This window comes from Dehalococcoides sp. THU4, assembly GCF_043231265.1.
Classification (GTDB): domain Bacteria; phylum Chloroflexota; class Dehalococcoidia; order Dehalococcoidales; family Dehalococcoidaceae; genus Dehalococcoides; species Dehalococcoides mccartyi.
In genome coordinates, this window is record NZ_CP171266.1 from 1 (window position 1) to 56,993 (window position 56,993).

Here is a 56,993-nt window from a genome sequence, read left to right on the forward strand (position 1 = left end):
TGTTCCAACCGCTGTATCTTTTTATAAGGCTCCAATCTATATTACAGGTTGGATCCTCATGATCACGCGTGGTAACCCACCATGGCTCATTGTTTACTTTATTAGCGTGGTCACCCTCTAAAGCTTTACCTGCTGACAGCAGGTCATCAACATCTTTAAACTCATGCGGCAGGTTATTCTCTGCAAGTACTGCGGCACCCAGTGCCCCCGCACCGGCTCCTGCCAAACCTAATCTCTTCATGAAATCACGCCTTGTGACTGTAGAATGATATTTTTCACTCATACTTTTAAAATACCTCATTTAAAAAAAGCTTTTCGCACTTTGGCGTCTGTCATGCGGTAGTCCGCAAGCCAATACGCATAATCTGCCTCCTTGATGCTATCTTAAGGGAAGGGTTGTTAAGTAGAAGATAGCACCTTGGAAAGCGCACGTGCCACGAAAGAATGAAAAAAAAATATTAAAAGTTTACTAAAACTTTTATTGAAAATTTATTAAATTAGAATATAATAGTCACAAAGCGAGTTAGTTGGAGAATTAGATTGGGAGGGACGTGAGTAAAAAATGGGAAACGAGCGTGATATGGATTTAAATAACATTAAGCAGCAGGAAGATAGAATTAATACCTACGGGGAAGAGTATGTAAATCTCTCATTAATGAGTATAATAACACTTATTGGAACCATAGCAATGCGGAATTTCAAACTTACTATGGGTGAGTATAGTGAAAACCTAACACCGAATGAGAGCAATTTACTTATGGAAGTATATTTTAGAGAAGAAATCGGAATCATTGACGCATGCAGGGCAACTGGTTTAAGCACTGAGAATGTCTTGCATTTATTCTCTAATATATATAACAAAGGCTACCTAAAGAAAGTAAAAAAGGGTAAGAAAACTTATTATAGTATCGCAGATAACCCACCGGGGGATTGGCAGGATGTTTTAGAAGGTTATCAAAAAGCAACAGATGCTTGTAACTATTTTTGTAAAGACTTAAGTGATGAAAAGAAGCAAGAAATTTGGGATATGCTTTTGGATATAAGGCATAATGTGAATGATTACCATGTTCGCATGTCAGGCATTAGCTTTCTCTAAACTGCAGCAAACCCCATCACCATTGCTTAAGGGAGAGACCAACTCTCCCCCGTCTCCCCATTAATAGCCAGAAATTACCTTCACAAACCCTACCCTCAAAATCAAGCAATATTTACGAATAAACACCAGGCAAAAAAGAGGGGCTCACAAACCAATTGGTTTGTGAAGGAGAATCTGCCTGTACCAAGCAGTATATTATATTACTTCTTCATCGGTTGCCTTTTTAATACAATACATGCTTTTAAAATATTTTGAAGCCGCAATTAGTAGAATGGCTACTTTTTCATATGTGTTTGGTAGTGTTGGTTTAACCGAGAAGTGAATCGCATTTCTAGAGTCACGCAGAATATCGGACCAAACCATAATACTATTTAACGCACCGTTTGAAATTCCAGTTTTGTCTCTCACAGTTTTTAATTCTTTTCTATTGTACATTTCAACTATCTTGCTGATTTTACTCATAATTGTAATTGGCTTATCACTTGCTTTAAAACGTGCAACGTCTTCTTCACTCTTGGATCCGAGCTTAACCATGTATTGCATGATGGAAACCCCAAGTTCTAACCATGCGCCTTCCATGGCTTTTCCAAGCATTACAACTGCGGGTCTGTATAAATTTCCTTTAAAGCAAGCGATAGAATCTTTGATAGCCTCAATAATTTCTTCGTCAGCCCCGGCAACTCCCGCTTCTAACAGATAAAGATCTGCATCCATTAGGGCAAAGTCATCATTAGTTCTGCTGGAGACCGAGAAGATAAAACGGTTTGGAAATGTATATCGGTACTCATCGAAACTCCATCCCCCAGAATGCCCCCCGCCCCTTTGGTACACAGTAGTCCACGCCTGATGGAAACCTTCAGTGCGATAGGAACTAGTAGGCATAACTATTCCAGAATAAATTAACGCGTTTAACGCTTCGTGAAAAGCAAGGGTAAAACTTAAACTTTCTGCCACTTCCTTAACTAAAACATCAGTTTCAGTGAACGAAGGATGTATTATTACTTCTCCGGGTTGTTCGGCATGTTGCTGCTGTAAAAATTGTTTACAGATGTCTTCTGGATTATACTCGTTATTTCTGGGTATACCTAAAATAAATGCTTTTGCGATGGCTATCTTATGATGATCTACTTTAACCTGTTCTAAGATCTTCCCTTCATTTTTATCTCTCGGCATCTGATCTACTCCTTATTAAGCGATAAGGTATTATAATGCCTATTTTGACCTTACCCCGGAATTAGCGCACCCTGCATTAGAGCCTTCGCAGTTATATTAGCATACTCCTTTGGCGTAGTTCCGTTCAATGCGCTGTGCGGTCTGACTTCGTTGTAGTCTCTCCGCCACTCTTCGATAACACTACGGGCATGGTCCAAGCTGAGAAACCAGTTCGTATTCAAGCACTCATCCCGTAATCTCCCATTGAAACTCTCGATATACGCGTTTTCAATAGGTTTCCGGGTCTTATGAAGTTCAGCCTTACTCCTTTGCGATATGCCCATTCATCCAAGGCACGTCCGGCAAATTCCGGACCATTGTCAACCGTGATGCTTTCAGGCAGTCCCCTCGTTTCTGATAGCCGGTCAAGTACTCCCGCTACTCTGCGGCCTCCCAGTGACGTATCCACCTCTATCGCCGGACATTCCCGCGTGTAGTTATCAACGATGGTAAGCGCCCGGAAACGTCTGCCGGTAACAATACTGTCTGTTACAAAATCCATCGACCATCTCTCGTTCGTCCGACGCGGTGAAGGTAATACAATACGTAATCCGGCGGATCCTTTCCTTTTCCGTTTCTTTCTTAATGCCAACCCTTCCTCACGGTATAACCGTTCTGTACGCTTATGATTTACAACTAATCTTTCCCGTTTCAACAATATGTGCAGTCGAGGGCTGCCAAACCTCTTTCGTTGCTCCGCCAGTTCACGCAGCCGCTTACGCACCATAGCGTCATTATCCGGTTTCGGTCGGTATTGATAGACCGACGTTGATATATTAACCAACAGGCAAGCTCTTCTGATACTTAGCCCAAGGTTCTCCCTGACATGAGAGACCGCTTGCCGCTTAACCTCGGGCGTCAGAAGTTTTTTGAGAGCAGTTCCTTCAGCGCCAGATTATCCAGCGCCTGGTCGGCTACAAGCTGCTTAAGACGACGGTTTTCGGCTTCCAACGATTTCAACCGTTTCAGATCGCTGACGGTCATCCCGGCGTACTTCGCCTTCCAATTGTAGTAAGTAGCCTCGCTCATACCATGTTTGCGACAGAGATCGGCTACCTTAGCGCCGGCTTCGCCTTCCTTCATTACGGCGATGATCTGTTCTTCAGTGTATTTTCTGGCTTTCATGAGTCCTCCTGGTGTTTTTATTTTACCAGAAGACTCTAAGTCATCGTGTAGCTGTTTTCGGGGGTAAGGTCAATTTCCATACAAGTATATAAAAGGTATTTATATTTACTTAGAATATCTTCATAACAGAACCCACAATGTTACTAACCACACCGATAAAGAGCATGGCCAGTCCTATAACCACGCCACCACTCACCACAAACATTAGTGCAAAGCGGAAGATGGACCAGCTCCCCTCAAAGAATGAATAATCCCACATCAGCATTTTAGGCAGCCCGTGCAAAAAGAACCCACCGGCAATCTTCGGAATATCCAAACCACCTCCCCCGGATACTTCCATAATAGAATAACCGGTAAGGCTGTTAAGTAAATCAACCTCAGCGGTGCCTATGTAGGTGCCTTCCACAATAAGGGATATCGCTTGCCCGATAAAGAAGAAGGCAAATATACTCATCCATAGTTTTGTACTCATAATAACTCCTTAATAGCTGGCGGTCCCCTGCTTAATAAGTATCGCAATGGCAATAATGGCAAATATCCCCACCACCCAGAACGGAATGGGCCCGGCCAGTGAGTAAAACGTAAGCCCCATGCCGGTTGTAGCACTCAAAGCAAATAAACTCCTGGTAAAAGCATAAATCAGCATGCCTAAGAGCGCGCTGGATATAAAACACCAGGGAAACCAGAACAGACTCAAAGGGATATCAGCTTCAGTAAGCATTTCATTTATGAGGTCTGCCCCGGGCAGGTGCTCTGTTTCCATCTCCCGATACATCTCTGTAGGCATTGTAGGGGCTGTATCTATAACGGTGACTGTATCATCATCGGAGCTGCCCGAAAACTCGGCCATACTGAACGGTTCATAATCGTTAAGTGTTGCGGATACGTCTGCGTCAGTCGTTGTCGTTCTAAAGCTTGGAGTGCAATCATTGCCGTAAGCCGTAGAGTCCTCAAATGTAGAGCTGTTCTGCCATTCTATGTATTGCTTGAGAATACCGCCTATAGTGATGTCATGAGACCTTAGGTAAAGCACAGAACCGCCGGAGGCAAAAGTCCAGCTGTTAGAGTTATTTGGTACGGAAGCGCCACCCAGTGAATCTGTATCTTTTAGCACGTCATCAACATAGATTTTAAGATCTGTGCCGTCTGCTGTTGTTTTGACTGTGTGTTCACCGCTATCTATTCCGGTTGCCGTAACATTAACTAACTCTCCCATGCTTTGGCCAGTTAGTTTAAAAGCTAATTGCCCATCCGGTATGTGGGAATAGTTAGACCATGTAGAGCCACTATCGCTGCTAACAGAATAATCTACATCGGCGTTACCGTCTGCCCAACCTAAATAATAAGTTCCTGAGGCTAAAGATAGAACAAAGCAATATTCTGTTTCTGTATCTATATCTACAGGCGAACTCAAGTCAAAAGTTTCCCAATCATAAGTTGAACCAATGTCTGCACTCCCTAATGATGCGGAAGCCAAGCTAGCTCCGGTAGGTTCATGGCTTGCATCAGCCTCATACAGATTAAGGGTTATTGTGCCTGCACTGCCTACCTCTTTCATGTAGAGGTCTATCTCAGTCAAACTTGTATTAACGTCAGGTGTAAAAGGTTGAAGCCCCCAATATGAACTTGATACGGGCGTACAAAGATAGCCAATAACCTGAAAACCGTAATCCTTGCTACTTAAAGACCAATTACTGCCGCTATTTGTACTAATAACACCCTCACCGCCGGAATAACCGCTGGAGCTGTAGCACCACTCCAATTCGTTTGCTGTATCTCCGTCAGTATTTTCTAGAATAATTGCGTAAGTTCCGGCTTCAAGACACCAACCATACGCTAAGCCTAAGTCAAAAGTTACCCAAGTTTGGCTGGTGCTTACTTCTGAGGTGTCTAATGCTCCTGTAAAAGTACCGATTCCAGTCATAGAAATATTGCCATAGTTGTTATAATACTTTCCTATCTTGATATCGGCATCCGGAGGAGCACCGTTTTTCTCTATGTATAATGCTACGTCGGTAATTATTGCAGGAGAAGAAAGCGTAAAGGATTGAGCAAGCCACGTGGTACCTGAAAAATCCTCGTCTGTAGTGCTACTGGAGAAAGAGGTAAATACTGTATCAGCCGCTACATCTGCCTCTATGTCCGTGTGGCTCTCTGTCTCCGCTTCTGCGCCTAAGCCGTAAATACTGCTTGTTATCTCGTTATCTCCGCTTACGTATGACCTAAAAGCTCCTTCTTTATAAACAAGGTTCTTATCGCTGCTGGCATCGGTATTGATGTACCCCTCCTGCTCGATAATAAAGTTATTACCTAGCTCTAGGCTTGCATCATCATCTGCGGTCATGCCGGTATCACCGGGGAAATAAACGATATCCCCTGCCATGTCTGTACTGCCCCCGGTGTAAAGGGAGTAGTTTTTACTTGAGTTCTGGCTCACCTGCCCGGCATAAAGCATCCAATCAGTAGAGCCGCTTACTGCCGGCATATAGGGCACATCCACACCGCCTGAATCCCTTATTGCAGTATTGGTAAGGTCAGAATTCACGTAGTAGCCGCTGATGAGCGAGCCGGTGCCTAGGGCAAAAGGCACGGCGACCTCTGTAGCGGTGTAACTGGAATTGGTAACGCTTATGCTGCCGCGGTAAATCGCCCCGCTGATATCAGAAGCCAGTACAGGGCTTGCCAGAATCATTAAAGAAAGGGTTATAGCGGTTATTATATAGGTAAGCTTATGTTTCATCTTAACTCCTTATCCATGCCTGAAGAAAAATATATATACCAGAAAGCCCCCGGCAGTGAGCCCTGCAAGCGCCATTATTGCCGGGGCTATAAAACCCATCACCGCACCCATCAAAAACACCGCGGCCCCGCTGATCAGCGCGGGTGTAGTGGTGGAGAACTTGGCATAGCTTAATACAAACAGTCCTAAAATGATGGCCAGTATTCCGATGCCTGTAAGGACATTCCAGGGGACATGGAGCCCGTCTTCCATCTTCTGAAGTGAGTTGCCTATCCAAGTGCCGTCATAACGTGTCTTATAACTTTCCCCTTGAGCCCTGGTCCATGCAGTCTCCTCAAAATCAGGGGTGGAAGTCTGTATAGCGAAGATCTGGGGGCACATTGTTTGAATGCCCGAGACAGTTCCCCTTAAATATGTTTCCCCGGTTGAAGAAAGGATAGTGCCAAGATCTGATTCAGCTACCATCTTGGTGTCCCAGTTGATTTCTAGGTCCCTTAGGACATCTACAAGGTAATTACCGAGCAGTGTTCTATTTTCATCCTCATCATCAAGCTGGGAGTAGTCGGAGGTTACTAATGTGTAGCTTACTGCAGGGGACGTACTCCAGTATTTGGGATTACCTTCTATTCTGAGTTTATATGCACCTTCCCAAGTGGGAGCTCCCGCGGCCGTAAAGTAAAAAGCGGAAACACCCATATCATACCCTGAATTGTAATAGGGATAAGGAGCCACCGCTCCAAGTTGTGTTGTGCCATCTGTATCCATTAAACGGAAGTGGAACAGATCTGATGCCGGGGCGGATGGCTGGCCTGCATCATATTGAATGTTATAAGTAAAGGCAAGAAGAAAATCATCTTCTTCAATGAGATTGTGCATTGCCTCAACTGATATTATCTGGAAGGTATCCGGGGCTACCGGATCGGCAGCACTAACCACGTTTAAAGGAAACAGAATAGGCAGTATTGCTACTGCGATTATGATGCGGATATATCTTTTTGCTGCCTCAAACGCTCGGCCCATGACGTAAGCACCTCGTAAATGATAGGCAATGATAAGGTGCTTTTGCCGTATTCCCAATTGATAAGGGCATTCCTATGCACTCCAAGAGAAGAGGCTAATCGTGTCCGGCTTATACCCTCTTCTCTCATAATGGTGCGGATAGCATCGGGGACTGAATGAACCCTTACGGCTGATTCGCTAAGGTTAGGTATTACAACGCGTTTGCTTCTTCTCATAATACGATTATACCACCTCAAAATTTACCTTCATCTCTATTTATATAACCTATGTCTTAAAAAACTGCACAAAACCTTGTGCAGTATTCCCAAAACGGCATGGTAAAACGGAAATAGGTTCTAAATTTAAGGGAAAGGAGGTGGATGGGTAGTGAATCGAATTATGGGAATCGTAATGGGCATTATAGGCATTGTGATTGTCTTTATCATGTTCCCCCTTATTATGGACTCCTCGCATGACATCCAGACCGATGACTACACGCACGTTGAAACGCTGGCTTTACTAAAATGCAGGTCATAGTGCTTGGCCGGAAATAAATCCCAAATAGGTTTTGATGATAAGACGCACTGCCTGATTGCAGATAAAAAATATCCGGTACGGGAGCAAACAAAATCATGCCTGACTGCCAAAATACCAATCTGCCTGAAATAATACTGGCCTCAGCCTCACCCCGCCGGCAACAGATACTAAGGGAAATGGGCTTCACGTTTTCGGTTTGCCCTTCTCAGGCAGAGTTACACCCTGACGGTTCGGTTGCACCCGCCAAATTTGCCGCTTTAAATGCCGAAACCAAAGCCAGAGACATTGCCCGGAATACCAGACAGGGGCTTATCATAGCTGCAGATACAGTAGTGGTGGATACACTAGGCATACTGGGCAAGCCTGCTTCCCCGGAAGAAGCCCTTAACTACCTGCTCAGGCTGGGCGGTAAAAGCCATACGGTAATAAGCGGCATTTGCTTAATAAATACCCAAAACAGCCAGGTACGCTCCGGCACCTGTCAGAGCAGCCTCCATATGCGCCCTTTTACTCCGGCGGAAGCCCAAAGATATGTGGAAAGCGGCCTGCCCATGGACAAAGCCGGTGCCTACGGCATACAGGACAGGGAATTTGAACCGGTGGAAAAGATAGAAGGCTGCTATCTGAATGTAGTCGGCCTGCCGGCCTGTACTTTAGTGCGGCTGATAAAAGAAATGGGTTTTTGCCCGGAACTGCATGACAACTGGCAGCCCGAAGGAGATTGCACCCTTTGCCGTATTTACCGCACCGGTATAAACCAGACCTGTTAAAGGGATAAATCTACAGCCAGTTCAGCTAAGTGCGCTACCGGTAGAGTAAAATTCAGCCGCTGCCGGCTGTTTCATATTTTTTAAGGCAGCTGCTGCAGATATGATTATGCAGGCAGATTACCCCGCCGCATTCCGGGCAAGTCCAGCGTTCTTTTTCCCTGTCCAAAAATGCTTCCATCCCGTTTTGTTTCAGGAAGAGCCCATTTTCAACCAGGCTGAGGCTGTAACGCAGGCGATACCTTTTATCAATATGGGTAATCAGGCGGCAGGGGAAGGTCTGGCATTCGCCGCAACTCTTCAGCCCGTGTTCTGCGGCACATGTTTTGATAAGGCAGTTACGGCAACTGGCGGCCTTAGTCGGGCTGTCGCTTAAACACCCCGGGCAGGTTTTCTTTTGCATAATATGAGCCTTGCACCCGAGGCAGTTTATACCGCAGGGGGCAATCATTTCGGGGTCTAAATTTTCAGGCATTTTCATATAAACCACCCCGCAAAATAATCCGGCAAAAACGCCGACAAAATTTATCTTGCCAGCCCGGCAGGTATTCAGCCAACATGATTATAACGGTTGGTAATAGGCAAACGGCGGTCACGCCCGAAGGCTTTGGGAGTGATTTTTATACCCGGAGGAGCCTGACGGCGTTTATATTCACTCCGGTCTACCATTTTGACCACCCGCTTAACAATGCTTTCCTCAAACCCCAAAGCCACAATCTGGTCTATGCTTTTATCCTGCTCCACATAAGCCTCCAGAATAGGGTCAAGCAATTCATAAGGGGGCAAAGAATCGGTATCAAGCTGGTTGGGTTTAAGTTCGGCAGACGGCGGTTTGGTGAGCACATTATGGGGTATCAGCTCAAAGCCGGCTGATTTATTACGGTTGTGAGCCAGGCGGTAAACCAGCACCTTGGGAACATCCTTGATAATGGCAAAACCGCCGGCCATATCACCATACAGGGTACTGTAGCCGATAGCAGTTTCGCTTTTATTGCTGGTATTAAGCACGAGCCAGTGAAATTTATTGGAAAGGGCCATAAGCAGATTGCCCCGGATACGCGCCTGAATATTTTCTTCGGTAGTGTCAGTTTCAGTTCCGGCAAATACCTCTGAAAGGGTACTCAGAAATGATTTGAAAATGGGGTCTATGGGGATTTGCAGGGTTTTTATACCCAGGTTTTCCGCCAGACGCAAACTGTCTGAAATACTGCCGGCGGAAGAATAACGGGAGGGCATAATAACCCCCACTACATTATCCGCACCTAGGGCATCTGTGGCTATAGCAGCTACCAGACTGGAATCTATCCCCCCGGAAAGACCGATAACCACCTTCTTAAAGCCGTTTTTATTTATGTAATCTTTAGTACCCAGTAAAAGCGCCTGATAAACCTCTGCATCAGCATCCAGAGGAACACTGTCACTATTTTCAAACGGCAATTTTGGTTCACTAAGACCTGATGCTGAAACAAAGATAGAGTCCGGGATTTCCGTGCTCATATCCCCTTGCCGGGTTAAAGCCGGTATATCCAGGTCCAGCACCAGCAAATCTTCCTGAAACTGTTTTCCCCTTAAGACCAGATTGCCATTATAGTCAAAAACATTGCTGGCACCGTCAAATACCAGCTCATCCTGACCGCCCACCATATTGGTATAAGCAATATAGACCCGGTTTTCCCGGGCGCGGTCTGAGAGCATCTTTTCACGCTGGTTTCTTTTGCCAAAATGATAGGGCGAAGCACTGATATTGATAATCAGCTCCGCCCCTTTGTTGGACTGAGCGGTAGACGGGCCTGAGGCAAACCAGATATCTTCACAGATATTCACCCCCACCCGAAGCCCGCAGATTGTATACACAGGGCAGCGGTTACCCGGCAGAAAATAACGGTTCTCATCAAACACGCCGTAATTAGGCAGGAATATTTTATGATAACTGTCAATCAGGCTGGCATTATGAATAATGGCGGCAGAGTTATGCAGACCGTTATGGGAATCCACATACCCCACAATAACCGTGATACCCTCTGAGGCTTTGATAACAGAGTCAAGCGAGTGAAGATTACCTTCAACAAAACGGGGTTTATGGAGTAAATCTTCGGGCGGATAGCCGCAGATAGCCAGTTCGGGAAAAACTATTACGTCTGCGCCAAGTGAACGAGCCTCTTGAATATGGCGGATAATACAGGCCGTATTCCCGGCCAAATCACCCACCACGCTATCAATTTGTGCCATTGCTAAACGCAATTTCCCCATACTTCCCTCATATATAAAAAACAGGGTCTGGTATAGGCTATTGTAACCCATTTACCAGACCCTGCGCCAATTTATTCAGTAAAGACTAGAGGAGGGGCAAATATCTCTTGAGTTCCCAGTCAGTAACAGCTACGCTGTACTCAGTCCACTCTATTTTCTTGTTAGCGATAAATGCCTTATGAACATGGTCACCCAGAGCTTCACGCATCAGATCACTGCCCTCGGTCAGCTTCAGGGCTTCCAGCAAGCTGCCGGGCAAAGTCCCGATGCCGCGTTTGGCACGCTCAGCTTCGTTCATCTCATAAACATTTTCTTCTATGGGAGCGGGAGGAGTCAGTTTTTCCTCAATACCCTTAAGACCGGAGGCCAGCATAACGCTGAAAGCCAGATAAGGGTTACAGCCCGGATCAGCCGAGCGGAGCTCTATGCGGGTGGATTTCTCATGTCCCGGCTTGTACTCAGGTACCCGTACCAGGTCAGCCCGGTTGCGCCGTGCCCAGGAAAGGTATACCGGAGCTTCAAAACCGGGTACCAGACGCTTGTAGGAGTTTATCCACTGGTTAGTAACTGCGGTAAATTCGGGAGCATATTTAAGGATACCGGCAATATACTGCTTGGCCATAGTAGACAGGTAATAGGAATCTTTGGCATCAAAGAAGGCATTTTTGTCACCCTTGAAAAGACTCTGGTGGGTATGCATACCGGAGCCGTTTACCGAACCAACAGGCTTAGGCATAAAGCTGGCATGTAAACCATGACGCAGAGCCACTTCTTTAACCAGCAATCTATAAGTCATAACATTGTCCGCCATGGTTAAAGCATCAGTATAGCGGATATCAATTTCATGCTGGCTGGGGGCAACTTCATGGTGAGCATATTCAACTATGATACCCATGTCCTGCAAAGCCACTATAGTTTCGCGGCGAAGGTCGGTGGCCAAATCACGGGGAGTCAGGTCAAAATAGCCGCCTTCATCTAAAAACTCGGTTGAGCGGTCATTCTTGAAGTAAAAATACTCCAGTTCAGGTCCGACATAGAATGTAAAGCCCATATCAGCCGCTTTTTTCAAGTTCCTCTTCAGGACATAGCGGGGATCACCCTCAAACTGCTCGCCGGACGGGTGTTTGATATCGCAAAACATACGTCCAACCTGATATTCACCATTTGACCAGGGCATAATCCGGAAAGTATCCGGGTCAGGCAAGGCCAACATGTCAGATTCATCTATGCGGGCATAACCTTCAATAGAAGAACCGTCCAAACCCATGCCGTCTTCCAAAGCCCTTTCAAGCTCGTTATAGGCAATGGAATAACTTTTCAGGGTGCCCAAAATATCAGTAAACCACAGGCGAATAAACCGTACATTATGATCCTTAGCCGTTTTAAGAACGTACTCTACAGATTCTGCCCTCGTCATTTCTAACGTATCTCCTTTTATTGCCGGGGAAATATTTTCCCCAAATCAGTTGTTTAGTCTACCAGTTATATATTTCAGCATTATTTCGTAATTGTTTCAGTGATGTTACGTCACGTATGGCTTAGACAGCCTCGCTGCCTGTTTCACCTGTACGAATCCGCACCACCTGCTCAACTGGCATTATGAATATTTTACCATCTCCGATACGTCCTGTCCGGGCAGCCTTGACGATGGCATCAACTGCAACCTGGCAATCATCATCGTGGCAAATCATCTCCAGTTTCAGCTTCGGCAGAAACTCTACCCGGTATTCACCTACTCTCCACTGCAACGGAACGCCCTTTTGTTTTCCGCGTCCGCTGACTTCGGTGACAGTCAACCCGGCAAAACCTGCCAGTTCCAATGCTTTTCTAACCGGTTCCAATCTTTCTTCGCGGATAATGGCTTCTATCTTTTTCATCTTAAACTCCCACCATAAGCCCGTTCAGAGTGCTGGGCAATATCAAGCCCTATCATTTCTTCGGGTTCTTTGACCCGCAGGCCTACCAGCTTATCTACCACCTTGGCAATTATGAAGCTGCCCACGAAGGCAAAGCCGCCTGTAACAGCCACACCCAAAGCTTGTTTAAGGAACAGTTCCACGTTACCGGACAACAGACCGTCAGCACCGGCAGAGTTTACCGCCACGCTGGCAAAGATACCTGTTGCCAAAGCACCCCAGATACCGCCTACACCGTGTACTGCCATAACATCCAGTGAATCATCAAAGCCGCGTTTCATCTTGAATATCATAGCACCGTAGCAAACCAGAGCTGCCACCGCACCGATAGCGATAGCCGCCAAGGGTGTTACAAAACCAGCCGCCGGAGTAATGGCTACCAAACCGGCAACTGCACCGGTAACTGCACCCAGAAGCGACGGCCGGCGATGACGCCAACTAAGGAATATCCAGCACAGAGCTGCACTGGCAGCCGCAGTGTTAGTAGTAACAAAAGCATTTGAAGCCAGACCACCGGCAGTTAAAGCGCTGCCGCCGTTGAAACCGAACCAACCAAACCAGAGCAGAGCCGCACCCAGCATAACCATGGGCAGGTTATTGGGTTCCATCTGTTCTTTAAGGAAACCGCGGCGGGCACCCAGTGCCAATACCAAAGCCATTGCAGAAACACCAGCGTTGATGTGGACAACAGTACCGCCGGCAAAGTCCAAAACACCCAGATTGAATAACCAACCACCATCACCCCAGACCCAGTGGGCAATGGGCGAATAGATAAGACAAAGCCAGAGTGCTCCGAACAGGAGCAAAGCACTAAAGCGGATTCTCTCTACTACCGCACCGGTAATAAGGGCCAGAGAGATAATGGCAAACATACCCTGGAACATCATGAAGGCCAGATGAGGTACTGTGGTAGCATAAGTGTCAGATGGATCTTGCCCCACACCATTTAAACCCAGGAAGTTCAGACCGCCTACCAGACCGTTGATATCGTTACCGAAACCAAGACTGTAGCCGATCAAAACCCAGAGCACTCCACCCAGAGCCATAGCCCCAAAGCTCATCATAAGGGTGGAAACCAGATTTTTGCGCCGGACCATGCCTCCGTAAAACAGAGCCACGCCCGGAGTCATCAGCATGACCAGAGCGGTAGAGACAAGTAACCAAGTCGTATCGCCGCTGTCCATAACTAAACCCTCCTTCTGTATTTTTATTACATACAGTTTACCGATGGAAGGTTAACAACAGATTAAGTTTATATTGCAATTAAATTAATTTTATATTTCGGGAATATTACGAAATCCAGCGATAAGGGAGACTACAGGGTTAAAAACGGCGTTTAAAGCGGTAGCCTATGTTACGCACAGTCTCAACAAAGGTATGGGTCTGGTCTTCTATTTTACCGCGCAGGCGGGTTATGTGGACATCAACCGTGCGGTCTCCGCCGTAATAGTCATAACCCCACACTTTGTTAAGCAAAGCCTCACGCGAAAAAACCCGCCCCCGGTTTTGGGCTAAAAATTTTAAAAGCTCAAACTCACGGAAGGTCAGGTCAAGCAGCCGCCCTGACAGAGTGACTTCACAGCCAAGGGTATCTATTATGAGGTCACCGGCCCGGATAATACCCGGCTCACTCATGCCCCATTTTTCAGCCAGCCGCACCAGCCGCACTTTAAGCTCATTTACCGAACCCGGCCAGCGGATAAAGTCATCCAGCCCCGGTTTGAGGGCTATTTCCTCGTAATCATCTGCCGGCAGTAGGCCCATAATAAGGGGGTTTTTGGCTAAGGAAACATTTTCCGGGATTTCCCATTCGGATTCCTCAGTTTTCAGGCTAAGAAAATCCAGCAGGACAATATCAGGTACAAATTCGGCAAGCAGAGGATAAGCCAAAACAAAAGAGGCCGCCTGTTTTATTTCAAACCGGTCAGCCTCCAGTTCCCTAAGCAAACTGCCCATTTTTTTAGTATCTGCAGTCACAATAAACAGTTTTAACAACTGGCCCGCCTTAAGTGTTTCTTAATAAGCGTACATTCTGCCATAAGGCCTGAGATACTTCGGATAAAGCTTGTAGAAAGGCCTGGCAGCTATCTCCTCTGCATTATAACCAAAGTGGAGAGCAAATTCATCAATTAAAGGGCGTAAAGTTTTCCAATCGGTCTCATCCAGCTCGGCTATAGCCACTTCTTTGCCAAGCTGGTGTTCTTCAACCTTGCCGCTCATATATATTACGCCGCCGTGCATGCCTGTACCGATAAAGTTGGCCTTGTGGGTTTCATTTTCCCCAAGCCCCAAACCCAGCACTACCAGCACGCCTCCGGCCATGTACTCACCCAAAAAGTCCTGGGCGGTATTCCCGATAACCAAAGACGGTTTTTTATCCTGATAGGCTTTCATATGAATACCGGCACGGTAACCCACATAATCACGCACGAAAAGCTTGCCGCCGCGGGCAGACATACCGAATATATCCCCGCCATGCCCGTGAACGACAATACAGCCATCATTTAGAGTATTGCCGCAGCAATCCTGCACATTGCCGTTTACTGTTATGCTGGGGCCATCCATAAAAGCCCCCAGGTCGTTGCCGGGTGTGCCGTTTATGGTTATTTTCAAGTCACCTTTAAGGCTGGTACCGATATAACGCTGGCCGCAGGTATTGTTAAGTTCCAAAGAGCGGACACCCTGATTTACCAGCTCTGCCAAACGGGTATTAAGCTCACGGTAATAAACACCGTGCAAATTTACACAGGCAGTATCCTGGTTTTGTTTCACTTCGATACTAGTCATTTATTCACCTGCCGCCCTTACTCCAAGTATTTTCAGCTCTTCAGCGGATAGACCTACACCCCGCAGATGGAGGCGGTTGCCTCTGAGGCTTTCAATAGCGTTTACGCCCAAGCCGCCCAGCATGTCTTTAATCTCAAGACTCCAACCGCGCAGCAGATTGGTCAGGCGTTTGGCACCTATCTCAGGGTTAATCCGCTTGGTCAAAGCCAAATCCGAGGTACAAATACCCCAGGCACATTTGCCGGTATGGCATTGCTGGCAGAGATGGCAGCCTAAAGCCACCAAAGCCGCCGTACCGATATTTACAGCGTCAGCACCCAAGGCAATAGCCTTGAAAACATCACCGCTGTTGCGGATACCGCCTGAAATCACCAGCGAAGCCTGATTACGGATACCCTCTTCACGCAAGCGTGAATCAACCGCTGCCAGAGCCAGCTCAATAGGTATACCCACATTATCACGGATAACCTTAGGTGCAGCCCCGGTAGCACCCCGCATACCGTCAATGGTCACTATATCCGCACCCGCCCGAACTATACCGCTGGCAATAGCCGAAACGTTATGTACCGCCGCAATCTTTACCGAAATGGGTACGCGGTAACGGGTGGCCTCTTTAAGAGCATATATAAGCTGGGATAAGTCTTCTATAGAGTAAATATCATGCTGGGGGGCAGGGGAAATAGCATCTGTCCCCATGGGTATCATCCGGGTAAGCGAAACATCAGCACTTACCTTTTCACCGGGCAAATGGCCGCCTATGCCGGGTTTGGCACCCTGGCCTATTTTTATTTCCACAATACGCCCGGAATTAAGGTAATCATTTTGAACGCCGTAACGTCCTGATGCCACCTGAACAATGGTGTTATCTTTAAATTCCATCAGGCTGGAGTGGAGGCCGCCTTCACCGGTATTCCACATAGTGCCCATATTTTTAGCTGCCTGAGCCAGGGAACGGTGGACATTCAGGCTGATAGCACCGTAAGACATGGCGGAGAACATAACCGGCACATCTATTTTTACCAGAGGGGTAATGTTTTCTTCCACATTACCGCAATTATCAAAAGCGGCTTTATCAGGCCTGCGTCCCAGATAGGTGGTAAGTTCCATAGGCTCACGCAGAGGGTCTATGGAAGGGTTGGTTACCTGTGAAGCGTTTATAAGCAGTTTATCCCAGTAAATGGGTTTAGCCTTATCCATGCCCATACCGGTAAGGAGAACGCCGCCTGTTTCTGCCTGCTTGAAAATATCCTCTATCATTTCGGGCGTCCAGTTGGCATTCTGGCGGTATTCCAAAGGATTATTGCGCACTACCAGAGCATTGGTGGGGCAGAAAGTCACACAGCGGTGACAACCCACACAGTTCTGGTTGCGGACCTTTATCTGGTCATCATCTTCGTCATAATAATGGGTATCAAAGCTGCACTGGGTTATGCAGACTTTGCATTTAATACAACGGTCTTCAATCCTGTCTACTATAAACTTAGAAGGTAAAAATGTCTTCATCTTAGTTCTCCAGCCTTACCGGCAAACCCTTGCTCTTAAGATATTGTTTTACTTCGGCTATAGTGTAACGCCCGTAATGGAAAATGCTGGCCGCCAGCACCGCATCCGCCTGCCCTTTATCCAGGGCATTATACAAGTCTTCCGGACCACCCGCCCCGCCAGAGGCGATAACGGGTATATTCAAGCGGGAACTGATTTCCCGGTTAAGCTCATTGTCATATCCGGTATTTTTACCGTCAGCATCAATACTGGTCAGGAGTATTTCCCCGGCACCCAGTGCTTCGGCCTTAATAGCCCATTCCACCGCATCCAGCCCGGCGGGTTTCTTTCCGCTATGGGTATAAACCTGCCAGCCGCTGCCTTCACGTTTGGCATCAATAGCCACCACAATACACTGTCGGCCGAATTTTTCAGCCCCCCGGCTTATCAAATCCGGGTCAGATACGGCTGCCGAGTTTATAGAGACCTTATCAGCACCGGCCCGAAGCAGAGTATTCATATCCGCAATGCTCCGCAGCCCGCCGCCCACACACAGAGGTATAAAAACCTCCTTGGATACCTGCTCTACCACCTCGGCCATAGTCTTGCGTTCTTCGGTAGTGGCTGAAATATCTAAAAACACCAGCTCATCAGCGCCTTCGCGGTAATAACGCGCCGCCAGTTCCACCGGGTTTCCGGCATCACGCAGATTAACAAAGCTGGTGCCTTTTACTACCCGCCCGTTATTCACATCTAAACATGGAATAACCCGTTTATTCAGCATGCAGTAGCTTCCTTCTGCACCTTAATGGGGTTTTGCAAACTGCCCACCACCGGTTCGCCGCCGACAGGCAGCCAGACCTTATCAAGTTCAGGCTGTATCAGCCTGATGGCAGACTCCTCAGAAGAAATAAACAGCTTGGAACGGTATTCACCGACTACCATGGGACGCAAACGGATGCGGTCAGTCATACCTATCATTTCGCCGGTATGAGCCACAATAATTGTAAACGGGCCGTTAAGCAGCAAACCGCCGTAAATCTGGCGAAGAGTAGTCATAATCTTGCGTTCGTGTTCCGGCAACCGGGCTATCTGATTCCAAAGAGGGGCAGCCAGCACTTTGGCAGCCATCTCAACAGACAGGCCATGCTTACGCATCAGCAAATCTACTGCATAAGCAACCACTTCGGTATCGGTTTCCATAGTGCATTTGTATCCGTACTGCTCCAGAAAACGCTTGTTTATGCCATAGGAAGAAATCTCCCCGTTATGCACCACTGTCCAGTCCAGCAGGCAGAAGGGGTGAGCACCGCCCCACCAGCCTTTGGTATTGGTAGGAAAGCGGCCGTGGGTAGTCCACAAATATCCTTCGTATTCTTCCAGCCGGAAGAACCGCCCGATATCCTCGGGATAACCCACCCCCTTAAAGACACCCATGTTTTTGCCGCTTGAGAAAACAAAGGCATCATTTATGCAGGTGTTTATATACATTACCCGGTCTACCACGTAATCTTCTTCAATAAACTTACCGCATTTTTCAGGGCTGACCGAAGCAAAATACCGCCAGACAATGGGCGGGTTAGTTATCCCCTGCTGGTCACGGGTAGGAACTTCTTCTTTGTGTTTAAGATTGAAAAAGCTTTCCAGAAAACACTCTGTTTCCGCCTTAGCCTGCTGGCTGAGGAACATGATATGGAAAGCATAATCATCTGCAAAATCAGGGTAGATTCCATAAGCGGAAAAACCGCCGCCCAGACCGTTTCCGCGGTCATGCATACTGCCAATGGCCGTAATTAAATCTGCCCCGGAGAAACGTCCTCCGGAGGTATCCATCATACCGAAAAGCGAACAGGCATCTATAACCTTGCTGTCCGAATGGCTATTGCTTACTCTAGTTAAGTCTCTCATGGAAATCTCCTGCTAATGCTTGAAATCTGCCGGGGCTACCCTGCCCGAAGTATTGCCATGAAGGTGCTCTTCGCGGCTGTCAGCCGGCAGATAGGCCAGACCAAAATTTTCATTAAGTATATTGTCTTTGATGGGGCGCACATCACTCTGGTCACGCATAAGGCCGAATATAATACCGGCAGTATCCGTTTCACCCAGAGTTAACATGCCCACAATCTTGCCTTGTTCATTTAAGACCAGTTTCTTATAGCCGTTGGCAGTCAGAGTGGAAATAACCTCAAGACCGCCAGCATCCGGAGGCAAAACCGACATGCCGGCAGTGGCAATATCCATACCAAAATAGTTAAGCGAGTTCATCACCGTACCGCCATGATAGGTGGTCTCCAAACCGGCCATATTGTAACCGGCTATCCGCCCGCCTATATAGGCATTCGGCCAGATAGGGGTAACCCGGCGGCTGTTATAAATAAAGTCAAAAGACTCACAGGCATCACCGCAGGCATATATGTCCGGGCTGCTGGTACGCATATTGTCATTTACCACCACCCCGCGGTTTACTTCCAGACCGGCAGCTTTACAAAGCTCAGTCCGGGGAATAACGCCGATAGCTATTACCAGCATCTGGCTTTCTATCTGGTGACCGTTATCCAGCTCTACGCCTGAAACTTTATGTAAACCTAATACCTTGCTGACAGTCCGTCCGGTATTCAGTTTCACCCCATAAGAGGTGACAGTCTGGGCGGCTATCTTGCCGGCCGCTTCATCCAGAATAGTATTCAGGATATGGCCTTTAAGCTCTATAATATCTACTTCAATACCCAGCTTGGTCAGGGCATCCGCGGCGCTCATGCCGATAAGTCCGCCCCCTATGATAACTGCCTTCTTTACATTTTCAGCCTTTACATAGCTGTCTATCAAAGAGGCATCTTTCATATTTATAAAGTTGAAAACACCCGCTTTGTTTGCCCCGTCAATAGGCGGAACAATGGGTTTGCCGCCAGGGGCAAGCAGGAGTTTGCCGTAACCAATCTTTTCACCGTTTGACAGGCTGACTTCATGGGCAGTTGTATCCACTGCTTCCGCTTTGACGCCGGTCAGGCAGGTGATGTTGTTGTTGGTATAAAATTCCGGGCGGCGGAAAAGTATTTTTTCCACAGTCTTCTGTCCGGAAAGATATTTGGCTATCATGGGACGGGAATATGCCAGATAAGGCTCTTCCCCCACTATAACAATAGAACCGTCACGGTCTACTTCCCGAATAGCCTCCGCCGCGCCTATACCGCCGGCAGAACATCCTACAATCAAATAATCGGCTTTCATTTTTTATCTCCCAGAGCCATCTTAAAAAAGTTTTGATATAACTTTAAGCCATAGCTACCGCTCTTTTCAGGGTGGAACTGGGTAGCGATAAGGCGTTTACTGATAACCAGACTGCAAAAATCCACCCCGTAGTCTGTGGTACCCCCGATAATGCCGGGGTCAGCAGGGCTGGCATAATAACTATGAACAAAATAAAAATCTGTTCCGTCAGGTATACCCTCAAATATGGGGTGCGAAACCCTCTGTTTAAGCTGATTCCAGCCCATCTGGGGTATTTTTAACCCTTCGGGCAGGCGTTTCACATCACCCTGTAAAATGCCAAGGCACTTGGTATTATCACCCTCGGCAGTATAATCAAAAAGCACCTGCATACCCACGCAGATAGCCAGCAGGGGAATATCCCGCTCAACCAGCTCTTTTATAGCTTTATCCAGCCCTTTGGACTGCAAACCGGCCATGGTATCGGCGGCTGCACCTACTCCGGGCAGAATAGCTGCTTCGGCTGCAAGAATCTCTTCAGGGGAGGAAGTCAGCTTAAACTCATAACCCAAAGCATGTATGGCATTGGCCACACTCTTCAGGTTACCCCCACCGTAATCTACAAGCGCAATCATCTTTTTGCCAGCCTTTTAGCCGTCAACCAGCCCCAGAGCTTCATTCGGGCAGTTGGCTACGCAAGCGGGTATTTCTTTGCCCCCGCACAAATCACACTTGAGAATTACATGGTTAGCCTTGTCTTTTATAAGAGCGCTGTTCGGGCAGGCCACAATGCATGTCCAACAGCCGATACATCTTTCAGGGTCACTGGAAACAATGCCGGTTATGGGGTCACGGGTCATAGCACCGCTGATACAGGAATAAGCACACCATGGCTCATCACAGTGGCGGCAGGGTACCGAGAAACTTATCTCACCCTTGCGTTCCACCCGTATTCTGGGCTTCTGATTTTCCTTTTTGACGGCCTTGATAACGTCATGGGAGACCGAGTGTTCGGTCTGGCAGGCTACACGGCACAGGCCGCAGCCCATACAAAGTTCTTCTTTAATCTGTACCCTTTTCATACTTACCCCTATATACGGTATATAACTTCCGTATTTATATAAATTAGCATGTAAATAACCGCTTGTCAAATACAGCCAAAGCTAAATCCACATTATTATTTCGCAATCATTTCGCCGGTATTACAGTAATATGTCCCAGCCCAGCGTATGTTCCGCCAGTATTTTCAGCCCGATAAGACACAGTATTAGCCCGCCTGCTATACCTACCCAGCGGCTGGCCAAATGGCTGATACGGTTACCCAGTTTGAAACCCAGATAACTTACCGCCAAAGAAACCGCACCTACCAGCAAAGCCGCAAGCCCGATATTAGTTTCTGACAGCGAAAAGGTCAGGCCGACAGCCAGCGCATCTATAGAAGTGGCAATAGCCACACCCAGCAGTCCAAGCCCGCGGGTCAGGTCAAGTCTGACCAGTTTCTGGTCATCTTCCCCCTGGACAGACTCATATACCATACGCCCGCCGATTACTGCCAGCAGGCCAAAAGCAACCCAGTGGTCAAAAGAGGAAATAACATCTGCAATACTTAGACCGGCGTAATAACCTATAACCGCCATACCGGCCTGAAACAAACCGAACGTGCCAGCCACCCGCCACATAATACGGGGTTTAACATCTGTATGGGTGCAAGCTATGCCGATTGATACGGCAAAACAGTCAGCAGAAAGCGCCAAAGCAACAAATACTACAGACAATAAGCTCATAATGAAATATCAGTATAACACGAATAAGGCTATTTTTAAAACATTCTTGACAAACTTGCGGCCATGCCCGACAATCCTATTTATACCGAGTTTTAAGTAGTTATTCTGAAAGGGTCAGGGCATGGATAATATAACGCCTGAGCATAATAAACATACCAACCAAAATATCGCTCCGGATATTACTAAACTTATAGGCAATACCCCGCTGGTGCGTCTGAACAGGATAGGCAGCGGGCTGAAAGCCGAAATTGTGCTGAAACTGGAATCATTTAATCCCACCCACAGTGCCAAAGACCGCCCCGCCCTGCACATGATAGAAAAGGCCGAACAGGAAGGTAAGCTTCGCCCCGGAAGCATCATAATAGAATCCACCAGCGGCAATACCGGAATAGCCCTTGCCGCGGTTTGTGCCGCCAGAGGCTACCGCCTGATGCTGACCATGCCTGAAAGCTTTTCACTGGAAAGAAGGCGTTTGCTCCGTCTGCTGGGAGCGGAACTGGTGCTTACCCCGAAAGAACTTGGTATGCAGGGGGCTCTGGAAAAAGCAGCCGAACTCAAAAACAAACTCCCAGAGGCTTTTATACCCAGCCAGTTTGTAAATCCGGCTAACCCGGAAAGCCACTGCCAGACCACTGCCGCAGAAATCTGGCGGGATACAAACGGCAAAGTAGATATACTGATAGCGGGCGTAGGCACAGGCGGCACTCTAAGCGGCACAGCTAAAGGCTTAAAAGCAGTCAAACCTTCGGTACAGATAATAGCGGTAGAACCGGCCGAATCACCGGTACTTTCAGGCGGAGAACCCCACCCCCATCTTATTCAGGGCATAGGGGCAGGCTTTATACCCCGCATACTTTCCGTGGAACTGATAGACAAAGTCATACAGGTACCCGGAGAAGAAGCGGTGAAAATGGCACTCCGCCTGGCGCGTGAAGAGGGTATTATGGCGGGTATTTCATCAGGGGCGGCACTCTGGGCAGCGCTGGAAACAGCTAAACAGGGCGAAAACTCCGGCAAGCTTATTGTAGCCATTATGCCTGACAGCGGCGAACGCTATTTATCCAGCCTGCCGCTGGGTGACTGAAATCACTGCCCGGACAAGGCCTATAATCCAGCAGGCCAAAAAGAGTTTAGTCCGCTAAAAGGGGCGTACCGGACAGGGGATTTTCAGCCTATCCCAGAATCCCCTTTTTCATATCCAGTTTGTCTCCCAGCACAGCTTCAAACAGGCCTGTCATTTCTTTGCTGCTGCCGTCAATAAAGTATTCTTCTTTACCGCCTGCGGTCTCAATTTTTATTTCGGTAATGTCCGCCTGGTCTTCACCACCGGTCTTTTTACTGACAGTTACCTTTGAAATATCCGAAAGCCATATCTGAAAATTACCTTTACTCTCATCCAGTATAGATTCGGCGGGCATATTGTAATACTTTTTATAAAGGGTAAAACCGCTTCGTATCTGGTCACCCCAGCGGGCAAAAAACCCTTTGCCGGATTCCTTCCCCTTCTTTTGGGCTTCGGCTGCCGCATCTTTTAGCATCTGGCTGGTCATCAAAGCAAATATAAAGCTCTGGTCGGTAACCACCAGAGAATAAGTATCCCGCTTACCTAAGGGCTTTGACTTTTTAAAATCAGGCACTACGCCAAGTATTTTTTCTTCCACCGGACACCTCATAAATAAGTCTTACCCGTTCATAATAACAACCGCTTTCCCTTTTGCCAATACCCTGATGCCCCAAACCTGAAAAAATCATTTCTAAATTGTACATTTTTAAAATTCCTGAGCCGTTTTGCCAGAATGTTGTGTTATAATGGTAGATAATTTTTTATAGGGATATACACTTATGACTGCAAATTCTCATACCCCGCGCATTATGCCTGACCGCCAAGCCAACCCGGATATGACAAATGTTTATCATATAGCTTATGCACCGGGTATTAAAAAAGCGTATCTGTTTCACTGGAATTGCAATCTAAAATGCCGAGGCTGTCTTTGTAAAAAGGAAATCAACTGTCTGGCTCTGGAAGAAAATCTGGATGTAGTTGCCCGTGACCCTCATCTATCCCCGCCCCGTGGTCCTGAATCGTTCCTTAGCCTGAACGGAATTATGGAAACACTGCGCAAAGTAGAGCTCAAAGAGGTTCTGTTTGAAGGTCAGGAAGCCACCATAGACCCCCATTTTGCCGAAATATGCCGCCGTCTAAAAGCTGAGTTTGGTGTTTATATAACCTTAAATACCAACGGTCTGAAACTGCCTGACCTTTCCAACGTAGATGAAGTAGTTTTCAGCCTGAAGGCAGTTACCCCGGAACTCTATCTGGACTATACCGAAGTACCCAATACCAGAATGCTGGAAAATTTTGAAAATATTTTTCGTTCAGGCAAGAAACTGCGGGCTGAAATGGTATTTATCCCCGGCTATATAGATATAGCTGAAACAGAAGCCATTGCCAAACATATTGCCAGTCTCAGCCGGGATATTCCCCTCAGGATAGACGCCTATTTTGAATGCGGTGATAATACCTGGCGGAGAGCCACCCCGGAAGAAATGCGTCAGGCAGTAGCTGCGGCCAAAAAACACCTTAATACCGTGACCTGCACCCAGCAAACTACCGACAATCTGGATAAAAAAGACCTTTTCTTTGAGGTAAAACGGCTATTCTAATTAGTCAGTCAACTCTAAAAACACTAACTCTATTTTATTTTTAGATAATTGTGGAAACTGTATATATAATTGTGCTTGCCCTTGCCTTAGACCTGTTACTGGGTGAATATCCCGCACCTCTTCACCCGGTAGTTTGGCTTGGCAAATTTGTATCCTTTCTTAACCGCTTCAGTCCTTCACACAGTCCTAAAATCCAGTTTATTTACGGGGCATTTCTAAGCATACTGACCGTGAGTATATCTTTTGCAGCCGTATTTTTCATTCTGGGGTATCTCAAAGATTTTAATACCCTGCTTTATATAATTGCGGGAGGGCTTATACTTAAACCCGCCTTTTGCCTGCGCAAGCAATGGACAATAGCCCTGAAAATAAAAAAACTGCTGGGGAATAATAGCAACAGTGTACCCCCTAAAGAATTGGAAACACTGATAGGTACCGTCCCGCATACTCAAGAAGGCCTAAGCCGCAAAGACATTATTTCTGCTTCCATACGTTCCATTTCGGAAAACGCCAGCGATTTTTTTGTAGCTCCCCTCTTTTACTTTATATTTTTGGGCGTACCCGGGGCTTTTGCCTACCGGGCTATAAATACGCTGGACAGCATGATAGGTTATCATGGCCAGTACGAATATCTGGGGAAATTTGCCGCCCGGTTGGATGACGCCGCTAATTTTATCCCAGCCCGCCTGACCGCCCTGCTTTTTGTAATAGGAGCATTTATTCTTCGGCAAAACCCCAAACTGGCACTGCGCTCTGCCTTAGCAGACCATGCCAGAACTACCTCCCCTAACGCAGGCTGGCCTATGGCTGCCATGGCCGGAGCAATTGGTATTTCGCTGGAAAAGGCTAACTGCTACACTATAGGTAAGCCGCTTCACCCGCTAAGTGACACAGACCTGAGTGTTGCCGTCAGGTTGTATAAAGCCAGTATGTTCATCTGGACAGGTGTATGCATAGCCATTGCCTGGATATAAATAACAATGGTCTGAATATTTGCAGGAGTTGAAAAGTGAATGATACCCCACAAACGGCTAAGTACCATACAGGTCTTGTTCAGATATTTACCGGAGACGGCCGCGGCAAAACCTCGGCAGCTCTGGGTACAGTTATGCGGGCATCCGGTTACGGATTAAAGGCCTACATAGTCTTTTTCTTAAAGGGCCTTCACGAAGGCGGCGAATACAATTCGCTGAAGCGGCTGCCGGGGATAGATTACGCTATTTTCGGCCGGAGTGATTTTATGGGGCCGCAGTATACCACTCAGGCAGATTTGGACTACGCCCGACAGGCCTTAGCGGAAGCAAAGAAGGTGATTTTAAGCGGTGAATATGATTTAGTCATGCTGGACGAAATAAACACCGCCTCTGCCTGGAAGCTCATAAATGTAGAAGATGTGGTTGAACTGGTAAAATCCAAACCGGAAAAAGTGGAACTGATACTCACCGGACGTCATGCGGATACCCGTCTAGTAGTGCTGGCAGACCAGGTAACCGAACTGGTGAACCGGAAACACCCCTTTGAAAAAGGAGTGGATGCAAGACAGGGGATAGATTACTAATGACTGAAACTTTTAAAGTAGCCATGCTGCATATAGAGCCCAAAACCGCAGATATTGAAGCCAACCGTACCCTAATCTCAAATTCCCTTCGCAAAGCCGCTCTGGCCGGGGTAAAATGGATGCTGACCCCTGAAATGGCCGTCTCAGGCTATTTTTTTGAAGAAGTCATAGGCACAAAATGGATATCCCCCCAGCCCGACCGGTGGCTGACAGAAATAATGGAGTTATGTAAATCTCTGGATATAGGGGTATTCCTCTCCTACCCGGAAAGAGAGCTCTCCAGCGGTAAATGCTATAACTGCTTGTTTGCCATAAACCGTAAAGGTGAACTGGCAGGTAAACACGCTAAAATAGAAGTACACCCCGGTGCGGAGGAAGGCTGGTCAAGCCCCGGAAACAGCCTTTCAGTCTTTGAGATGGACGGGTGCAAGCTGGGTATGCTTATCTGTGCGGACACTTATGACGGCAAACACGCCGGGATACTTGCCGGGCAGGGTGCAAAGCTTATTATTGCGGCGGCAGCCTGGGGCAGTAAATACCCGCCGGAGGAGCGCTGGAAGAAACGCACAGTTGAAACAGGCCTGCCCCTCTGGGTGTGCAACCGTACAGGCCGGGAAAAGCAGGTTGATTTCACTCAGGCCAGAAGCGTGGTAGTTGAAGACGGGGTTGAAAAGCTGGTTTATATAGGGGAGAAATCAGCTATGCTTGTTTTTGACTTTGACCCCGGCTCTAAAAGAACACTAAGCCAGACCTTCAGGATTATTGACATACCTTAGCTATGACATATTTTGACATATAGGCTATAATAACGCCGTATGATCAGTGTTGTATTACCTGCATGCAATGAAGAGAAATTTCTTCCCCGCAGTCTTGACAGCCTGTGCCGGCAAGATTTCGGCAGTTATGAAGTTATCGTAGTAGTAAACGGCAGCACCGACAAAACCGCCCTGGTTGCCCGTAAATACCCCGTAAAGATACTGCACTGCGAGAAACACAGCGCCTTTTATGCCCGGCAAATAGGTGCGGAAGCCGCTTCAGGTGAAATAATAGTTCAGGCAGATGCTGACACCATCTACCCGCCGGACTGGCTTTCCCTTATCTATGCGGATTTCAAACGCCAGCCTTCTGCCGTAGCCGTAGCCGGGGTTTACAAATATGCTGACCCGCCATGGTGGGCATTTCTGGAGTATTTTCTGCGGCTGGTATGCAATACCTATACCCGGCTGTTTCATGGCCGCCCTATGCTCATTTCAGGGGCGAATTTTGCCTTTAAACGCCACGTATTTGAAAGAATAGGCGGATACCACGTAAGTGCCTTTTCAGCAGACCAATATGATATCTCCACCCGCTTAAGCAGACAGGGCAAAGTCCTTCTGGACCGCCGCCTGATAGCCCTTACCTCTGCCCGTAGGGTCAAAAAACCGTTCCTCAGGATACTGCGGGATGTATTTAAGAATATTGCCATGGTAACCGGCTGGGTATTAGAGCATATAAGCCAGTTTTTCCGCAGCCTGTACCGCAGTCCCAGCTTTTTTCATTCAGTCAAAAATACTTTACCCATACTAGGCTTAGTAGGCATACTCTTCTGGGGGTATGCCAGCCCTTCGTCACAGCTGTTCGGCAAAGTTTATTTTGAGGGTGACGGTCGGGGTAAAAATATTGCCCTGACTTTTGAGGACGGCCCCAGCCCCGAATATACCAGAACAATCCTGGACATACTAGATAAGTACAATATAAAGGCAACCTTTTTTGTGGTGGGCAAACAGGTGGAAGTTTACCCTGAACTAACCAGGGAAATACTTGAACGCGGGCATATACTGGGTAACCATTCTTACAGCCATGATGCCAACCATGCCCTGTCTGATTTCGGTTCAAAAGATATGCTCAGGTGTGCCGAAGTCATCTGCCAATATACAGGCATTACTCCCTGTTTGTACCGCCCGCCATATGGGAAAAGCTCCCCCTGGGAACTGGCGGCTACCAAGGAAATGAACATGATAACGGTCAACTGGAGCTATGCGGTAGAGGGTGACAGTCTGGCCGGAACTGACAACGCCGTTTCCAAGATACTTGATGAAATAAACCCCGGCTGTATTCTGCTGCTCCATGACGGATACGGCATAGACTCCAACAGCCTTGAGTCTGACTGCCAGCTGACTCTCAAAGTGCTGGACAGCCTTATATCAAACCTGCTCAAACAGGGCTACAATTTTGTGACCGTACCCGTCTTACTGGGTACGAATGCTTACAGTTAGGTATATTTAATGGATTTTGAAACCTTAATTAACCAGAGCGTTGCCATGCTCTCCGAATTTAATCTGGTAGTTTTACTGGTACTTTTCGGGGTCTGTTTTATCAGTGAAACTGTAGGGCTGACCATACCATACCTCTTGGAAACAGCCTGGCTGATGGGCGGATATCAGGTGGCTAACGGAGAGCTTTCCCTATGGCTGCTTATTTTGCTGATACTGGTAGCTCAGGCCGGACGGCAGATAGGGGCTTTGGCATTGTCACGTTTGGGAATGGTAGGCAGCGGCCCTATAGAAAGGTTTATCACTTTCCTCCGCACCAGAACTCCGCTTAAAAAGATGTCGGAATCCCCGGCCTTGCAGAGGGTAAACCTGTATTCGCCCTTTGCCATAGCGGTAGGCAGGTTTATGTGGCTGCGCATACCGCTGACACTGCTCATGGGAGCCAAACGCAAAACCAAGGTACTCATGCTGGGAGTGCTGATATCCGGCCTTTTTTATGATGCCCTTTACGTTATCTTCGGGGCAGTAGTGGGCAAGGTATTCACCTTAAACCCAGTTCAGATGGTAATCATCTTCACCGGAGGGCTGACACTTCTGTATATAGGCACATTTGCCGTTCAGCAGGTTATAAGCCGTCTTAAAAATAAACCCCCAAACACCGGCCGGGGAGTTTAAACCGAAAAATCTTCCCGGCGCAACTGGTAGCGGGCATGGCGTATAGCCCTTACTAGTAACAGCAAACTTAATGCGGCCACCGCCAGCAGCACTACCGCCGCCCAGACACCGGGCAGATTCAGCCCGCTGGCTATATCCCAGACAATATGCAGTGCCACAGCCAGCATAAAAGCCACTATAACTGCCAGATTAAGCGGCCCTCTGCCATATTCGGCGCGCTGTCTCCACAGCACAGCACAGACTATACCCGTCCAGGCGGCATGCCCGGCAGGTGAAAACAAACCCCGGAAAAGAAGCACCTGCTCCAAGATATTTATATCCCCCTGGCTCTGGATAAGGCTGACCACCCCATAACCCATCGTTTCCAAAGCGGCAAAGCCCATTCCGGCTGCCACTCCGAATAAAACCCCGTTAGCCTCAGCCCGGAAACCTCCGCCCCAGAAAAGCAGCATCGGGAATATCAGTTTGGCAGCTTCTTCAATAACTCCCACCACAAACAACCCTGACAGGTTCAGGTTGGAGACAGTAGCATATTCCAGCAAACCTGCCATAATCAGCCCGATTATCCCGCCCACAAAGAAACTGGCCAGCACCCAGCGGATATTTTTGTTCGCCAGAGGCAAACGCTCATAGATAAAGACGACAAAGGTTACCGGCATGATAAAGGCACCCAGCACTACCAGTAGCGGCAAAAAGTTAGCCCCGCCGGTCAGCTTGATAAGCTGGTCGGCAACTAAAAACAGCCCCAGCCCGCCTACCAGTACCCAGGTCCAGCGGTAAGCTATCAGATAGGTTTTAATTTTCTTCAGGTAGTTCATATCTGTTAGTATAAGCCTAACACCGGAAAGCCGCCCCTTCAATCACCCATATGGTTAAAACATAAATATTCATTAAATCTTTTAAATATCCAAACTAAAAAGCCTATAATTCTTCGCCTCTAAAGATATAACGAACAGACAGGCCAGAAGATGGCAAAAGTATCTTAAATACTGCTGTAATACCCCCGAAGTTACCGTACAGCCAGTATCTCTGATACTAAGGAAGAATTAAGCGCTTTGATAAATTAAACAGATTGCTTATGCCAGCCGGTAAAGAGGTCTCAAGTGACTATAAAAAATAATAGCAGGCGGAATGTTCGGCTATTTCAAGATATAGCGGGGATTAAGGGCTTACCGCCGCAAGCGGCAAGGCCAAAATATTTGAATATTTAAGCCAATACAGCTAAACAAGCCCGAACTTGACAGCCGCAATACCCGCCAGAGTCCGGTTGGAAACGTTTAGTTTGTTTAGAATACTTTTAACATATTTCTTGATGGTGATTTCAGCATAATCCATATTAACGCTGATTTCCTTGTTGGTATAACCGCGCGCCACCATAATAAGTATCTCCAGTTCACGCGGGGAAAGCACGTCCTGAGGTACGATACTGACTGCTGAAGACGAGTGTTCACTGCTTAAATTCTGTCTTTCAGCCCGTATATTTAAAGCTTTGACCATTTTTTTAGAGGCATTTTCAAGTAATTTTTCCTGCCAGACACTGCCGCCGCAGGCTACAACCCTGATAGTGTTGGAAAGAAGCTCAGGCGAAGAGTTTTTAGTCAAAAAACCATTTATACTGTTAGCCAAAGCCTCGGCTGTATATTGTTCAGCCTCGTACTCGGTAAGAAATATAACCCTGGCCGGAGGATATACGGCCTTCAGCTGGCGGCTCAGCTCACATCCGCACATACCGGATATGGTAACATCCATTACAATAACCTGGGGTTTTAGTTCCTGCACCAGCTTGATAGCATCCGAGGCATTATCCGCCTCGCCCACTATCTCAATATCTGCTTCGCATCGCAGCATTTTACGCAGGCCTTCTCTGGCAACTTCGTGGTCATCCGCCAACAGGATTTTGACAGGTGAAGGACAGTGCCCTGCCCTGGCAGAGGGTTTGCCGGGTTTCAAGGTTATCTTATTCACAGCCTTTATTACCTCTTTAGATGTATGCAAAGACATGAATATGCCTTGTGTCAATGCAGCCGCAGCATTCCTCATAATACTACGTACAACTACGGAATAAAAGACCTGATTTTCATTTTCAGCCCGGAATTGCCCGTCAGCGGCTGAATTTATCCAATAATACTTATTAAAAAAGGAGGCTACGGGTACCCGTAGCCTCCTTAACCATTACTCCTAAACGCTTTGGCTGTATTTTTAGAGTTCCATATTAACTTTGTATTCGGTGGACTTGTCTTTCTTGATATTAAAACCGAAATCTTTACACAGATTCAGCATAACCACATTTTCGGCCAGTACCACACCATACAAATTCCTAAGGCCCTTTTCGCGGCCAATGCCAATCAGCATATCCAGCAGTTTAGCCCCCAGCTCATGGTGCTGGAAGTCATCTGCCACCAGTACTGAGAACTCACCGCTCTGGCCGCTGTGGTCAATTATCAGCCGGCCTACGCCCACGTTGCGTTTCTTACCCTTGTCATTATATTCGGCAATAATGGCCATTTCACGGTCATAATCAATATTGCAGAAACGCACCAGCAGGGAATGGTTAATGTCCTTGAGTATGTGGAAGAAGCGCATACGCGAAGATTCTTCGGACAAGCCTTCCAGCAGGGCTTTTTCCATAGGCTCGTCTTCAGGGCGGATAGGCCTGAGGATAACATCACGCCCGTCCTTGGTATGCCACGGCTTGATATACTTGGCCGGATACGGGGTAATAATAAGGTGGTTATGGTCACCCGCCGGGTTTTTAATGTATTCTTCGTCTATTATTATCCGGGCATCCAGGGCAATGGCCTCTGAACCCAGCAGTGCCAGCGGATTAATATCAATCTCCATAATCTCAGGGAAATCCACCAGCAAGTTGGAGAACTTAACCAGAGTTTCCTCAAGCAAACGCAGATTCGCCGGAGGTTTGGTGCGGAAGCCCTTGTAGAGCATTTCGTAGATTTTAGTGCCTTCCATGACCCGTCTGGCAAGCACCTGATTAAGAGGCGGCAGACCCACAGCCACATCTTTCTGGAATTCGGCTTCAATACCGCCGGAGCCGAACAGAATAACCGGCCCGAAGACCGGGTCTTTCTTTGAGCCGATAATCAGCTCGTAGTCGTATTTGTCTACCATGCGCTGCAGGGTCACGCCCTCAATACTAGCCTCAGGACAGGCCGCCTTTACGTTTTCCATCATGGTGGCAAAGGCTTTTTCAACCTCGGCCTCGGTTTTAAGCCCCAGGATAACCCCGCCCACGTCTGATTTATGGGAAATATCCGGCGAAGCAATCTTCATCACCACCGGGAAACGCAGGGCAGAGGCAATCTGGGCGGCATCTTTGCCATCCCGTGCCAAAAACGGTACGGTAGCATCAATGCCGTAGGCCTGAAGGAACTTTTTGGATTCAGTTTCGGAAAGAAGAGTGCGCCCTTCGCTGGCCACCTTCTTAAGAATAGTCCGTATATACTCTTTGGAAGGGTCTACGTCTACTGCCAGCTCTTCGGGGGTTTCATACAGGTTTTCAAGGCCGCGGGCATAGCGGTACATGAAAATATAGCCCTTAACCGCCTCTTCGGGGAACTCAAAACTGGGTATATTGTTCTGATAGAAGAGCTTACGGGCCTCGGCCACGTTGGCATCACCCATCCACGAGGTAAGCACCGGTTTCTTGCTCTTCTTAGCAATTTTGACAATAGTTTTGGCGATATCCAGAGGATTAGCCGCACCCTGAGGGGTATAAATAACCACTACACCGTCCACCCCGGGGTCTTTAATGGCGGCTTCAAGGGTGACTGCATACCTTTCGGGGTCGGCATCCCCCAGAATATCCATGGGGTTGCCTTTACTCCATGAGGGAGGCAGAACCGGATTCAGGGCGGTAACTGTTTCGTCAGTTATATGGGCCAGTTTGCCCTTCTGTTCCATAAGGGAGTCGGTAGCCAGTACGGCGGGACCGCCGGCATTGGTCACAATGGCCAGGTTCGGCCCTTTAGGCAGATTTGAGGTATTTAAAATAGCGGCACAGCTGAACAGGTCACCGATATTGTCCACCCGGACCACGCCTGCCCGCTGGAAAATAGCGTCCACAAACATGGCATTACCCACCATTGAGCCGGTGTGGGATTTGGCGGCCTGAGCGCTCTCTTCAAAGCGGCCGGGTTTGATAACGATAATGGGCTTGGTGCGGGCAAAACCGCGGGCGGCACTCATGAATTTCTTGGCTTCGCCCATGGTCTCCAGATATACAATAATACTCTTGGTATTTTCGTCAGTACCAAAGTAATCAATCAAATCACCGAAATTCACATCCATCATAGAGCCGATGGAAGCAAACCCTGAAAAGCCCACATTCCGGGCAATAGCCCAGTCAAGTACAGCCGAACCCAAAGCGCCGCTCTGTGACAGGAAAGCCACATTGCCGGGCTTAGGCATTTCCATACGGGCAAAGGTAGCGTTGAAACCGCTTGCGGGGCTCATGGTACCCATACAGTTAGGGCCGATAATACGGATACCGTACTGCTTGGCAATTTCGGCAATTTTTTCTTCAAGGGCTTTGCCCTCAGGGCCAACCTCTTTGAAACCAGCCGAAATGATAATAACAGACTTGGTGCCTACTTTGCCGGCATCTTCTATAACCTGGGGTACAAACTTGGCGGGGACTACCACCAGTACCAGTTCAGGCACTTCGGGCAAATCTTTGAGGGCCGGATAACATTTCTGTTCCAGTACAGATTCCCGGTTCGGGTTAACAGGATAAACAGCCCTTCGGTCTTTACCTTTAATAAGATTCTGAAGAATAATTTTGCCGGTAGAACCTTCTTTGTCAGTTGCGCCTACCAGAGCTACGCTCTTAGGGTTGAAAAATAGCTTGATCTTGTCCACGTTTCTCCTTTAGTAAATTACTTGTGGGCAAACAGGCTGATAGAGCCGAGGCAAAAGGCCGTTACGGGTAAAAAATAAAAAAACTTCCCCCTCGGTATTTTTCTGCCCAGTGACGATGTGCCATAGAATACCATGTCCCATACTATTTTTTCAAAGTTTTAGCCAAGTTATTTAAGCGCTTAAGGCAGTCTTCCTAAAATCACGGGAAAATAAATTAGCCGCCGGGCTTAAGGGCAGGATTAGGCTCATTATCAGCAAACCGGCATTAACCCAAAAAATGCAGACAGCAAAAACCAGGCTGTAAAAGCGGAGAGTTGTTACTTGCGGCAGTCAGCACACAGGCCGTTTATGACCATGTGGCTCAGGTTGGGATTAAACCCGTACTTAGACTGAATATCTTCACGCAGGGAGCTAAGCATATCATCACTGCATTCTATCCGCCGTCCGCAGCGGCTGCAAACCAGATGATGGTGATGCCCTTCGTCCGCATGGTGGTAAATAGTCCGGTCATCCATCTTGCTTTTTACCACACAACCGGTGTTTTCCAAAAGCTCCAGAGTGCGGTAAACGGTGGAACGGTTGATATCCGGAAATTTTTCCTGAACCTTGCTTATTATTTCCTCGGCGGTCAGGTGGGAAGGGTACGAATGAATAACATCCACCACCAACTTACGCTGGAGAGTGAGCTTGTAACCGGCGTTTTTCAGAATATTTATGCAACTCATAGCTGAATTATCCTGTTGCATTATAACAAGCATATATCAGATGTCAAGCAAATGCCGCCGGACAGAATAACCCGGCCGGAAATTAACAGGCAAACAGCGTCTCTTTATTTCCCAGCAGTCCCACCGCATCAGCCCGGCACTGCTGGCAATGATGTATCTGCCGGATATATTCAGCACACTCAGTGCGGATTTTGTGGTGGAGCACCATAGAAACCGGGGTTAAGTCAGCAAACTTAGCCTGGGGAATAAGGGGCATAATATTCATAACCGAAACCCCCATATCCCCCAGCAGACGGGCTAAAAAGGGCATTTCGTGTTCGTTTATACCGGGCAGCAAGACCGAATTGACCTTAACCCTTATACCCCGCTCCACCGCCTGCCGGATACCGGCCAACTGCTTATCCCGGAGAAGCGCAGCCGCCTCTATACCTCTTAACACCTCTCCCCCATAGGATACATAATCGTAAATACGGGCGCCGCTGGATTCATTAAGAGTATTAACCGTAACTGTCAGCGAATCCAGCCCGGCCTCTGTCAGAAGGTCTATTTTATCTGAAAGAAGCAGGCCGTTGGTGCTTAAGCAGAGTGATAAATCCGGAAAATTCTGCCTGACCATCTGCAAGGTTTCAAAAGTGGCCTGGTTGGACAGGGGGTCACCCGGTCCGGCAATACCCACTACCTGAATACGCGGCTCGGCCGCCACTGCCTCCCTAACCAGCCGCAGGGCTTCAATAGGGGTAATCACCCGTGAGGCAACCCCGGGGCGGCTTTCATTGGCACAGTCATATTTGCGGGTGCAGTAGTTGCACTTTATATTACAGCGGGGCGCAACCGCCAGATGAATACGCCCAACCGAAGACCTGCTTGCCATATCAAAGCAGGGATGTCCCATACTTTTGTTACATTCACCCATGCTGCCTTTACCCCTACTTTCTGTTTAAATCTGAGCCTATATAATAACTATAGAACTTCAAGGTTTCGGCCAAATTTACAAAGTGTTAAATCCTTGTTAACTAAGGTTCTTGGGGCTGCCCGCCAAACCGGCCGAACCCAGATTTCTCCGCAAACAGACCATATTTGTTCTTTGCCAATCACAGGCCCGGTAGAAACCCTGGGCCGGTAAATTCCGCGAATCAGCCAGAAGCTGGAGGCGGGAAAACCCTTTAGAAAGTGCCCAGTCTTCAGCGGCTTCAAGCAAAATCCTGCCCACTCCCCGGCCGCGGAAGGCTTCGCTTACCACCATATCCTCCAGCAGACCGGAGGGACAACCTTCGGCTGTGGAAATGATGGTCTGAACAGTGCACATTCCCGCTACCCGGCCGCCTATCTCAGCCACCAGAACAATAGCCGAAGGCTGTTCCAGCAGTTTAAGCAGCCCGGCCTGCTGTTTGGACTGATTAAAAGTAAAATCAGTCTCTATCAGGAAAAGGTCCTGAAGCAGGGCTACCATCTGGCTGACGTCAGATGGAATTGCCGGGCGGATAATGCAGTCTTGGCGGGACATAATAGCCTTGAGCCTCAGCTAAGACACAACTCGGAGGCAGCCTGGCCATCCTCCAGCGCATCCAGAATGATATCCAGCTTGGCAGTATCTACTTCGCCATACCACCAGCCGGGCGGGTAAATAACCATAGCCGGCCCGTGTTCACAGGATTTGAGACAGCCGGTGCTGGAAACAAGCACATTCAGACCCCGGTCAATTATTTCGTTTTCCAGATAACCCAGCAGGTCTGCCGCCCCTTTACGGTTACAGATACCCTGAGGGTCACCGTTTACACGGAAACTGTTGCAAACAAGTATGTGATAATCAGGGGTTTTCATAAGAGCCAAACTCCTTTAAGTCAGATATTTTTATTAAATTCAGCCGCAGCCCATACCGCCTTCACCGCTCATAGCCCGGCGGCATCCCCGGGCAACCCGGCGCGGCATCCGGAGGGCCTTGCCCTGCCAGATAGCTTCCAGAGCATATTCCACCAGACCTTCTACTTCGTATATAGCCAGGCCGGAATCACTCAAAATCCCGTTCGGGGTTTCACCTATTCCGTTTACCAGCAAGGCCTGACAGTCCCCGATAATCTCTGCCAGCTTTTTCCAGCGCTCTTCACCCCCGCCCTTTTCCGGAGTGGGGCGGGTTTCGGCAAATACATAACCGGAGTCTGTCCGCTGGTATATAAACAGCTGCTCAGCCATACCCAGATGCTGGTTAACCAGCACCCCTTCGTAACTGGCCACTGCCACTTTATCCCGAACCGCTGCCTCAGACATTTTGCTTTCCCTCCTGCTTACATATAGCTGTAGCCAATGTCCGACTCATCCTGGCGGTGTTCCAGCAGGGCATTGACAATACGGTCAAACAGCTCCTGAGTGCCGGCATAACCGACACACCTCAGGCGCGCTCCCCCCAGCCGGTCATGCACCGGAAAACCCAGCCTCACCAAGGGAACACCCAGTGAGCGGGCCAGCTTATAGCCCTTGCTGCTGCCGATAAAGATATCCGGCTTAAGTTCAGCTGCCAGGGTTTCAATATCCGCAAAATCTGCCCCTTCCAGCACCACCGCCTTTTCAACCCCGGCCAGCAAATCCCCCGCTTGCCCGGCCAGATTGCCCCCTTTGTCAGCAGTACACAGCGCCGGCACCATGCCTATTTCAGCCAGAAAACGTCCGATACCCATAACAAAGTCGGCATCCCCGTAGACCAGGGCTTTACGGCCAAACACATATTTATGGGCATCTACATAAGCATCCAGCAGCCGACCCCGTTCACGGGTATAGCCGTCCGGCAGCGGCCGCCCGGCATAGCCGGAAAGCAAATCCATAAATTCATCTGCCGCCTGCACCCCCACCGGCAACCCGATACGGTAAGCCGGAAGGCCGTGGCATTTTTCCAGAAAAGAGGCGGCTGACAGCTGCGGGTCTGAAAAACGGCAGATCTCTATACTGGCCTTTGCCCCGCCCATACCTTTCAGCACAGAGACCGGGGTACCGCCCTCAGGGAAGCAGTGGTATTCAGGCCAGCTTACCCCGTCAAGCGTATCCGAATAGTCAGGCAAAAGAGCGGCAGATATACCCAAATCCTGACAGATGCGCTTTATATAGCGGATATCTGCCGGAGATATCATTCCGGGCATTATGTTTATGCCGCCATGTTCTTCTTTTTTAACAGCCAGAGCCTTAGCGGTTGCCAGAACAGCCTTGTGAAAACCGGTCAGGTGTGAACCGGCATAACTGGGGGTAGAAGCGAAAACCAGCTGGGTCTCACCCAAATCAACGCTTTGGCGGAATTCTTCTATTAAGGCCGGCACATTTTCACCAATGGTTTCTGAAAGGCAGGTGCTGGCAATACCTATAAGGTCAGGCTGATATTGAGAAATAACATTTTTCAAGCCGCAAAAAAGGTTATCCTTGCCCCCGAAGACAGTGGCCTCTTCTCCAAAGGATGAGGAAGCAATATCCATAGGCTCGCGGAAATGGCTGATAGTATAACGGCGGATATAGGTTGCACAGCCCTGCCCGCCGTGAAGATAAGGCAAACAGCGGGCTATCCCCGAAAAGGCAATGCTTGCCCCAAGAGGTGCGCATAAATAACAGGCGTTACGGGTAGCCTCGTGAGGGGCAGTTTGATAATCAGAAACAGTCATGTCTGTTCACCCCCGGTATGCAGGCGACGTCTGGGCATTAGAGACCAGACCGGGCTGCATACTGAGGTATACACTTCGCGCGCAAAATTAAGCATGCCGCTGTATCCGGCCAGACAAATCTTGCGTTCATGGTTATGGTCACAAAAGCCCACCCCCAGCTTATAGGCAATGGGTCTTTCCTTGACCCCGCCGATAATCAAATCAACCCCTTTTTCCTGCACATATTTAGCCAGCTCCAGCGGGTTGGTATCGTCCAGCAGCACGGTATCTTCGTCACACAAATCCGCCAGCTGGCGATAGTCATCTTTATCTCCTGTTTGGGAACCGGCTACCACTGTCTTAATGCCCAGCGTCCGCAGGGAGCGTACCATGGAAAACACCTTGAAAGCCCCTCCGGTATAGACCAGCGCTCTGGCCCCCTCCAGCTTCCGCCGGTATTCCCGCAGTTCGGGCATTATAGAGGCTACTTCCTGCGAAACCAGCTCCCGGGTACGGCTAAGCATGGCCTCATCTCCCAGCTTTTCCGCCACCTCGTACAGGGCTTTAGACATGTCTTCAATACCGAAATAGGAAACCCTGAGGTAAGGAATACCATACTTTTCCTGCATCATTCTGGCTAATGCCATCATAGAGCCGGAACACTGGACTACGTTCAGACTAGCCCCGTGGGCACGGCGGATTTCATCTACCCGGCCATCTCCGGTTATAGTTGAAACTACCTGTATACCCATCCGCCGGTAGTATTCCTTTATCTGCCAGATTTCACCGGCTATATTAAAGTCTCCCAGAATATTCAGACTCAGCTTGCTGATTCCGGCGGTATCAGCCGTACCTACCAGACGGCTCAGGGCCTGGCAGGCAGCCTGATAGCCGTTTTTCTTGGTACCCCTGAAACCTTCGGAATGAACCGGGATAACATCAATCCCTTTTTCCCGGCTAACAGTCCGGCAAACCGCCTCCACATCATCCCCGATAACCCCCACAATACAGGTGCTGTATACAAAGGCGGCTTTGGGATGATAAGTATCAATAAGCGCTGTCAGAACCCGGTAGAGTTTCTTTTCCCCGCCGAATATAACATCCTTTTCCCTAAGGTCAGTTGAAAAACTCATCCGGTGCAGCTGCGGCCCGGAGGAAAGCGCCCCCCGTATATCCCAGGTATAGGCGGCACAACCTACCGGCCCGTGCACCAGATGCAGTGCGTCAGCAATGGGGTAAAGAACCACCCGTGAACCGCAAAACACACAGGCGCGCTGGCTTACCGAACCGGCCAGACTGGCCGTATCACAGACCATATCAAAGCCGGCGGCCTTGCCGCCTTCTCGTACCTGTTGTTTACGGTCTTTCAGAATTTCAATCACTTTTGTTTACCTACATGACCAGCTCAAAAGATTCTTCTTTGCATTCGCGGTCTTTCTTATCCAAAAAGGCATTCAAAATCATTTCCAGCAAACGCATTGCCCCCCGATAGCCCACAACCGGGAAATACTGGTGGCCAACCCGGTCAAGAATGGGGAAGCCCAGCCGTACCAGCGGGGTATTTTCATCCCGGGCAATGTACTTGCCGTAGGTGTTGCCTATCAGCAGGTCTACCCCCTCCTGCTTTATCCACTGATGCAGGCGGTACATATCCGCTCCCGGCCCCTGGGCTATTTTAGCTTCGGGGACTGAATCCCCCAGCACTGCGGCCATTCTTTCTTCAAACCTTTTACCCGGCGTACCTGTCAGAACATATACCGGCTTCATATTAAGCAGCACCAGAAACTCGCTTAGGGCTACCAACTGGTCAGGGTCTCCCCACAAAGCCACCCGCTTGCCGTAAGTGTACTGATGCAGATTGGATATCAGATTGAGCAGGCGGCCGCGTTCTTCGGTAATACTCTCAGGCACGTCAACATGAAAGCGCTTGCAAAGGGCATTTATAAAGCGGTCAGTTGCCTGCAGGCCGACGGGCAAATCCAGCAGGTCATACGGCACTTTGCATTTTGAATCCAGCTGGAGTGCTGCCGGTCCGGAGGCCGCTTCACCCAAAGCAAAGGTGATTTTGCTGCGGCCGGTATCACGGAGCTGCTTAATAGTCGTTCCCCCGGCCGGGAAAAGCTCGGAATGACCGGTAAGGGGAGTATCCAGCACCCCGGAGGTATCCGGGAACATAATGTAGTTTATACCCATTGCCTCTACCAGGCGTTTAACTTCCCGCATATCCGCCGGTTCTACCCAACCCGGGATAATATTGGCGCGCCGCTCCGGCATGCCTTCAGCCGGTTCAGACAAATACTGCACCATGGATTTCACCATGTTGGCGAAACCGGTCACATGTGAGCCGGCATAGCTGGGGGTATTGGTATGGATAACCAGCTTTCCCTGCGGGATATGATTTTCTATTTTGGCCTTGCTGATAATCTGGGTAATATCATCACCGATAGTTTCAGACAAACAGGTAGTATGAACGGCAATAATATCCGGATTATAAACGCTGAATATATTGTCAATAGCCTGGAGCAGATTGGCCTGCCCGCCGAAGACGCTTGCCCCTTCGGTAAAGGAGCTGGTGCCGCTAAGCACCTGCTCTTTGTAGTGGCGGGTCAGGGTACTGCGGTGATACGCACAGCACCCCTGTGAGCCGTGGCTGTGCGGCAGGCAGTTATGAATACCCAGCGCGGCATACATAGCCCCTATGGGCTGGCATGTTTTAGCCGGGTTAATTGTCAGTGCTTCACGGGGCGAATCCCCGGGTGCGGTATGTCTGAGTAACATAGACTAGTTTATCCCTCCGTTCCCCCAATCAGATTCCATAGGTAGCTTTAACCTGAGTCTGGCGCTGCCAGGGTGCTTCAAGGTAAGACCAGATACGGCTGCTTACCAGCCGGTCAACATCTTTGTAAAAGTTAATTGCCCCTTCAAACCCGGCAAACGGGCCGCCGTAATCGTAGCTATGAAGCTGCAGGCAGGGTATACCGGTTTTCTGAACTGCGTATTTTTCCTTAACACCGGCACAATATAAATCCGGCTTATAAAGTTCCAGCAGGCGGAATGTTTCGTGGTGGCTGGGCTCATCTATGGTAAGTGACCCGGCTTCCATCTCCGGCATCATACCGGCGTAGTCCTTAAATTCCACCCCATTTGCAGCCAGCTCAGCACATTTCTCAGGGCTTACTCTTTCCTTATACCTTTCGGGGTCTTTTTCTACGGTCAGCTCCTCAATATTGCGTGAATCAGCATCCACCGTAATGCTGGGCAGCACCCTGCGTCCTTCATAATCATCCCGGTGGGCAAATTCATAACCGGCCGCCACCACTTCCATACCCAGCTCTTTAAACAGCTCCTGATAGTGGTGGGCGCGCGAACCGCCTACAAAAAGCATCACCTTCTTGCCGCGGCAGCGTTCCTGGTACAGCTGGCGGGCTTCCGAAACCGCCGGCATTTCTTCTTCAATAACCCGTTCGGTCTGTTCAATCAGCTTTTCATCCCCGAAATAACGGGCAATCTTGCGCAGGGACTTGGCAGTTGCTTCCGCCCCGATAAAATTAACCTTAATCCAGGGAATGCCGTATTTGGTTTCCATCATATCAGCCATATAGTTGATAGAACGGTGGCACATGACCAGATTAAGTTCGGCAGTATGGGAACGGCACATGCTGTCATGGTCTGAGTTGCCGCAGAAGGTTGAAACCAGCTCAAACCCGCAGCGGGCAAACAGGTCTTCAATTACAAAAGCGTCCCCGCCGATGTTATATTCACCCAGCAGATTTACCCGGTAGGGTGAGGGCGAAGCGGTGTTATCCGTACCCACCATATGCTTGAATATCTGGTTGTTGGCTATATGGTGTCCGGCAGACTGTGAGACCCCCTTGTAGCCTTCACAGCTGAAACCAAAAACCTTTATGCCCAGTTTTTCCTGCGCCGCCCGGGTAACCTGATGGATATCGTCTCCAATCAGACCCACCGGACAGGTAGCATGAACAACTATGGTCTTGGGCTTGAAAAGCTGGTATGCCTCTTCTATAGCCTGGGCCAGTTTTTTCTCACCCCCGAAGACTATTTCTGACTCTTGCATATCAGTAGATAAACAGTAAGTCATAAAATTTTCATCTTCCGGCTTGGGCGGGCGGGTCTGGTTACGCCGGGTCAGCCATGAATAAAAACCGCACCCGATAGGGCCGTGAGTAATGCTTAAAACATCTCTGGTAGGCCCCAAAATAACGCCTTTGCACCCTGCATAAGCACAGCCCCGCATGGTAATCAGGCCGGGAACAGTCCGGGCGTTGGCTGCAATTTGGGGCGTTTCGTCTGTGCCGGTATTAACTACAATAGCCTTAGCCCTTTTGCGGGCAATTTTTGAAGGAAAATCAGCAACCAGCTTATCCTTGATTTCCTCCGGGTTATATATTGATTCCTTTACCACGGTTTTGCTCCTTACAAGACATTGACCACAGAGTCTATGGCGTCCTCACCCCGTTCACCTGTACGTAACCGTACCGCTTCCAGTACCGGCATGACAAAGATTTTGCCGTCACCGTGATTTTCTGTCCGGTTTACTTCTATAACTGTATTAACCACTGTTTTCACCTGATCATCCGGCACCACCAGGGTAATCAGCCGCTTGGGTACCAGCTTGAGAGACGGCCCAAGCTGGGAAATGGCTTCTTCATGGCCGCCTTCGGCTCCCGCCAGCAGCAGATAATCCACATTACCTTTACCCCGCCCCATAGTCTTAAGCATCGTAATGGAAGCAAAACCTGCATCCACCAGGGCGCGCTTGGTAATATTTATCTTGTTAAACCTGATAATAGCCATAACCTCTTTCATATGTACCCCCTACAAAACAGCGCTGCCGGTGCTGATGGTATAGGCTTCTTCCACCGGTGAGATAAAAATCTTACCGTCACCGAAGTTGCCTTTTTCACCAGTCCGGGCAGTTTTCATAATGGTATCAATAACAAATTCCTTGTCCTTGTCATCTATAACTGTCAAAAGCAGCACTTTGGGCAATTCGTCATAGGAAACACTGCCAGCCCGGATACCCCGCTGTTTGCCGCGCCCGAAAACGTCTATCTTGGTAACAGCCGGAAAGCCGGCATACATAAGCTCTGCCATAACATCGTCCACTTTTTCAGGGCGCACAATGGCCCGCACCATAATCATCATTGTCGTCTCCTCTTTTGAAATTTATTAGGAAATAACCCCGAATTCCACCAGCAGGGATTCCAGTTCATCTACGCTGATAGGTTTAGGCACTACAAACATTTGGTTGTTATCTATAGCCTTAGCCAAAGCCCGGTATTCGTCAGCCTGCTTGGCCTGCGGATTCCATTCGATAACTGTCTTCTTGTTGATTTCAGCCCGCTGGACATCATTGTCCCGGGGGACGAAATGAATCATCTGGGTGCCAAGGCGTTTGGCAAATTCGGCAATCATTTCCTTTTCATTGTCCACCATGCGGCTGTTGCAGATAAGCCCGCCCAGTTTAACCGAACCGGCATCGGCAAATTTGCGGATACCCTTGCAGATATTGTTGGCCGCATACATGGCCATCATCTCGCCTGAGCAGACTATATAAACTTCTTCCGCCTTGCCTTCGCGTATAGGCATGGCAAAGCCGCCGCAGACCACGTCTCCCAGAACATCATAGAAAACATAGTCCAGGGGAGAGTCTGATTCGTACCCGCCCAGCTGTTCCATCAGATTAACCGCCGTGATAATACCCCGGCCGGCACAGCCTACGCCCGGCTCCGGGCCGCCGGATTCCACGCACAGGGTATTGCCGAAACCGGTCTTGCGGACAAGGTCCAGCTCTACGTCTTCACCCTCCTCACGCAGAGTATCCAGCACCGTTTTCTGGGCCAGTCCTCCCAAAAGCAGCCGGGTAGAATCAGCCTTAGGGTCACAGCCCACCACCAGTACCTTGCGTCCCATTTCGGCCAGAGCCGCCACCGTATTCTGGGTGGTCGTTGACTTGCCGATACCTCCCTTGCCGTAGATAGCCACCTTCCTCATTTCAAACCTCCTTGAGATTGTAAGCACTATTTGCCTGAATTTTTTAAGACATTCTCACTTTACCAATTCTGTATTGCCGTACGGTTTCTGTCAGGTAAAATATTTGTTTCCCGCAGATTTCCAAAAGGTAAACTGGCCGCAAGCAGAAAAAGACCAGAGAGAAAAACCAGATTCTAATCAACCAGCCAGGCTGCCGGTTTGGGCTGTTTCCCCTGCCTGCCCGACTACTACCAGATGCTCCGGGGGGAAACAGAAATTGAGGCGGCTGCCCACTTTAAGGGAAGAATCCGCCGGAGGGGGGAGAAAGGCTTCAAAGGTATACTGCAAATTTGCACCGGCGGAAAAGAAACAGCGGGTTGAAGCGACTTCATTTATCACTCCGCTGACCACCCCCGGCAGGCTGTTTTCTTCGGTGGCCGCAGACACCCGGACAAATTCAGAGCGGATACCCAAAGTAAGACGCATACCTACCGCCAGTTGCATCTGTTCGGGCAGACGTATCTTGAACAGGCTAAGGCCGGGTACTTCCAGATATAAATCCTGTCCGATTATCTGACTGACTGTCCCTACCAGCAGGTTTTTAAAGCCCATCAAGCCGGCTACCGTCAGATTAGCCGGAGAACCGACTATCTTGCCTTTGTCCCCGCACTGGGCTATCCGCCCGGATTCATATATAGCCATTTTGGATGACATCCGGTAGCCTTCGGCAAAATTATGGGTAACCAGAATAATAATGCCCTTGTAAAACTGCTGAAGGCTAAGCAGCTCTATTTCCAGACTCTCCTTAACCACCGCATCCAAAGCCGAAAAAGGCTCATCCAGCAGGAGTACCCTGGGTTCGGGGGCAATGGCTCTGGCCAAAGCTACCCGCTGCTGCTGCCCGGCAGACAGCTGGCTGGGAAAGCGATGCCCCAGAGAGGCTATATGCATATTTTCCATCAGGCGGGTGATAATGCCGTCACTTTCGGCCTTTTCCAGATGCCGTATACCATAAGCAATGTTATCCCTGACGGTAAGGTGAGGGAAAAGGGCATAGTTTTGAAAAACAAATCCCACCCGGCGTACCTGAGGGCGGATATCAATCTTGCGGGAGGTATCCAGCAGGACTTCCCCGTTCAGATTTATATACCCTTCGTCAACCTGAGTAAGCCCGGCAACACACTGCAGGGTCATGGTTTTGCCGGAACCGGAAGGCCCCAGCATAGCCATTATCCCGCTGTCAGCCGAAAAAGCCACCTCCAAATCAAAACCGGGCAGTTTCTTTTTTATGTTAACTTCAAGCATTTACCCCCTCCTCAAAGCCATTTCAGCCGCCTTACCGCCGTTTTAGGGCTTGGCCGGTATTTTCAGCTTCCAGTAAGTCAAAGCCGCCAGTGATACGAAAGAAATGGCCAGTACAATAAAGACCAGCACCATAGCTTTATCCGTATGTCCGGCCTGAATATTGAAATAAATAGCCACCGGAATAGTAGTGGTCTTGCCGGGTATATTTCCGGCCAGCATCAGGGTAGCCCCGAATTCACCCAGTGCCCGGGCAAACGCCAGCACAGTAGCCGCCATAATAGCCGGGCGGGCAGCCGGCATGGTAATAGTCCAGAAAACCCGCCACTCGCTAGCACCCAGTGTCCGGGCGGCATTTTCAATATTTACGTCCACCTGCTCAAAACCCGCTCTGGCGGACATATACATCAGGGGAAAGGTCATGATAACGGCGGCGATTACGGTGGCCGGCCAGGAGAATACTACCGTCATGTCAAACAGCGATAGAAATTCTCCCAGCGGCCCGTTTTTGCCGAACAGCATCAGCAGGCCGAAACCGACCACCGTAGGCGGAAGCACCAGCGGCAGGATAAAAATCCCGTCTATCATGCCCTTGTATTTGCCTGAGTATCTGGCCATCCAGCGGGCTACCGCAATACCCAGAACAAAGGTTATAGCGGTAGTAACCAGAACCGTTTTGCATGATATCCACAGTGGTAAAAGATATGAATCCACATCCGCTTCCAATAAGTTAATTTAAGAGCTTAGCCCTCAGCTAAACTAAAGCCGTATTCGGCAAAGATAGCAGCCGCTTCCTGCCCGAAAAGAAAATCTATATATGCCTGGGCAGCTTCAATATCCTGGCAGCCCTTTATAATGGCGGCAGGGTATACAATCAGGGTATTCACCTCAGCCGGGGCTTCGGCTACTATCACTACACCATCTGTAATGGCAGCATCAGTGGAATAAACAATACCGGCTTCCACATTAGCGCCTTCCACATAGCCCAGAACCTGACGGACATCACTGCCTAAAATCAGCTTGGGCAGCAGCTGGTCATAAATACCCAGTATCTCCAAAGCTTTTTTACCGTAAGTTCCCGCCGGTACAAATTCCGGGTCGCCCAGGGCAATGCGCACCACGCCTGAATCCAGCAGGTCCATAAAACTGTCCAACCCCAGGGTGCTATCAGCCGGGACAATCAGAACAATCTTATTATTCAAGAGATTGCGGCGGCTGGAATCTACCAGAAAACCGCCTTCTTCCAGGGCATTCATCTGGGCGGGTGCCGCCGAGATGAACACATCTACCGGAGCCCCGTTTTCAATCTGCTTCTGCAAAGTACCGGAAGAAGCAAAGTTGGCACTCAAAGTAACCCAGCTGTTTTCCTGCATGTACAGGGCATTAATCTCCTGGAGGGCATCAGTCATGCTGGCGGCGGCGGCAATACTGATTTCAACAGCTACATGGTCTTCCTCAGCCGGGGAACAGCCGGAAAAAACCAACACCCCCATTACCGCAAAAACAGCCACAAACCGGGGTAAAATACGGTTAACCATTCTCTTCATAAAATTTGTCTCCTCTTCAGGGCCAAGGAATGTGAAATAGCTTTCCTCAGAAAACTAACCGGCCGGGATTTAGATATCCTGAGAGTTAGTGGCTTCCAATAATCCAGCCCTGCTTTTAATATATTTACTATACAAAAGCAGTGTTGCCAGCTAATTAATGGCAGTTAAAATGTTTGTTTCTTGAATGTTTCCGGCAGGTAAACAGGCTAGGCAACCGGCAGACGGGCAGCGCGGAAGGTGTATCCCACCCCTCTGACCGTCTTGATATATTTCTCGTTAAAATCACCTATTTTGGAACGCAGACGCCGGATATGCACGTCTACGGTGCGGGTGCCGCCGTAATAGTCAAACCCCCAGATAGTCTCCAGCAGAGATTCGCGGGTATAGACCCGTCCCCGGTTGGAAGCCAGGTATTTCAGCAGCTCATACTCTTTAAGCGTCAGGCTAAGCAAACGGTCTTTGACCCTGACCTCATAACTGTCCAAAGTTATTGAAATGTCATCTATCTCTATAATATTCCGGCTGACTTTCTGCCGGAACTGGTAAATAATCCGCCCCAGCCGGAATTCCATTTCCGGGCGGCTGTAAGGCGTGATGATAATTTCATCAAACTCAAACTGGCGGGGAATTTTGCGCATGGTCTTTTCATTCACCACCGCCACCAGGGGTATATCAGGGGTAAAAACCTTTCCGCCCAAAAGTTTCTCACAGGCCTCAAGACGGTCGTCATCCCAATCAATAAGGCAGATAATTACCGCATCCAGCGGTTCGGTGCTGTTTTCCAGCAGCTTAACCAGCGAAAAATCAAAACTCAGGCAGGAATAACCGGCCTCAGTCAGGTCATTTTCAAGCCCGTTAGGCAAAATATCGGAACAGCCGATGAGCGCCAGTTTCGGGGTATTATCCGGTAACTTTCTGTTCATCATAAATCTATGATAACAGTCAATTATTACCGGTATATTACCGTTTTATTACATCTTATCTTAAAAAATAATGTAACACGGCTGTAATATTTATAATCCTGCAAACGTAAAATATACTAAAAACAAACTACCCAGGATTTTCGGGGGGTTGACAAACATCTGTTTAGCTACTAAATTATTTAACAGTCAAACTACTACTTGGCAGGCAGCACAAGAACATGACAGGCCAGCACAACCGGATTAAAGCAGACACCGAAAGGGATGAGCTTACCCAGCAGATTCTCGAACATATGCATGTACTTATACACCATATTAAGCGGGACGTATCTGCCACACACCCGCATCTCAGCCCGCCCCAGGCCCGGTTGATTTTTATAATCAGCCAGCACAGTGATTCAGGTATATCCGTAAAGGAATTAGCCCGCCTGATGTCAATTACCCCGGGTGCTGTCACTCAGTTTATAAACGGGTTGATTGATAAAAACCTGATAACCCGGGAAACAGACCCGGCGGACAGGCGCAGTATCAAGATAAAACTAACCCCGCCAGCCGAAAAGGAGATTCAAAACCTGAAAAAAGATTTCTTCAATTCAGCCGCCCGAAAATTTGGGGCGCTGAATACCGAAGAAATGAAAACACTAGTCAATCTGGTCAGCAAAATAAACCCCGCACCGGCTACCGAAGAAAACTTGCCTTAGCGGTTTGGGGATAAGCGGTTGATTTGAAAATTAGTCAGACCTTCAGCCCGATATTTCTTTACCCCATAGGATTATTTTGCCTGCGGGCAGTGATAATAAAGCCGTTAACACTATAAATCCATTTGAATTCAGAAAGGCAAAAAATGCAATCAAACAATCAGATGCCAGCACCTAGACACAACCCGGGTGATTTTATTCCGGTAATAAATACTTCTAAATGTGAAGGAGACGGAGAATGCACCGTGGCTTGCCCCAATGGTGTATTTGAAATATATAAATTATCCGCCGAAGATAAAGCTCAGCTCCCATTTTTCGCCAGGCTCAAAGTATCTGCTCATGGCAGCAAACAAGCCAGATTAGTCCACCCAGAACGCTGTGAAGGCTGCGGCACTTGCGTAAGTGCCTGCCATGAAAAAGCAATTAAATTAAAAAGAACCCAAAATAGCGGCTAACAGTCTGAATTAGCTGGGGTTAAGGCGCTTAATCCGGATACAATTACCTGACTTTGCGTCTTAACCCTTTATATTCCCCAGTTTTCCGCTTAATATCCCCGGCAGTTTCTGACGGCCTGTTTGACTGCCTGAGTTGCGGCTTTGGCCATCATCTCCCCCAGTTTGGTATGACCACCCACATAGGTATACTTGTCATCCCCGCCTGATACGCTGATTATCTGGTCTGTTCCCGTTCCGGTTGCCTGCCATTCGGGGTGTACCGCACTCCGTATATCCAGTTCCTGTAAAGCCACATTCTTAGCCTCGGTCAGTGTGATATACGACGAAGCAAGAGTGGGTGTCTCCAGAGCAGAGCCGGTAAGCAGGATGATGTTTATCGTGCCTATCTTCTCAAACTTGCCATTTCGCTCTATACCGCTTGCGGCATCACAGCCTATCCGCATAGCGTTGGTCTTGACCCCGGCAGTAGCAAAGGCAAGTACCCAAAACTCTTCATAACTTTCTTCCGCCCAGGCTATTTTGTCCTGGTCTACTCCGGTAGATAAAAATGAGACTTTATCCAGGTCTGTGCCATATCTCTCAAGGACTTCTTCCAGCACTACCGAATAGGCTGTCTGCCAGTCTGACGAGTTGTCGTGCATGAAATCCCAGAGTTCAGGGGGTATATGGGTGTTTAAGATATATCTGGCCTTACCCAGCCCGGTGCGGGTGGAGAGTATATTCCTTTCCTCCGGCAGTTCTATTACCAAAGTATTGGTGGACGCACCCAGTGCCTTATGATAGACAATGCCTGCTTTTACCCCGTGAAAACTGCCCAGTTCTTTATAACAGGTATCTGTTTTCAGTTCAGATATCACCTTTGTTCCCTCCATATCAGCCTTATTCCCTTTCCCCATAAAATATGCCCCCTCCGGAATACAGGAGGGGGCTAATTATCTTTAACTCCGCACCTGCTCTTTCCTTAGTCACCGGAAGGGCAGTACCTGAATCCGGGCGCTTTGCTGGATTGCTCTTTCCCCCGCTCATAGCAGGCGCTACTGCTCCGGATTTTCACCGGCTTTCTTTCCTGTTTACAGGGCATTTCAGACAATATTCGTATTCGCAGGTAATACTTGTATTCGTTCGTTAATAATACCAACTCTAAGTTCTCTGCAGTTTAATGTATCCAGTTTTTCATTCACCTATCACAAATGGCATATTTAACCGTTCCCATAAATCCACATAGATAATTACGTGATATTCTCCTGGCACAAATCCTTCCTCTGGCGCATAAAGTGTAAGCTTAATGGGAAATTGAGAATGCAAGTTATCCTCTATCTGTATAGGGTCTGCTTCACTATCCCGAAACCAGCGCACATTAAGGGTCTTACAACACATATCATCCGATAACGAAAAAACTAAAAATATCGACTCTGCAGATGACGAAAATACATTGCCCCTATCAATCGGCCGTCCGTACGGATCAAGCATATCGGTAACATCTGCTTGTGTTACCAGTAAACCCAAATCAGGGCAAGCATCCGGTATTACTTTTTCTGTCTCTGGTTCAGCACAGCCATAGCACCCCATTATCAGCAATAGACACCCTGTAAACAGGGCTAACTTCGTTCTCCCAAACCAGTTTGTTGAAAAATTAAGTAACATATTCAGGCTTGTGCTGATTTCGCAGCTTTTTCTGCCAGTCTATCTTGAGCTACCTTTAATAGCCATGCATTGGGATCAAGGCTTTTGTCTTCATTTAAGCGCTTCTCGGCATAATACATTTTTTCGTCAGAACTATCCTGAAATTTAACCAGATTTGATGTCTGATTTTTCCATGAAAAACCGGATACTACCCGCTGAGCCCTGCCACCACAGCCGGGACAGCGGTCAATCTGGCAATCTTCTGGTTTACCTATTTTCTCATATGAACTCTGGCAAAACTGGCATCTATATTCGTATAAAGGCATTTTACTCTCACTTATGCTGGGCAGTGCAGTAATAAGCTGCACCGCCCAACAGCTTGATTTATTTTTCTTGGCGTCTAATTAACTGGAAAGTAACAAGAGCAAGAACAATACTTACAATTAATAGAATACCCCAACCGAAAAGGGCACCTTGAATGAACACCATACTGCCCAATTCTTCGCCAAGCTGAGCACCCAACCAGGCAAAACCGATAATCCATAAAACACCGGACAAAAGCAGCATAACCCAGTGCCACCATTTAACAGCTTTACCGTATCCTTTAGCCATGGAATATACTGCCCAGGCCGCAGCTGCCAGACCAAGTCCCATCAGTACGTTTAAGAGCATCATCCACATATTACTTCACCCCCATTGGAGTATTTACAAAACTGCTGACATATTCATTAGTTTGAATCCACTTCGGAGGTTCGTAAACACCCTGATAGTTAGGCGGATTAAGTTCTTCCTGATAATGCTTGGGATAGAGTGTCCGTTCTGCCCAGATAGCTATATTTTGGGATGTACCAGTAGCATCATGAGACAAAACTTCACGCACGAAGCGATGTACCCAAGTGTTCTTTTTGGTCCACGGGCATACTGAGATACAGGCACGGCAACCCATAGGCCCGGCCCCCAGATTCCAACCGTCGCGGCATTTAGCAAGATTAGTGTTGAAACGGCGCTGCCCGTAGATCTCAAATTTGGGCTTATCATCATAGCTTATAGCCTGAGTAGGACAGACCTGAGCGCACAATTTACAGCGACTACAGAACTCTGCAAGGTTAAAATCTACCGGTTTATCTGCGGCTAAAGGCAGACTGGTAGTAATAACGGCAGGTCTTACGTTACCGCCAAAGTCAGGAGCAAGACAGTTGGATGTGCGCCCGATTTCACCCATACCACATTCGGCAGCAATACCAGGAACAGGGAAGTCATATCCGCCAAACGGGGAATGCCAGCGAGCAGGATAACCCAGATATTTAAGGAATTTGACCATCTGCTGGGCTATCTGGGATGAAATGTTGTAACCTGTCCATGAGTCACCATAGTTTGGGTCACCGGCGTTTACATCCCAACTCATAGTACCGGTTACCAAGATGGCATTGTCCCACCAGTCAGGTATTTTGATAGGTGTATTGATGCCAAACCCACGCCCCCCGGTACCGCCGCCCAAGCCACCCAAAGGTGCATGACTATAAGCAACCCAGCCCTTGTTTAATGGGGTAACACCTACGAAAGTTGCACCCAGGTCAGCTGCCATACGCTTAACAAGCTGGCTGGCAAGCTCCGGAGAATCAAATACTGCCCGTCTGGCTGAAACACCAGACCAGTCATTTTCTTCAGGCGGAGCCGTGATACTGGAGACAGGAACGGCTCTCTGAGCTTCAGATCTGGCCATGGCAATAAGGCCTTCGTTGGCATTGAAATTGGCTCTGCTTTCTATACTTGCTTGAAAACGTTCAACAAGCTGGGGAAGCCAATCATACTTGTACTCTTTGTCTATATCTACCATCATGGGATACAGATCATAGTACTCCTGATAGAAAGTGGACAAACCAGCCAGCCCACTGGACGGCCAAGTATTGGGCATAGCATCCAGGTCACCTTTGGTCAAGTCATAACCCAGCGCCGGGCTACTTCCAGATACCGCATGTCCGGCACTCTTAAACCGTTCACCATAATACCAACGCATATCTATGCGGTGTATGCCCCCTACGGAATGGTTATTAGGTAAATCAGGGCCGATAACCTCCCAACTGAAAGGGGTAACCTTGTCAACACGGAATGGTTCACGATTAAAATATTCATGACCTTGACGGTGTTCCTGACCCTGCATGGAGAATGCAGATTGTCCCTCATGATAAGAATTCCAGTAACTGCCAGCGGCGGCCACTCCTAGACCAGCAGCACCTACACCTGCGGCCTTGAGGAAATCCCTACGATTTACTTCTGTCATGATTCCTCTCTCTTTTTGTTAATAATTTGTCTTTCCAAATGCCACACGGTCTTTCCCGAGCGTCAGCGTTCCATTCTCACCTCCTTCTATTACTGAATATGTAAATATACTTTGGTATCGTTATATCGTATACGAATTATATCGTATACGATACTTATCATGTACGATACATTAACGCGCGAGTAAATACATCGTCCAAATGGCGTAGTACTTTATGCTGAATTTTTGACGATTCACCTACAAGTTGATATTATTTAAGGTATTAAAGGAGTATCAAAACGGACTATGGAATTCAGCGAATTTTACAAATGGGACCCTAATGATGCAGCTGGCCTGTTGCTAATGCGAACCCGCAGGGCCATGTATAAAGAACTTGAAAGAGCATATTACAAAATTGGTATTTCTCCCGAGCAGGCAGGCGTTTTTGACCAGGTAGCTACCCACGGCAAAGCAACCATAAATGATATTACCCATCGTCTTCTGCGCGAACCCCACACAATACTGGGGCTTATCAACAGAATGGAATCTAATGGATTAATCTATAAAGAAAAAGATGCTGATAACCACAGTATGATAACTATATCTCTAACAGAAAAAGGTTATGGTGTTTGCCGCCAGATGCTGGAAATACGTGAAAGTCTGATTAAACCTACAACTGTGCTCACCGATGATGAAAGAGAGCAATTGGAAAAACTACTCACCAAAATATTAGATGCCACCATGAAGCGCCTCAATAAAAAAACTAAAACAATCTGAAATTGTAAACTAAAATATCTTAGATTATTCTGATAACAAATCTACCTGGCTAATCTAAAGTGCCATTCCTAATTTTGAAATTAGGAATGGCACTTATTTTGAAAACACCAAAACAACATATCAACTGCATTTATCCAAAAACCAGCACCTTATTTATGCAGATGTACTCACACCTCAAAACAAATACCCTCTGTAAAAGACCGAGCGCCCCGCATACCTATTTATATATAGGCAAAATTTACAAGCAGTTTTTCTAACCCCCAAACCTTTGACAGCCGTAAATAAGCGGTGTATAATGCAATCCATTGTACATGCAACTAGTTGCATTTGATATTAATATCAATATCTAAAGGTCTTTAGGCCGAAACTAACAGGAGGTACAAAACTCTATGGATGAAAAACTCTGGAAAAAGGCAGTAGCCTTTCACGGCCATGAATGCCCCGGTCTGGCCATAGGCTTCCGGGCGTGTGAAGCGGCTATTGAAAAGCTGGGGATTGGTACTTCGGAAGATGAACAGATTGTATGCATCACCGAAAACGATGCCTGCGGGGTGGATGCCGTGCAAGCCCTGCTGAGCTGTACTATGGGCAAGGGCAACCTTATTTACCGGGGAACCGGCAAGCAGGCGTTCTCTTTTTACAACCGGACAGACGGCAAAAAACTGAGGGTCTGCCTTAAGCCGGGCAAGAATAACGGAATGGAACGTCCCCAGTGGCAGGCACACCTCCTAAGTGCTCCGCTGGATGAAATCTTCAGCTTTTCAGAGCCCAAGAAAGACCTGCCGGAAAGGGCCAGGCTCTTTCAAACTCTGGTATGTGATGTCTGCGGAGAGGGCGCACCGGAACACAAAATGCGCTTTCAGAACGGTAAAACAGTCTGTCTGAATTGTTTTACCACCTATGACCGGGGCTGGTAACGTAAGCAAAGCCTATATTAAGCGGTTAATCCCGCTTACTCCCTGCAGATAAGCAGCAATGAAAAACACAAAGAAAGGTAAGTGCAGTTATGAAAAAAGTTATCCCTTTTATACTGGCACTCTCGCTGGTAGCCTGCACAGTGGCTGGCTGCGGAGATAGCCAAACCGATGACCCTTCAGACAACCCCTCAACCCGTACTATTACTGACAGTGTGGGGCGTACGGTTGAAATCCCCACCGTAGTAGAGAAGATTGTCCCGCTGGGTAATACCCCCCGGATGATTAGTTATCTGGGTCTGGCGGACAAGGTAGTGGGACTGGGCGGCATGAATGCAAGCAATGTTACCCCGGTTACCGCCTACGCTTATGCCAACAAAGACGTATGGGCTAATGTACCCCTGGTGGGTACAGATGCCGCCGGAGCAACTGACTATTATCCGGAAGAAATTATCAGCTGTGACCCGGACGTAATCCTGTGTTCTTATACCAAAGAACTGGCTGATGAAATCCAGACCAAAACCGGTATTCCGGTAGTGGCAGTGCCTATGGGCACTTTATTCGGGACTGATTATGAAGATGCGCTCCGGCTGCTGGGAAACGTCTGCGGCGTGGGAGCCCGGGCTGAAGCCGTTATTACTTATATAAATGACTGCCTGGCTGATTTGGCCACCAGAACTGCCGGTATTCCGGACCAGGGCAAACCCTCGGTTCTGGGAGCGGCAGCTACCTTCAAGGGCATGCACGGTTTGGACGGAGTATATACCAAATATGCAGTTTTTGAGGTTATTTCCGCTAACGACGTTACCGAAGGCCTATCCAACACTTCCGGTGCTTTGCTGATTGACAAAGAACAGATTATTGTCTGGAATCCCCAGTACATATTCCTGGACAGCGGCGGTGTTGGCCTGGTCAGGGCTGACTATAATGATAATCCGGGCTTATATGCCCAGCTGACTGCAGTGCAGAGCGGCAATCTTTATCAATATCCCAGCTCTACTTCATACTATTCCAACCTTGAAATACCCATTGTAAACGCCTATTATGTGGCCAGCCTGCTCTATCCGGAACAGTTCAGTGACATAGACTTCAGCCAGAAGGCTAATGAAATTTTCAGCTTTTTCCTGGGTATTGACAACTACCTGAGTATCTTAGAGTCTGCCGGGGCTGGTTACGGCAAAGTAACCCTTGGTTAGGATTGATGGAAGAAAACCGGACTAATCAATTTCATTTATACAATGCCTTTCTGAGGCGGAAAAGGCTGGTATTCCTGATTGCCGCAGTGGCAACAGTGGTGGCCGCCCTTTTCGCCGTGGGGGCAGGGTCTTTACATATTACCCTGCCGGACGTAGTCAAAACCCTTTTCGGAAACGGCTCAGACCTATCCCAGATGGTTATCTTTAATATAAGGCTGCCGCGGGTGGTGGCCGCTATTGCGGTGGGGGCAATTCTGGCAGTTTCGGGGGCAGTAATGCAATGCGTCCTGCGTAACCCGCTGGCCTCAGCCTCCACACTGGGCGTCTCCCATGGGGCAGCCTTCGGGGCAGCCGTGGGTATTATCGTCTTTGGCGGCGGAGTGGTTAATTCAGACTCCGCCGCTACGGCGGTTTCCATAAATAACCCCTATATTGTAACCCTGTGTGCCTTTATCTGCGGTTCTTTGTCCACCTTTGTAGTCATACTTTTGTCCCAGCTTAAAAAAGATTTGGGTCCGGGCGGGCTTATTCTGGCCGGGGTGGCCTTAAGCTCTCTGTTTACCGGCGGCACAACACTCCTCCAGTATTTTGCTGATGAAACTAAAATCAGTTCGGTGGTTTTCTGGACATTCGGCAACATGGGGGCAGCCAGCTGGACAGAGATTTTGATACTTGCCATTGTATTTGCAGCTTCCATAATCTATTTTCTGCTTAACCGATGGAACTATAACGCCATGGAAGGCGGAACAGACACGGCCAAAAGTCTGGGGGTCAATACCCGGGCAGTTATGCTTATCAGTATGTGCATCTGCACGCTGACCGCAGCGGTGGCGGTCTCTTTTGTAGGAATTATCAGCTTTGTGGGTCTGGTTGCCCCCCATATTATGCGCCGTTTTGTGGGCAACGATTACCGTTATCTTATTCCCTGCTCCGCAGCCGCCGGGGCTTTGCTGCTGGTTCTGGCTGATACTTTCGGCCGGCTGGTTATTGCTCCCGTTATACTGCCGATAGGCGCCATCACTTCATTCCTGGGTGC

At 48.3% G+C, this 56,993-nt stretch carries 61 protein-coding genes and 1 pseudogene (1 of these 62 running past the window's edge); 16 read left to right on the forward strand and 46 right to left on the reverse strand.

All coding sequences use genetic code 11. The annotated features are described in order from the left end of the window. On the reverse strand, positions 1–283 hold a 283-nt coding region (locus tag ACE6F3_RS00005), incomplete at its 3' end, for a twin-arginine translocation signal domain-containing protein (RefSeq protein WP_392654722.1). A 279-nt stretch (positions 284–562) separates the two neighbouring features. On the opposite strand from ACE6F3_RS00005, the gene ACE6F3_RS00010 reads away from it, so the two are divergent. Then, positions 563–1,096 (forward strand): hypothetical protein, encoded by a 534-nt coding sequence (locus tag ACE6F3_RS00010; RefSeq protein WP_392654723.1) that lies wholly within the window; start codon positions 563–565, stop codon positions 1,094–1,096. Positions 1,097–1,291: 195 nt separating this feature from the next. Here ACE6F3_RS00010 and ACE6F3_RS00015 read toward each other — a convergent pair whose 3' ends face one another. The 6 genes and pseudogenes from ACE6F3_RS00015 to ACE6F3_RS00040 all read right to left on the reverse strand — a co-directional run bounded on the left by ACE6F3_RS00015 (position 1,292) and on the right by ACE6F3_RS00040 (position 7,408). Then, the gene (locus ACE6F3_RS00015) at positions 1,292–2,269 is read right to left on the reverse strand and encodes a hypothetical protein (RefSeq protein ID WP_010935888.1); all 978 of its coding nucleotides are present in this window, start codon (positions 2,267–2,269) and stop codon (positions 1,292–1,294) included. Positions 2,270–2,319: 50 nt separating this feature from the next. Further along, positions 2,320–3,433: pseudogene (locus ACE6F3_RS00020) on the reverse strand (IS3 family transposase). A 109-nt stretch (positions 3,434–3,542) separates the two neighbouring features. Next, on the reverse strand, positions 3,543–3,905 hold the full coding sequence (locus ACE6F3_RS00025; RefSeq protein WP_135350412.1) for a hypothetical protein: 363 nt from the start codon (positions 3,903–3,905) through the stop codon (positions 3,543–3,545). A 9-nt stretch (positions 3,906–3,914) separates the two neighbouring features. Beyond that, positions 3,915–6,173, reverse strand: coding sequence for a DUF4082 domain-containing protein (locus ACE6F3_RS00030; protein WP_096476781.1), 2,259 nt, complete (start codon positions 6,171–6,173; stop codon positions 3,915–3,917). Positions 6,174–6,182: 9 nt separating this feature from the next. Next, entirely contained in the window at positions 6,183–7,193 is a 1,011-nt protein-coding gene (locus ACE6F3_RS00035) for a hypothetical protein (RefSeq protein ID WP_103908260.1), read from the reverse strand. After that, positions 7,148–7,408, reverse strand: a complete 261-nt coding sequence (locus ACE6F3_RS00040) for a helix-turn-helix transcriptional regulator (RefSeq protein ID WP_096476783.1) — start codon at positions 7,406–7,408, stop codon at positions 7,148–7,150. The genes ACE6F3_RS00035 and ACE6F3_RS00040 overlap by 46 nt, the downstream gene beginning before the upstream one ends. A gap of 151 nt (positions 7,409–7,559) precedes the next feature. Here ACE6F3_RS00040 and ACE6F3_RS00045 point away from each other — a divergent pair, with 151 nt between their 5' ends. Continuing rightward, a complete protein-coding gene (locus ACE6F3_RS00045) occupies positions 7,560–7,709 on the forward strand; it encodes a hypothetical protein (protein WP_278532772.1) in 150 nt (49 codons plus the stop codon). 95 nt (positions 7,710–7,804) lie between these two features. Next, positions 7,805–8,479 carry a nucleoside triphosphate pyrophosphatase gene (locus ACE6F3_RS00050; protein WP_279115506.1) on the forward strand — a complete coding sequence of 225 codons (675 nt, stop codon included), beginning with the start codon at positions 7,805–7,807 and terminating at the stop codon, positions 8,477–8,479. 52 nt (positions 8,480–8,531) lie between these two features. Here ACE6F3_RS00050 and ACE6F3_RS00055 read toward each other — a convergent pair whose 3' ends face one another. The 14 genes from ACE6F3_RS00055 to ACE6F3_RS00120 form a co-directional block, all read right to left on the reverse strand. Further along, positions 8,532–8,957, reverse strand: coding sequence for a DUF3795 domain-containing protein (locus tag ACE6F3_RS00055; protein ID WP_010936814.1), 426 nt, complete (start codon positions 8,955–8,957; stop codon positions 8,532–8,534). A gap of 68 nt (positions 8,958–9,025) precedes the next feature. Further along, the gene (locus ACE6F3_RS00060) at positions 9,026–10,726 is read right to left on the reverse strand and encodes an NAD+ synthase (protein WP_058292740.1); all 1,701 of its coding nucleotides are present in this window, start codon (positions 10,724–10,726) and stop codon (positions 9,026–9,028) included. A gap of 85 nt (positions 10,727–10,811) precedes the next feature. After that, positions 10,812–12,143, reverse strand: a complete 1,332-nt coding sequence (locus ACE6F3_RS00065) for a glutamine synthetase family protein (protein ID WP_279115505.1) — start codon at positions 12,141–12,143, stop codon at positions 10,812–10,814. Between the two features lie 121 nt (positions 12,144–12,264). After that, positions 12,265–12,603: a P-II family nitrogen regulator gene (locus ACE6F3_RS00070; RefSeq protein WP_010936817.1), complete on the reverse strand. Its 339-nt coding sequence runs from the start codon at positions 12,601–12,603 to the stop codon at positions 12,265–12,267. Further along, a complete protein-coding gene (locus ACE6F3_RS00075; protein WP_010936818.1) occupies positions 12,600–13,826 on the reverse strand; it encodes an ammonium transporter in 1,227 nt (408 codons plus the stop codon). The genes ACE6F3_RS00070 and ACE6F3_RS00075 overlap by 4 nt, the downstream gene beginning before the upstream one ends. A 139-nt stretch (positions 13,827–13,965) precedes the next feature. Next, on the reverse strand, positions 13,966–14,637 hold the full coding sequence (locus ACE6F3_RS00080) for a response regulator transcription factor (RefSeq protein WP_010936819.1): 672 nt from the start codon (positions 14,635–14,637) through the stop codon (positions 13,966–13,968). A 21-nt stretch (positions 14,638–14,658) separates the two neighbouring features. Beyond that, positions 14,659–15,429 carry a hypothetical protein gene (locus ACE6F3_RS00085; protein ID WP_279115504.1) on the reverse strand — a complete coding sequence of 257 codons (771 nt, stop codon included), beginning with the start codon at positions 15,427–15,429 and terminating at the stop codon, positions 14,659–14,661. Beyond that, the gene (locus tag ACE6F3_RS00090; protein WP_041342474.1) at positions 15,430–16,932 is read right to left on the reverse strand and encodes a glutamate synthase-related protein; all 1,503 of its coding nucleotides are present in this window, start codon (positions 16,930–16,932) and stop codon (positions 15,430–15,432) included. Between the two features lies 1 nt (position 16,933). Beyond that, complete coding sequence (hisF, locus tag ACE6F3_RS00095; protein WP_041342477.1) at positions 16,934–17,695, reverse strand: imidazole glycerol phosphate synthase subunit HisF; 762 nt, start codon at positions 17,693–17,695, stop codon at positions 16,934–16,936. Then, positions 17,689–18,819: a hypothetical protein gene (locus ACE6F3_RS00100; protein ID WP_041342480.1), complete on the reverse strand. Its 1,131-nt coding sequence runs from the start codon at positions 18,817–18,819 to the stop codon at positions 17,689–17,691. Before ACE6F3_RS00100 ends, hisF begins: the two co-directional genes overlap by 7 nt. 12 nt (positions 18,820–18,831) lie before the next feature. Beyond that, the gene (locus ACE6F3_RS00105; protein WP_279115502.1) at positions 18,832–20,139 is read right to left on the reverse strand and encodes an NAD(P)/FAD-dependent oxidoreductase; all 1,308 of its coding nucleotides are present in this window, start codon (positions 20,137–20,139) and stop codon (positions 18,832–18,834) included. Further along, positions 20,136–20,753: an imidazole glycerol phosphate synthase subunit HisH gene (hisH, locus tag ACE6F3_RS00110; RefSeq protein WP_279115501.1), complete on the reverse strand. Its 618-nt coding sequence runs from the start codon at positions 20,751–20,753 to the stop codon at positions 20,136–20,138. Before hisH ends, ACE6F3_RS00105 begins: the two co-directional genes overlap by 4 nt. Before the next feature lie 15 nt (positions 20,754–20,768). Then, positions 20,769–21,200: a 4Fe-4S dicluster domain-containing protein gene (locus ACE6F3_RS00115; RefSeq protein ID WP_010936826.1), complete on the reverse strand. Its 432-nt coding sequence runs from the start codon at positions 21,198–21,200 to the stop codon at positions 20,769–20,771. A 120-nt stretch (positions 21,201–21,320) separates the two neighbouring features. Then, positions 21,321–21,902 (reverse strand): manganese efflux pump MntP family protein, encoded by a 582-nt coding sequence (locus tag ACE6F3_RS00120; protein WP_279115500.1) that lies wholly within the window; start codon positions 21,900–21,902, stop codon positions 21,321–21,323. Between the two features lie 121 nt (positions 21,903–22,023). Here ACE6F3_RS00120 and cysK point away from each other — a divergent pair, with 121 nt between their 5' ends. Further along, positions 22,024–22,986: a cysteine synthase A gene (gene cysK / locus ACE6F3_RS00125; protein ID WP_279115499.1), complete on the forward strand. Its 963-nt coding sequence runs from the start codon at positions 22,024–22,026 to the stop codon at positions 22,984–22,986. Between the two features lie 88 nt (positions 22,987–23,074). Here cysK and ACE6F3_RS00130 read toward each other — a convergent pair whose 3' ends face one another. Beyond that, positions 23,075–23,563, reverse strand: a complete 489-nt coding sequence (locus ACE6F3_RS00130) for a hypothetical protein (RefSeq protein WP_279115498.1) — start codon at positions 23,561–23,563, stop codon at positions 23,075–23,077. A 181-nt stretch (positions 23,564–23,744) separates the two neighbouring features. On the opposite strand from ACE6F3_RS00130, the gene ACE6F3_RS00135 reads away from it, so the two are divergent. Genes ACE6F3_RS00135 through ACE6F3_RS00160 form a run of 6 tightly spaced genes read left to right on the forward strand, consistent with a single transcriptional unit; the run spans position 23,745 to position 29,051 of the window. Further along, on the forward strand, positions 23,745–24,566 hold the full coding sequence (locus ACE6F3_RS00135; protein ID WP_279115497.1) for a radical SAM protein: 822 nt from the start codon (positions 23,745–23,747) through the stop codon (positions 24,564–24,566). Between the two features lie 50 nt (positions 24,567–24,616). Continuing rightward, positions 24,617–25,540 (forward strand): adenosylcobinamide-phosphate synthase CbiB, encoded by a 924-nt coding sequence (gene cbiB / locus ACE6F3_RS00140; RefSeq protein ID WP_279115496.1) that lies wholly within the window; start codon positions 24,617–24,619, stop codon positions 25,538–25,540. 35 nt (positions 25,541–25,575) lie between these two features. Beyond that, a complete protein-coding gene (locus ACE6F3_RS00145) occupies positions 25,576–26,124 on the forward strand; it encodes a cob(I)yrinic acid a,c-diamide adenosyltransferase (protein WP_279115495.1) in 549 nt (182 codons plus the stop codon). Further along, positions 26,124–26,900 carry a carbon-nitrogen hydrolase family protein gene (locus ACE6F3_RS00150; protein WP_279115494.1) on the forward strand — a complete coding sequence of 259 codons (777 nt, stop codon included), beginning with the start codon at positions 26,124–26,126 and terminating at the stop codon, positions 26,898–26,900. The genes ACE6F3_RS00145 and ACE6F3_RS00150 overlap by 1 nt, the downstream gene beginning before the upstream one ends. Before the next feature lie 39 nt (positions 26,901–26,939). Beyond that, on the forward strand, positions 26,940–28,379 hold the full coding sequence (locus ACE6F3_RS00155; RefSeq protein ID WP_324664382.1) for a polysaccharide deacetylase family protein: 1,440 nt from the start codon (positions 26,940–26,942) through the stop codon (positions 28,377–28,379). Between the two features lie 9 nt (positions 28,380–28,388). Continuing rightward, entirely contained in the window at positions 28,389–29,051 is a 663-nt protein-coding gene (locus tag ACE6F3_RS00160; RefSeq protein ID WP_279115492.1) for a hypothetical protein, read from the forward strand. Here ACE6F3_RS00160 and ACE6F3_RS00165 read toward each other — a convergent pair. The 19 genes from ACE6F3_RS00165 to ACE6F3_RS00255 form a co-directional block, all read right to left on the reverse strand. Continuing rightward, complete coding sequence (locus tag ACE6F3_RS00165; protein WP_279115491.1) at positions 29,048–29,869, reverse strand: PrsW family intramembrane metalloprotease; 822 nt, start codon at positions 29,867–29,869, stop codon at positions 29,048–29,050. The two genes, ACE6F3_RS00160 and ACE6F3_RS00165, sit on opposite strands and share 4 nt — an antisense overlap. 403 nt (positions 29,870–30,272) lie before the next feature. Further along, positions 30,273–31,016, reverse strand: a complete 744-nt coding sequence (locus ACE6F3_RS00170; protein ID WP_278532756.1) for a response regulator transcription factor — start codon at positions 31,014–31,016, stop codon at positions 30,273–30,275. Between the two features lie 234 nt (positions 31,017–31,250). Beyond that, positions 31,251–33,926 carry a GNAT family N-acetyltransferase gene (locus ACE6F3_RS00175; RefSeq protein ID WP_392654724.1) on the reverse strand — a complete coding sequence of 892 codons (2,676 nt, stop codon included), beginning with the start codon at positions 33,924–33,926 and terminating at the stop codon, positions 31,251–31,253. 317 nt (positions 33,927–34,243) lie between these two features. Then, positions 34,244–34,651: a Fur family transcriptional regulator gene (locus tag ACE6F3_RS00180; RefSeq protein ID WP_010936839.1), complete on the reverse strand. Its 408-nt coding sequence runs from the start codon at positions 34,649–34,651 to the stop codon at positions 34,244–34,246. 82 nt (positions 34,652–34,733) lie between these two features. Beyond that, positions 34,734–35,564: a radical SAM protein gene (locus ACE6F3_RS00185; protein ID WP_279115487.1), complete on the reverse strand. Its 831-nt coding sequence runs from the start codon at positions 35,562–35,564 to the stop codon at positions 34,734–34,736. A gap of 96 nt (positions 35,565–35,660) precedes the next feature. Further along, on the reverse strand, positions 35,661–36,155 hold the full coding sequence (locus ACE6F3_RS00190; protein ID WP_010936841.1) for a GNAT family N-acetyltransferase: 495 nt from the start codon (positions 36,153–36,155) through the stop codon (positions 35,661–35,663). Positions 36,156–36,169: 14 nt separating this feature from the next. Beyond that, a complete protein-coding gene (locus tag ACE6F3_RS00195) occupies positions 36,170–36,472 on the reverse strand; it encodes a ferredoxin (RefSeq protein ID WP_010936842.1) in 303 nt (100 codons plus the stop codon). Between the two features lie 39 nt (positions 36,473–36,511). Then, positions 36,512–36,916 (reverse strand): NifB/NifX family molybdenum-iron cluster-binding protein, encoded by a 405-nt coding sequence (locus ACE6F3_RS00200; RefSeq protein WP_010936843.1) that lies wholly within the window; start codon positions 36,914–36,916, stop codon positions 36,512–36,514. A gap of 17 nt (positions 36,917–36,933) precedes the next feature. Next, positions 36,934–38,289, reverse strand: coding sequence for a nitrogenase component 1 (locus ACE6F3_RS00205; protein WP_279115486.1), 1,356 nt, complete (start codon positions 38,287–38,289; stop codon positions 36,934–36,936). Then, positions 38,286–39,650, reverse strand: a complete 1,365-nt coding sequence (nifE, locus tag ACE6F3_RS00210; RefSeq protein WP_279115484.1) for a nitrogenase iron-molybdenum cofactor biosynthesis protein NifE — start codon at positions 39,648–39,650, stop codon at positions 38,286–38,288. The genes ACE6F3_RS00205 and nifE overlap by 4 nt, the downstream gene beginning before the upstream one ends. Before the next feature lie 10 nt (positions 39,651–39,660). Further along, positions 39,661–41,046: a nitrogenase molybdenum-iron protein subunit beta gene (gene nifK, locus ACE6F3_RS00215; RefSeq protein WP_279115483.1), complete on the reverse strand. Its 1,386-nt coding sequence runs from the start codon at positions 41,044–41,046 to the stop codon at positions 39,661–39,663. Positions 41,047–41,074: 28 nt separating this feature from the next. After that, positions 41,075–42,694, reverse strand: coding sequence for a nitrogenase component I subunit alpha (locus ACE6F3_RS00220; protein ID WP_010936847.1), 1,620 nt, complete (start codon positions 42,692–42,694; stop codon positions 41,075–41,077). Positions 42,695–42,705: 11 nt separating this feature from the next. Further along, entirely contained in the window at positions 42,706–43,098 is a 393-nt protein-coding gene (locus ACE6F3_RS00225) for a P-II family nitrogen regulator (protein ID WP_010936848.1), read from the reverse strand. A 9-nt stretch (positions 43,099–43,107) separates the two neighbouring features. Beyond that, on the reverse strand, positions 43,108–43,437 hold the full coding sequence (locus tag ACE6F3_RS00230; RefSeq protein WP_041223387.1) for a P-II family nitrogen regulator: 330 nt from the start codon (positions 43,435–43,437) through the stop codon (positions 43,108–43,110). A 24-nt stretch (positions 43,438–43,461) separates the two neighbouring features. Continuing rightward, complete coding sequence (gene nifH, locus ACE6F3_RS00235; protein WP_010936850.1) at positions 43,462–44,286, reverse strand: nitrogenase iron protein; 825 nt, start codon at positions 44,284–44,286, stop codon at positions 43,462–43,464. Positions 44,287–44,463: 177 nt separating this feature from the next. Next, entirely contained in the window at positions 44,464–45,570 is a 1,107-nt protein-coding gene (locus ACE6F3_RS00240; RefSeq protein WP_279115481.1) for an ABC transporter ATP-binding protein, read from the reverse strand. Between the two features lie 42 nt (positions 45,571–45,612). Then, positions 45,613–46,281 carry a molybdate ABC transporter permease subunit gene (gene modB, locus ACE6F3_RS00245; protein ID WP_096477069.1) on the reverse strand — a complete coding sequence of 223 codons (669 nt, stop codon included), beginning with the start codon at positions 46,279–46,281 and terminating at the stop codon, positions 45,613–45,615. 29 nt (positions 46,282–46,310) lie between these two features. Beyond that, positions 46,311–47,114, reverse strand: a complete 804-nt coding sequence (gene modA / locus ACE6F3_RS00250) for a molybdate ABC transporter substrate-binding protein (RefSeq protein ID WP_278813984.1) — start codon at positions 47,112–47,114, stop codon at positions 46,311–46,313. Between the two features lie 206 nt (positions 47,115–47,320). Then, positions 47,321–48,040 carry a response regulator transcription factor gene (locus ACE6F3_RS00255; RefSeq protein WP_231935525.1) on the reverse strand — a complete coding sequence of 240 codons (720 nt, stop codon included), beginning with the start codon at positions 48,038–48,040 and terminating at the stop codon, positions 47,321–47,323. A gap of 215 nt (positions 48,041–48,255) precedes the next feature. On the opposite strand from ACE6F3_RS00255, the gene ACE6F3_RS00260 reads away from it, so the two are divergent. Further along, on the forward strand, positions 48,256–48,735 hold the full coding sequence (locus ACE6F3_RS00260; protein WP_279115480.1) for a MarR family winged helix-turn-helix transcriptional regulator: 480 nt from the start codon (positions 48,256–48,258) through the stop codon (positions 48,733–48,735). Positions 48,736–48,878: 143 nt separating this feature from the next. Continuing rightward, positions 48,879–49,187 carry a ferredoxin family protein gene (locus tag ACE6F3_RS00265; RefSeq protein WP_279115478.1) on the forward strand — a complete coding sequence of 103 codons (309 nt, stop codon included), beginning with the start codon at positions 48,879–48,881 and terminating at the stop codon, positions 49,185–49,187. 89 nt (positions 49,188–49,276) lie between these two features. On the opposite strand, the gene ACE6F3_RS00270 is transcribed toward ACE6F3_RS00265, so the two are convergent. The 5 genes from ACE6F3_RS00270 to ACE6F3_RS00290 form a co-directional block, all read right to left on the reverse strand. Continuing rightward, positions 49,277–50,044, reverse strand: coding sequence for an adenosylcobinamide amidohydrolase (locus ACE6F3_RS00270; protein ID WP_279116068.1), 768 nt, complete (start codon positions 50,042–50,044; stop codon positions 49,277–49,279). A gap of 316 nt (positions 50,045–50,360) precedes the next feature. Next, on the reverse strand, positions 50,361–50,756 hold the full coding sequence (locus tag ACE6F3_RS00275; RefSeq protein ID WP_278532746.1) for a hypothetical protein: 396 nt from the start codon (positions 50,754–50,756) through the stop codon (positions 50,361–50,363). A gap of 77 nt (positions 50,757–50,833) precedes the next feature. Beyond that, positions 50,834–51,136, reverse strand: coding sequence for a zinc ribbon domain-containing protein (locus ACE6F3_RS00280; RefSeq protein ID WP_041223468.1), 303 nt, complete (start codon positions 51,134–51,136; stop codon positions 50,834–50,836). 58 nt (positions 51,137–51,194) lie between these two features. After that, the gene (locus ACE6F3_RS00285; protein WP_278532745.1) at positions 51,195–51,491 is read right to left on the reverse strand and encodes a dehalogenase; all 297 of its coding nucleotides are present in this window, start codon (positions 51,489–51,491) and stop codon (positions 51,195–51,197) included. Between the two features lies 1 nt (position 51,492). Next, a complete protein-coding gene (locus ACE6F3_RS00290) occupies positions 51,493–53,091 on the reverse strand; it encodes a 4Fe-4S double cluster binding domain-containing protein (protein WP_279115474.1) in 1,599 nt (532 codons plus the stop codon). A gap of 285 nt (positions 53,092–53,376) precedes the next feature. Here ACE6F3_RS00290 and ACE6F3_RS00295 point away from each other — a divergent pair, with 285 nt between their 5' ends. The 4 genes from ACE6F3_RS00295 to ACE6F3_RS00310 form a co-directional block, all read left to right on the forward strand. Next, positions 53,377–53,847, forward strand: coding sequence for a MarR family winged helix-turn-helix transcriptional regulator (locus tag ACE6F3_RS00295; protein ID WP_010936863.1), 471 nt, complete (start codon positions 53,377–53,379; stop codon positions 53,845–53,847). A gap of 389 nt (positions 53,848–54,236) precedes the next feature. Next, positions 54,237–54,764, forward strand: a complete 528-nt coding sequence (locus ACE6F3_RS00300) for an FmdE family protein (protein ID WP_279115473.1) — start codon at positions 54,237–54,239, stop codon at positions 54,762–54,764. Positions 54,765–54,853: 89 nt separating this feature from the next. Then, entirely contained in the window at positions 54,854–55,957 is a 1,104-nt protein-coding gene (locus ACE6F3_RS00305) for an ABC transporter substrate-binding protein (RefSeq protein ID WP_279115472.1), read from the forward strand. Positions 55,958–55,962: 5 nt separating this feature from the next. Continuing rightward, on the forward strand, positions 55,963–56,993 hold the 5' portion of the coding sequence (locus ACE6F3_RS00310; RefSeq protein WP_279115471.1) for an iron ABC transporter permease. It continues 49 nt past the right edge of the window; the window shows 1,031 of its 1,080 coding nt (coding positions 1–1,031); its start codon is at positions 55,963–55,965; its stop codon lies off the right edge, out of view.

What these genes read in the sequence shown, in the direction of transcription:
- ACE6F3_RS00085 (WP_279115504.1), bottom strand. Translation starts at nt 15,429, where the DNA reads ATGACTAGTATCGAAGTGAAACAAAACCAGGATACTGCCTGTGTAAAT.
- ACE6F3_RS00280 (WP_041223468.1), bottom strand. Translation starts at nt 51,136, where the DNA reads ATGCCTTTATACGAATATAGATGCCAGTTTTGCCAGAGTTCATATGAG.
- ACE6F3_RS00230 (WP_041223387.1), bottom strand. Translation starts at nt 43,437, where the DNA reads ATGATGATTATGGTGCGGGCCATTGTGCGCCCTGAAAAAGTGGACGAT.
- ACE6F3_RS00240 (WP_279115481.1), bottom strand. Translation starts at nt 45,570, where the DNA reads ATGCTTGAAGTTAACATAAAAAAGAAACTGCCCGGTTTTGATTTGGAG.
- ACE6F3_RS00055 (WP_010936814.1), bottom strand. Translation starts at nt 8,957, where the DNA reads ATGAAAATGCCTGAAAATTTAGACCCCGAAATGATTGCCCCCTGCGGT.
- ACE6F3_RS00040 (WP_096476783.1), bottom strand. Translation starts at nt 7,408, where the DNA reads ATGAGAAGAAGCAAACGCGTTGTAATACCTAACCTTAGCGAATCAGCC.
- ACE6F3_RS00120 (WP_279115500.1), bottom strand. Translation starts at nt 21,902, where the DNA reads ATGAGCTTATTGTCTGTAGTATTTGTTGCTTTGGCGCTTTCTGCTGAC.
- nifK (WP_279115483.1), bottom strand. Translation starts at nt 41,046, where the DNA reads ATGTTACTCAGACATACCGCACCCGGGGATTCGCCCCGTGAAGCACTG.
- ACE6F3_RS00105 (WP_279115502.1), bottom strand. Translation starts at nt 20,139, where the DNA reads ATGAAAGCCGATTATTTGATTGTAGGATGTTCTGCCGGCGGTATAGGC.
- ACE6F3_RS00065 (WP_279115505.1), bottom strand. Translation starts at nt 12,143, where the DNA reads ATGACGAGGGCAGAATCTGTAGAGTACGTTCTTAAAACGGCTAAGGAT.
- ACE6F3_RS00150 (WP_279115494.1), top strand. Translation starts at nt 26,124, where the DNA reads ATGACTGAAACTTTTAAAGTAGCCATGCTGCATATAGAGCCCAAAACC.
- hisH (WP_279115501.1), bottom strand. Translation starts at nt 20,753, where the DNA reads ATGATTGCGCTTGTAGATTACGGTGGGGGTAACCTGAAGAGTGTGGCC.
- hisF (WP_041342477.1), bottom strand. Translation starts at nt 17,695, where the DNA reads ATGCTGAATAAACGGGTTATTCCATGTTTAGATGTGAATAACGGGCGG.
- ACE6F3_RS00155 (WP_324664382.1), top strand. Translation starts at nt 26,940, where the DNA reads ATGATCAGTGTTGTATTACCTGCATGCAATGAAGAGAAATTTCTTCCC.
- ACE6F3_RS00305 (WP_279115472.1), top strand. Translation starts at nt 54,854, where the DNA reads ATGAAAAAAGTTATCCCTTTTATACTGGCACTCTCGCTGGTAGCCTGC.
- ACE6F3_RS00115 (WP_010936826.1), bottom strand. Translation starts at nt 21,200, where the DNA reads ATGAAAAGGGTACAGATTAAAGAAGAACTTTGTATGGGCTGCGGCCTG.
- nifH (WP_010936850.1), bottom strand. Translation starts at nt 44,286, where the DNA reads ATGAGGAAGGTGGCTATCTACGGCAAGGGAGGTATCGGCAAGTCAACG.
- ACE6F3_RS00165 (WP_279115491.1), bottom strand. Translation starts at nt 29,869, where the DNA reads ATGAACTACCTGAAGAAAATTAAAACCTATCTGATAGCTTACCGCTGG.
- ACE6F3_RS00060 (WP_058292740.1), bottom strand. Translation starts at nt 10,726, where the DNA reads ATGGGGAAATTGCGTTTAGCAATGGCACAAATTGATAGCGTGGTGGGT.
- ACE6F3_RS00265 (WP_279115478.1), top strand. Translation starts at nt 48,879, where the DNA reads ATGCAATCAAACAATCAGATGCCAGCACCTAGACACAACCCGGGTGAT.
- ACE6F3_RS00180 (WP_010936839.1), bottom strand. Translation starts at nt 34,651, where the DNA reads ATGAGTTGCATAAATATTCTGAAAAACGCCGGTTACAAGCTCACTCTC.
- ACE6F3_RS00255 (WP_231935525.1), bottom strand. Translation starts at nt 48,040, where the DNA reads ATGATGAACAGAAAGTTACCGGATAATACCCCGAAACTGGCGCTCATC.
- ACE6F3_RS00225 (WP_010936848.1), bottom strand. Translation starts at nt 43,098, where the DNA reads ATGAAAGAGGTTATGGCTATTATCAGGTTTAACAAGATAAATATTACC.
- ACE6F3_RS00290 (WP_279115474.1), bottom strand. Translation starts at nt 53,091, where the DNA reads ATGACAGAAGTAAATCGTAGGGATTTCCTCAAGGCCGCAGGTGTAGGT.
- ACE6F3_RS00185 (WP_279115487.1), bottom strand. Translation starts at nt 35,564, where the DNA reads ATGGGTGAATGTAACAAAAGTATGGGACATCCCTGCTTTGATATGGCA.
- ACE6F3_RS00025 (WP_135350412.1), bottom strand. Translation starts at nt 3,905, where the DNA reads ATGAGTACAAAACTATGGATGAGTATATTTGCCTTCTTCTTTATCGGG.
- ACE6F3_RS00015 (WP_010935888.1), bottom strand. Translation starts at nt 2,269, where the DNA reads ATGCCGAGAGATAAAAATGAAGGGAAGATCTTAGAACAGGTTAAAGTA.
- ACE6F3_RS00135 (WP_279115497.1), top strand. Translation starts at nt 23,745, where the DNA reads ATGACTGCAAATTCTCATACCCCGCGCATTATGCCTGACCGCCAAGCC.
- ACE6F3_RS00050 (WP_279115506.1), top strand. Translation starts at nt 7,805, where the DNA reads ATGCCTGACTGCCAAAATACCAATCTGCCTGAAATAATACTGGCCTCA.
- ACE6F3_RS00200 (WP_010936843.1), bottom strand. Translation starts at nt 36,916, where the DNA reads ATGTCTGAGGCAGCGGTTCGGGATAAAGTGGCAGTGGCCAGTTACGAA.
- ACE6F3_RS00160 (WP_279115492.1), top strand. Translation starts at nt 28,389, where the DNA reads ATGGATTTTGAAACCTTAATTAACCAGAGCGTTGCCATGCTCTCCGAA.
- cysK (WP_279115499.1), top strand. Translation starts at nt 22,024, where the DNA reads ATGGATAATATAACGCCTGAGCATAATAAACATACCAACCAAAATATC.
- ACE6F3_RS00070 (WP_010936817.1), bottom strand. Translation starts at nt 12,603, where the DNA reads ATGAAAAAGATAGAAGCCATTATCCGCGAAGAAAGATTGGAACCGGTT.
- ACE6F3_RS00285 (WP_278532745.1), bottom strand. Translation starts at nt 51,491, where the DNA reads ATGTGGATGATGCTCTTAAACGTACTGATGGGACTTGGTCTGGCAGCT.
- ACE6F3_RS00260 (WP_279115480.1), top strand. Translation starts at nt 48,256, where the DNA reads ATGACAGGCCAGCACAACCGGATTAAAGCAGACACCGAAAGGGATGAG.
- ACE6F3_RS00205 (WP_279115486.1), bottom strand. Translation starts at nt 38,289, where the DNA reads ATGACTGTTTCTGATTATCAAACTGCCCCTCACGAGGCTACCCGTAAC.
- ACE6F3_RS00075 (WP_010936818.1), bottom strand. Translation starts at nt 13,826, where the DNA reads ATGGACAGCGGCGATACGACTTGGTTACTTGTCTCTACCGCTCTGGTC.
- ACE6F3_RS00010 (WP_392654723.1), top strand. Translation starts at nt 563, where the DNA reads ATGGGAAACGAGCGTGATATGGATTTAAATAACATTAAGCAGCAGGAA.
- ACE6F3_RS00300 (WP_279115473.1), top strand. Translation starts at nt 54,237, where the DNA reads ATGGATGAAAAACTCTGGAAAAAGGCAGTAGCCTTTCACGGCCATGAA.
- ACE6F3_RS00030 (WP_096476781.1), bottom strand. Translation starts at nt 6,173, where the DNA reads ATGAAACATAAGCTTACCTATATAATAACCGCTATAACCCTTTCTTTA.
- modA (WP_278813984.1), bottom strand. Translation starts at nt 47,114, where the DNA reads ATGAAGAGAATGGTTAACCGTATTTTACCCCGGTTTGTGGCTGTTTTT.
- ACE6F3_RS00090 (WP_041342474.1), bottom strand. Translation starts at nt 16,932, where the DNA reads ATGAAGACATTTTTACCTTCTAAGTTTATAGTAGACAGGATTGAAGAC.
- ACE6F3_RS00295 (WP_010936863.1), top strand. Translation starts at nt 53,377, where the DNA reads ATGGAATTCAGCGAATTTTACAAATGGGACCCTAATGATGCAGCTGGC.
- ACE6F3_RS00035 (WP_103908260.1), bottom strand. Translation starts at nt 7,193, where the DNA reads ATGGGCCGAGCGTTTGAGGCAGCAAAAAGATATATCCGCATCATAATC.
- ACE6F3_RS00195 (WP_010936842.1), bottom strand. Translation starts at nt 36,472, where the DNA reads ATGAAAACCCCTGATTATCACATACTTGTTTGCAACAGTTTCCGTGTA.
- ACE6F3_RS00100 (WP_041342480.1), bottom strand. Translation starts at nt 18,819, where the DNA reads ATGAGAGACTTAACTAGAGTAAGCAATAGCCATTCGGACAGCAAGGTT.
- ACE6F3_RS00190 (WP_010936841.1), bottom strand. Translation starts at nt 36,155, where the DNA reads ATGTCCCGCCAAGACTGCATTATCCGCCCGGCAATTCCATCTGACGTC.
- ACE6F3_RS00275 (WP_278532746.1), bottom strand. Translation starts at nt 50,756, where the DNA reads ATGGGGTGCTATGGCTGTGCTGAACCAGAGACAGAAAAAGTAATACCG.